Source organism: Acinetobacter sp. YH12241 (assembly GCF_013417535.1).
Classification (GTDB): Bacteria; Pseudomonadota; Gammaproteobacteria; order Pseudomonadales; family Moraxellaceae; genus Acinetobacter.
This window is the reverse complement of sequence record NZ_VPDQ01000012.1, coordinates 57,672-113,418: the sequence shown is the minus strand read 5'-3', so window position 1 is coordinate 113,418 and position 55,747 is coordinate 57,672. Positions and strand designations below refer to the sequence as shown.

At 42.8% G+C, this 55,747-nt stretch carries 56 protein-coding genes (1 of these 56 running past the window's edge); 45 read left to right on the top strand and 11 right to left on the bottom strand.

From position 1 onward, the window contains the following. Positions 1-832, bottom strand: an 832-nt coding sequence (locus FTV18_RS09265) for a thioredoxin family protein (protein ID WP_180016914.1), incomplete at its 3' end; no start/stop codon positions are given. 233 nt (positions 833-1,065) lie between these two features. On the opposite strand from FTV18_RS09265, the gene FTV18_RS09260 reads away from it, so the two are divergent. Together FTV18_RS09260 and FTV18_RS09255 are read left to right on the top strand one after the other, a co-directional pair. Next, positions 1,066-1,284 carry a DUF1653 domain-containing protein gene (locus FTV18_RS09260; RefSeq protein ID WP_125279047.1) on the top strand — a complete coding sequence of 73 codons (219 nt, stop codon included), beginning with the start codon at positions 1,066-1,068 and terminating at the stop codon, positions 1,282-1,284. Between the two features lie 43 nt (positions 1,285-1,327). Further along, on the top strand, positions 1,328-1,918 hold the full coding sequence (locus tag FTV18_RS09255; RefSeq protein ID WP_180017637.1) for an O-methyltransferase: 591 nt from the start codon (positions 1,328-1,330) through the stop codon (positions 1,916-1,918). Positions 1,919-1,934: 16 nt separating this feature from the next. Here FTV18_RS09255 and FTV18_RS09250 read toward each other — a convergent pair whose 3' ends face one another. Together FTV18_RS09250 and ahpC are read right to left on the bottom strand one after the other, a co-directional pair. Beyond that, on the bottom strand, positions 1,935-2,141 hold the full coding sequence (locus FTV18_RS09250; protein WP_004784043.1) for a KTSC domain-containing protein: 207 nt from the start codon (positions 2,139-2,141) through the stop codon (positions 1,935-1,937). Positions 2,142-2,434: 293 nt separating this feature from the next. Beyond that, positions 2,435-2,998, bottom strand: a complete 564-nt coding sequence (gene ahpC / locus FTV18_RS09245; RefSeq protein ID WP_004784041.1) for an alkyl hydroperoxide reductase subunit C — start codon at positions 2,996-2,998, stop codon at positions 2,435-2,437. 362 nt (positions 2,999-3,360) lie between these two features. Here ahpC and hrpA point away from each other — a divergent pair, with 362 nt between their 5' ends. The 5 genes from hrpA (at position 3,361) to FTV18_RS09220 (ending at position 13,158) form a co-directional block, all read left to right on the top strand. Next, entirely contained in the window at positions 3,361-7,281 is a 3,921-nt protein-coding gene (gene hrpA / locus FTV18_RS09240) for an ATP-dependent RNA helicase HrpA (RefSeq protein WP_180017635.1), read from the top strand. Between the two features lie 30 nt (positions 7,282-7,311). Continuing rightward, a complete protein-coding gene (locus tag FTV18_RS09235; RefSeq protein ID WP_004784039.1) occupies positions 7,312-8,421 on the top strand; it encodes a beta-ketoacyl-ACP synthase III in 1,110 nt (369 codons plus the stop codon). Positions 8,422-8,435: 14 nt separating this feature from the next. Beyond that, on the top strand, positions 8,436-9,194 hold the full coding sequence (locus FTV18_RS09230; RefSeq protein WP_159124014.1) for a 1-acyl-sn-glycerol-3-phosphate acyltransferase: 759 nt from the start codon (positions 8,436-8,438) through the stop codon (positions 9,192-9,194). 154 nt (positions 9,195-9,348) lie between these two features. Continuing rightward, complete coding sequence (locus FTV18_RS09225) at positions 9,349-11,355, top strand: hypothetical protein (RefSeq protein WP_180017633.1); 2,007 nt, start codon at positions 9,349-9,351, stop codon at positions 11,353-11,355. A gap of 87 nt (positions 11,356-11,442) precedes the next feature. Beyond that, positions 11,443-13,158 (top strand): AAA family ATPase, encoded by a 1,716-nt coding sequence (locus tag FTV18_RS09220; RefSeq protein WP_180017631.1) that lies wholly within the window; start codon positions 11,443-11,445, stop codon positions 13,156-13,158. A 209-nt stretch (positions 13,159-13,367) separates the two neighbouring features. Here FTV18_RS09220 and FTV18_RS09215 read toward each other — a convergent pair whose 3' ends face one another. Then, the gene (locus FTV18_RS09215; RefSeq protein ID WP_159124011.1) at positions 13,368-13,820 is read right to left on the bottom strand and encodes a DUF441 domain-containing protein; all 453 of its coding nucleotides are present in this window, start codon (positions 13,818-13,820) and stop codon (positions 13,368-13,370) included. Positions 13,821-13,956: 136 nt separating this feature from the next. Here FTV18_RS09215 and FTV18_RS09210 point away from each other — a divergent pair, with 136 nt between their 5' ends. Then, on the top strand, positions 13,957-14,664 hold the full coding sequence (locus FTV18_RS09210) for a pseudouridine synthase (protein ID WP_180017629.1): 708 nt from the start codon (positions 13,957-13,959) through the stop codon (positions 14,662-14,664). 10 nt (positions 14,665-14,674) lie between these two features. Here FTV18_RS09210 and FTV18_RS09205 read toward each other — a convergent pair whose 3' ends face one another. The 3 genes from FTV18_RS09205 to FTV18_RS09195 all read right to left on the bottom strand — a co-directional run bounded on the left by FTV18_RS09205 (position 14,675) and on the right by FTV18_RS09195 (position 16,587). Next, on the bottom strand, positions 14,675-15,118 hold the full coding sequence (locus tag FTV18_RS09205; RefSeq protein WP_004784033.1) for a GNAT family N-acetyltransferase: 444 nt from the start codon (positions 15,116-15,118) through the stop codon (positions 14,675-14,677). Between the two features lie 99 nt (positions 15,119-15,217). Continuing rightward, positions 15,218-15,565 (bottom strand): type II toxin-antitoxin system RelB/DinJ family antitoxin, encoded by a 348-nt coding sequence (locus FTV18_RS09200; protein WP_159124009.1) that lies wholly within the window; start codon positions 15,563-15,565, stop codon positions 15,218-15,220. Between the two features lie 113 nt (positions 15,566-15,678). Next, complete coding sequence (locus FTV18_RS09195; RefSeq protein ID WP_180017644.1) at positions 15,679-16,587, bottom strand: pseudouridine synthase; 909 nt, start codon at positions 16,585-16,587, stop codon at positions 15,679-15,681. Between the two features lie 129 nt (positions 16,588-16,716). Between FTV18_RS09195 and tsaE the strand changes: the two genes are divergently transcribed. The 4 genes from tsaE (at position 16,717) to hfq (ending at position 20,717) form a co-directional block, all read left to right on the top strand. Beyond that, positions 16,717-17,193, top strand: coding sequence for a tRNA (adenosine(37)-N6)-threonylcarbamoyltransferase complex ATPase subunit type 1 TsaE (gene tsaE, locus FTV18_RS09190; RefSeq protein WP_034590094.1), 477 nt, complete (start codon positions 16,717-16,719; stop codon positions 17,191-17,193). Beyond that, positions 17,186-19,156 carry a DNA mismatch repair endonuclease MutL gene (mutL, locus tag FTV18_RS09185; RefSeq protein WP_180017627.1) on the top strand — a complete coding sequence of 657 codons (1,971 nt, stop codon included), beginning with the start codon at positions 17,186-17,188 and terminating at the stop codon, positions 19,154-19,156. Before tsaE ends, mutL begins: the two co-directional genes overlap by 8 nt. A gap of 6 nt (positions 19,157-19,162) precedes the next feature. Further along, on the top strand, positions 19,163-20,107 hold the full coding sequence (gene miaA / locus FTV18_RS09180; protein WP_180017625.1) for a tRNA (adenosine(37)-N6)-dimethylallyltransferase MiaA: 945 nt from the start codon (positions 19,163-19,165) through the stop codon (positions 20,105-20,107). A 91-nt stretch (positions 20,108-20,198) separates the two neighbouring features. Next, positions 20,199-20,717 (top strand): RNA chaperone Hfq, encoded by a 519-nt coding sequence (hfq, locus tag FTV18_RS09175; RefSeq protein WP_180017623.1) that lies wholly within the window; start codon positions 20,199-20,201, stop codon positions 20,715-20,717. Positions 20,718-20,818: 101 nt separating this feature from the next. On the opposite strand, the gene FTV18_RS09170 is transcribed toward hfq, so the two are convergent. Further along, entirely contained in the window at positions 20,819-22,126 is a 1,308-nt protein-coding gene (locus FTV18_RS09170) for a peptidylprolyl isomerase (RefSeq protein WP_180017621.1), read from the bottom strand. After that, positions 22,126-24,597: an LPS export ABC transporter periplasmic protein LptC gene (lptC, locus tag FTV18_RS09165; protein WP_180017619.1), complete on the bottom strand. Its 2,472-nt coding sequence runs from the start codon at positions 24,595-24,597 to the stop codon at positions 22,126-22,128. Before lptC ends, FTV18_RS09170 begins: the two co-directional genes overlap by 1 nt. A gap of 121 nt (positions 24,598-24,718) precedes the next feature. On the opposite strand from lptC, the gene FTV18_RS09160 reads away from it, so the two are divergent. The 29 genes from FTV18_RS09160 (at position 24,719) to FTV18_RS09020 (ending at position 47,231) form a co-directional block, all read left to right on the top strand. Further along, the gene (locus tag FTV18_RS09160; RefSeq protein WP_159124004.1) at positions 24,719-25,732 is read left to right on the top strand and encodes an aminoglycoside phosphotransferase family protein; all 1,014 of its coding nucleotides are present in this window, start codon (positions 24,719-24,721) and stop codon (positions 25,730-25,732) included. Then, a complete protein-coding gene (murU, locus tag FTV18_RS09155) occupies positions 25,733-26,422 on the top strand; it encodes an N-acetylmuramate alpha-1-phosphate uridylyltransferase MurU (RefSeq protein WP_180002194.1) in 690 nt (229 codons plus the stop codon). An 85-nt stretch (positions 26,423-26,507) separates the two neighbouring features. Further along, positions 26,508-27,140: a 16S rRNA (guanine(527)-N(7))-methyltransferase RsmG gene (gene rsmG / locus FTV18_RS09150; protein WP_166139427.1), complete on the top strand. Its 633-nt coding sequence runs from the start codon at positions 26,508-26,510 to the stop codon at positions 27,138-27,140. A gap of 24 nt (positions 27,141-27,164) precedes the next feature. After that, the gene (locus FTV18_RS09145; RefSeq protein WP_004784019.1) at positions 27,165-27,947 is read left to right on the top strand and encodes a ParA family protein; all 783 of its coding nucleotides are present in this window, start codon (positions 27,165-27,167) and stop codon (positions 27,945-27,947) included. Then, a complete protein-coding gene (locus tag FTV18_RS09140; protein ID WP_004784018.1) occupies positions 27,944-28,831 on the top strand; it encodes a ParB/RepB/Spo0J family partition protein in 888 nt (295 codons plus the stop codon). Before FTV18_RS09145 ends, FTV18_RS09140 begins: the two co-directional genes overlap by 4 nt. 37 nt (positions 28,832-28,868) lie before the next feature. Beyond that, a complete protein-coding gene (locus FTV18_RS09135; RefSeq protein WP_180017618.1) occupies positions 28,869-29,510 on the top strand; it encodes a MotA/TolQ/ExbB proton channel family protein in 642 nt (213 codons plus the stop codon). 10 nt (positions 29,511-29,520) lie between these two features. Beyond that, complete coding sequence (locus FTV18_RS09130; protein WP_159124000.1) at positions 29,521-29,943, top strand: biopolymer transporter ExbD; 423 nt, start codon at positions 29,521-29,523, stop codon at positions 29,941-29,943. Continuing rightward, entirely contained in the window at positions 29,943-31,670 is a 1,728-nt protein-coding gene (gene msbA, locus FTV18_RS09125) for a lipid A export permease/ATP-binding protein MsbA (protein ID WP_180017616.1), read from the top strand. Before FTV18_RS09130 ends, msbA begins: the two co-directional genes overlap by 1 nt. 3 nt (positions 31,671-31,673) lie before the next feature. Beyond that, on the top strand, positions 31,674-32,678 hold the full coding sequence (gene lpxK / locus FTV18_RS09120) for a tetraacyldisaccharide 4'-kinase (RefSeq protein ID WP_125279030.1): 1,005 nt from the start codon (positions 31,674-31,676) through the stop codon (positions 32,676-32,678). Between the two features lie 12 nt (positions 32,679-32,690). Then, positions 32,691-33,452, top strand: a complete 762-nt coding sequence (gene kdsB / locus FTV18_RS09115; protein WP_180017614.1) for a 3-deoxy-manno-octulosonate cytidylyltransferase — start codon at positions 32,691-32,693, stop codon at positions 33,450-33,452. A gap of 14 nt (positions 33,453-33,466) precedes the next feature. Further along, positions 33,467-34,447, top strand: coding sequence for a DNA polymerase III subunit delta' C-terminal domain-containing protein (locus FTV18_RS09110; RefSeq protein WP_180017612.1), 981 nt, complete (start codon positions 33,467-33,469; stop codon positions 34,445-34,447). 17 nt (positions 34,448-34,464) lie between these two features. Continuing rightward, positions 34,465-34,806 (top strand): PilZ domain-containing protein, encoded by a 342-nt coding sequence (locus FTV18_RS09105; RefSeq protein ID WP_005236142.1) that lies wholly within the window; start codon positions 34,465-34,467, stop codon positions 34,804-34,806. Between the two features lie 27 nt (positions 34,807-34,833). Further along, positions 34,834-35,607, top strand: a complete 774-nt coding sequence (locus FTV18_RS09100) for a TatD family hydrolase (protein WP_004783999.1) — start codon at positions 34,834-34,836, stop codon at positions 35,605-35,607. A gap of 40 nt (positions 35,608-35,647) precedes the next feature. Further along, positions 35,648-36,262 (top strand): TetR/AcrR family transcriptional regulator, encoded by a 615-nt coding sequence (locus FTV18_RS09095; protein ID WP_125279027.1) that lies wholly within the window; start codon positions 35,648-35,650, stop codon positions 36,260-36,262. Between the two features lie 9 nt (positions 36,263-36,271). Next, entirely contained in the window at positions 36,272-36,820 is a 549-nt protein-coding gene (locus FTV18_RS09090) for a type II secretion system protein (RefSeq protein ID WP_180017610.1), read from the top strand. Next, positions 36,810-37,394 (top strand): type II secretion system minor pseudopilin GspI, encoded by a 585-nt coding sequence (gene gspI / locus FTV18_RS09085; protein WP_257218582.1) that lies wholly within the window; start codon positions 36,810-36,812, stop codon positions 37,392-37,394. The genes FTV18_RS09090 and gspI overlap by 11 nt, the downstream gene beginning before the upstream one ends. Further along, on the top strand, positions 37,391-38,017 hold the full coding sequence (gspJ, locus tag FTV18_RS09080; protein ID WP_180017608.1) for a type II secretion system minor pseudopilin GspJ: 627 nt from the start codon (positions 37,391-37,393) through the stop codon (positions 38,015-38,017). The genes gspI and gspJ overlap by 4 nt, the downstream gene beginning before the upstream one ends. Before the next feature lie 14 nt (positions 38,018-38,031). Continuing rightward, positions 38,032-39,003, top strand: coding sequence for a type II secretion system minor pseudopilin GspK (gspK, locus tag FTV18_RS09075; RefSeq protein WP_180011504.1), 972 nt, complete (start codon positions 38,032-38,034; stop codon positions 39,001-39,003). A 160-nt stretch (positions 39,004-39,163) separates the two neighbouring features. Then, positions 39,164-39,760, top strand: coding sequence for a 6-carboxytetrahydropterin synthase (locus tag FTV18_RS09070; RefSeq protein WP_180017606.1), 597 nt, complete (start codon positions 39,164-39,166; stop codon positions 39,758-39,760). 45 nt (positions 39,761-39,805) lie between these two features. Further along, positions 39,806-40,519, top strand: a complete 714-nt coding sequence (gene ung, locus FTV18_RS09065; protein WP_004783992.1) for a uracil-DNA glycosylase — start codon at positions 39,806-39,808, stop codon at positions 40,517-40,519. Next, positions 40,516-41,637, top strand: a complete 1,122-nt coding sequence (locus FTV18_RS09060; RefSeq protein ID WP_180011508.1) for an enoyl-CoA hydratase/isomerase family protein — start codon at positions 40,516-40,518, stop codon at positions 41,635-41,637. Before ung ends, FTV18_RS09060 begins: the two co-directional genes overlap by 4 nt. Positions 41,638-41,643: 6 nt before the next feature. Then, on the top strand, positions 41,644-42,159 hold the full coding sequence (tadA, locus tag FTV18_RS09055) for a tRNA adenosine(34) deaminase TadA (RefSeq protein WP_104425959.1): 516 nt from the start codon (positions 41,644-41,646) through the stop codon (positions 42,157-42,159). Positions 42,160-42,221: 62 nt separating this feature from the next. Beyond that, a complete protein-coding gene (locus tag FTV18_RS09050; RefSeq protein WP_004783989.1) occupies positions 42,222-42,656 on the top strand; it encodes an SRPBCC family protein in 435 nt (144 codons plus the stop codon). A 14-nt stretch (positions 42,657-42,670) separates the two neighbouring features. After that, positions 42,671-43,354: a (d)CMP kinase gene (gene cmk / locus FTV18_RS09045; RefSeq protein WP_179992441.1), complete on the top strand. Its 684-nt coding sequence runs from the start codon at positions 42,671-42,673 to the stop codon at positions 43,352-43,354. A gap of 110 nt (positions 43,355-43,464) precedes the next feature. Continuing rightward, positions 43,465-45,141: a 30S ribosomal protein S1 gene (rpsA, locus tag FTV18_RS09040; RefSeq protein WP_004783987.1), complete on the top strand. Its 1,677-nt coding sequence runs from the start codon at positions 43,465-43,467 to the stop codon at positions 45,139-45,141. A gap of 164 nt (positions 45,142-45,305) precedes the next feature. Further along, positions 45,306-45,611, top strand: coding sequence for an integration host factor subunit beta (locus tag FTV18_RS09035; RefSeq protein WP_005097312.1), 306 nt, complete (start codon positions 45,306-45,308; stop codon positions 45,609-45,611). 22 nt (positions 45,612-45,633) lie between these two features. After that, positions 45,634-45,999, top strand: coding sequence for a lipopolysaccharide assembly protein LapA domain-containing protein (locus tag FTV18_RS09030; RefSeq protein ID WP_005236124.1), 366 nt, complete (start codon positions 45,634-45,636; stop codon positions 45,997-45,999). A gap of 242 nt (positions 46,000-46,241) precedes the next feature. Further along, positions 46,242-46,922 (top strand): orotidine-5'-phosphate decarboxylase, encoded by a 681-nt coding sequence (gene pyrF / locus FTV18_RS09025; protein WP_373686948.1) that lies wholly within the window; start codon positions 46,242-46,244, stop codon positions 46,920-46,922. Positions 46,923-47,009: 87 nt separating this feature from the next. Next, positions 47,010-47,231, top strand: coding sequence for a hypothetical protein (locus FTV18_RS09020; protein WP_180017602.1), 222 nt, complete (start codon positions 47,010-47,012; stop codon positions 47,229-47,231). A 101-nt stretch (positions 47,232-47,332) separates the two neighbouring features. Here the strand turns inward: FTV18_RS09020 and FTV18_RS09015 are convergent, their stop codons facing one another. Both FTV18_RS09015 and FTV18_RS09010 read right to left on the bottom strand, forming a co-directional pair. Then, a complete protein-coding gene (locus tag FTV18_RS09015; RefSeq protein WP_180017600.1) occupies positions 47,333-48,241 on the bottom strand; it encodes a lysine exporter LysO family protein in 909 nt (302 codons plus the stop codon). A 65-nt stretch (positions 48,242-48,306) separates the two neighbouring features. Continuing rightward, entirely contained in the window at positions 48,307-49,803 is a 1,497-nt protein-coding gene (locus tag FTV18_RS09010; RefSeq protein WP_180017598.1) for an NAD(P)/FAD-dependent oxidoreductase, read from the bottom strand. Positions 49,804-49,947: 144 nt separating this feature from the next. Here FTV18_RS09010 and FTV18_RS09005 point away from each other — a divergent pair, with 144 nt between their 5' ends. From FTV18_RS09005 to FTV18_RS08990, 4 genes are all read left to right on the top strand, one after another. Continuing rightward, positions 49,948-50,955 carry an AraC family transcriptional regulator gene (locus tag FTV18_RS09005; RefSeq protein WP_104426984.1) on the top strand — a complete coding sequence of 336 codons (1,008 nt, stop codon included), beginning with the start codon at positions 49,948-49,950 and terminating at the stop codon, positions 50,953-50,955. An 83-nt stretch (positions 50,956-51,038) separates the two neighbouring features. Next, entirely contained in the window at positions 51,039-52,190 is a 1,152-nt protein-coding gene (gene zapE, locus FTV18_RS09000; RefSeq protein ID WP_104425963.1) for a cell division protein ZapE, read from the top strand. A gap of 363 nt (positions 52,191-52,553) precedes the next feature. Continuing rightward, entirely contained in the window at positions 52,554-54,719 is a 2,166-nt protein-coding gene (locus FTV18_RS08995; protein ID WP_180017596.1) for a malate synthase G, read from the top strand. 469 nt (positions 54,720-55,188) lie between these two features. Then, positions 55,189-55,747, top strand: the 5' portion of a protein-coding gene (locus tag FTV18_RS08990) for an aldehyde dehydrogenase family protein (protein WP_180017594.1). It continues 884 nt past the right edge of the window; only the first 559 of its 1,443 coding nucleotides appear in the window; it begins with the start codon at positions 55,189-55,191; its stop codon lies off the right edge, out of view.

Below are 55,747 nucleotides of genomic sequence, written 5' to 3'. Positions count from 1 at the left end.
CACGCACGTGTGCTTCCATTTCAGCCGCAAATTTTGGACCTTGGGTTTTTTGCACTGACGTATAGTTTTCAATGTCCATGGTATCCATGACCTGACCGCCCATGCGTTCAGCCACGATGCCAGTTTTAATACCTTTACGTGCTGCATAGATCGCTGCAGTATTCCCTGCAGGTCCACCACCAATTACCAAGACATCAAATGCATCTTTGGCATTGAGTTTTTCAGCATCTTTGGCTGCAGCATTGGTATCCAGTTTGGCAATGATTTCTTCCAGTGTCATACGACCCTGACCGATATGTTCATTGTCCTGAAACACCATTGGTACGGCCATGATTTTGCGTTCTTCCACTTCGTCCTGGAAGAAAGCCCCATCAATCATGGTGGCTGTTGTACCCGGGTTATAGATGGCAATCAGGTTCAATGCCTGAACGACATCCGGACAGTTATGACAGCTGAGTGATACGAATACATCAAAGTCAGATTTGATCCCCAAACCTTTAATTGATTCCAGAACTTCGGCAGAGACTTTTGGTGCATAGCCTGAAGTTTGCAGCAATGCCAGAATCAGGGAAGTAAACTCATGGCCCATCGGCAAGCCTGCAAAGAACACACGAGGCTGTTCACCGGCTTTTGCCACACCAAAGCTTGGTGCACGTTTGTTGGTACCGTCAAAACGGGCAGTCACTAGATCAGAAAGCTGGGCGATTTCCTCAACCAGTTCTTTGATTTTGGCTGATTTGTCAGAGCCATCCAGAGTTGCCACTAATTCAATCGGGCCCTCCAAACGTTCAAGTAGTGTTTTTAATTGAGCTGAAGTATTTTGATCTAACATTGCTAACGTCTCCAAAGGAGTAAGAATTCATTCGATAAGTAGATACTAAGCTAAATCGATAAATAGATAAAACAGTTTGTTTTTATAAATTTAATCGGTTTTGCAAATGTATTGAAAAATTCATGATTAATTTCAAGCTTATATATGAGTGCTTAGCATGAATTTTCAAGTAGTTCAGAATGATATTGCTCTTTTTCGGTTAAGATTGGAATTCTGCATTTGAGAGTTGAACGATGGAATTACAACGCGGTATTTATCAACATTATAAGGGCAAGCTTTATCAGGTTCTGCATGTGGCAACGCATAGTGAAACGGAGGAAAAGCTGGTGGTTTATCAATGCCTTTATGGTGACTATTCGATTTGGGTTCGACCGCTATCCATGTTTACGGAAAGTATTAGTACCAGTGATGATCGTGAAGTAGAACGCTTTAAATTGGTTCAGGCACTTTAATCAATCCATAAAAAAATTATTTAGATCACCTCAGAGAAGAGCAATGAATCAATTACAACATTTTGAAAGTTTTATGCAGGAACTGTATAAGACCTTTCATACGCATGATCTTCAACAAACTGAACGTCTGCAACGTTATCGAAATATTGAGCCTGAATCAGGCCGATTTTTATCATTACTCATTCGTGTCCAGCAATCCAAACGTATTCTGGAAATCGGTACCTCTACGGGTTATTCCACTTTATGGCTGGCCGAAGCCGCCCGGCAGACTCAAGCGACGATTACAACATTAGAAATAGATGCAGAAAGAGTTAATCAAGCCAAGCAGTATGCAAGTCAGCTAGGCTTAAAGGATTTGATTGGTTTTAAAGTGACAGATGCATTGCATTATCTACACGCTGAGCAGGACGTATTTGATTTTATATTGTTAGATGCGGAACGTGATGCTTATGTGGATTATTGGACCCATTTGGCCCGATTGCTCAAGCCAAAAGGTGGAGTATTACTGGTGGATAATGTGATTTCACATGCTGCAGAAGTAGAAGAATTTATTCAGCTGATCCAGCAGGATTCACGTTTTATCATGAGTACGTTGCCGATTGGAGCTGGCTTACTCATAGTGACTTATCGTTAAGCAGAAATTAGTTAAATTAAAACAGGCAAACCCGGTCAAAATGTAAGTTGTATTCAAGATATTTCTGTACAAAGGCCATTTTATCTTGGCGTCTTAACAGGTTGTCATAAACAAATTCGGGAACAGGATGGTAGAGCTCTATATCGCCATTGCTATAAATGATTTTCAGGTGGCGGCTAGAAGGACTATAAGCCCATGAGATCACGGTTAGCAGTTTTTGCATACGTTTTCCTCCACTGAATATTATTATCTTATGTCTTGAACTTATGCCAACTGACATTGAAGATGTATAACTGAATTGTAAGCATAAGTAGGGGATTGTTATGAAGAGGATGCAATATGCATGCCTGATTTTTATATGATCTTTAAAGTGAAAAATAAAGATTTGGTAGGATGGCTTTAGATGGAAGAAAAGGGAAAATAAAACGGTTGGCCAATAGAGCAATCAAATAAACGTTCAAATAAAAAACCACGCTAAAAGCGTGGTTTTTTTGAATCAGTTCAATCTAATACAGATTAGATTTTACCAACTAGGTCGATTGAAGGAGCAAGAGTTGCGTCGCCTTCTTTCCATTTAGCTGGGCAAACTTCGCCTGGGTGAGCGTGTACATATTGAGCTGCTTTAACTTTACGAAGAAGTTCTTGAGCATCACGACCGATACCGCCAGCGTTGATTTCAACGATTTGGATTTTACCTTCTGGATCGATCACGAAAGTACCACGGTCAGCAAGGCCGTCAGCTTCGATTAATACGTCGAAGTTTTTAGCAAGAGTCCAAGTAGGATCGCCAACCATTACATATTGGATTTTTTTGATTTCTTCAGAAGAATCGTGCCAAGCTTTGTGAGTGAAGTGAGTGTCAGTAGAAACTGAGTAGATTTCAACGCCTAATTTTTTGAATTCTTCGTAGTTGTCAGCAAGGTCGCCAAGTTCAGTTGGGCAAACGAAAGTGAAGTCAGCTGGGTAGAAGAATACTACAGACCATTTACCTTTAAGGTCAGCTTCTGTTACTTCGATGAATTTACCATTTTGGAACGCAGTTGTTTTGAACGGTTTAACTTCAGTATTAATTAAGCTCATCATTGTCTCCATGATTGAGGTTTGTATTTAATTTCCAATAGGGTACAGAAATTATTTTTCTTGCTGAAACAGTATTTTTACATAACATACATCGGAAAAACCGAATTAAGCTAAAAATAAAACACCATCAGCACAAACAGCATTGCTCTTGATATAAATGATTCAACCGTAGAATGGTGAATACATCATGACAAGACTCACCCCGATTTAATGCCTCTTCAGACATGATGCCGTAAGCAGTAAAATTCAAGGGCAAAAATTAAAAAATTATAAAAATATTCAAAATGGCCGTTCTTTCGCTTAGGGGCAATACAGCGTAAAATAGCTGCCTATTGTCTTTTTTTATATCAGGTGTTTTCTCAGTGCAGAGTCCTTTAAATGTAGATCAGCTCGTTATGGCGCGTGACCGTCATCGTTTAAATCGACTCCAAAAAGGTAAAGATGCCAACCAAAAGCAATATCAAGAATTATTTGAAAAATCGCATGCCAAAGTCATGCAGCGTATCGAACGCATTCCCAATATCAAGCTGAATCAGGATCTGCCTGTTACCCAGTATGCAGACAAGCTGATTGAAGCGATCCAGCAACATCAGGTCATTATTGTGGCTGGTGAAACCGGTTCCGGTAAAACTACGCAATTACCACAAATCGCCATGCTGGCAGGTCGAGGCCTGACTGGTCTGATTGGCCATACCCAGCCACGTCGTCTAGCTGCGCGTAGCGTCTCACAGCGTATTGCAGAAGAAGTTGGCGAGAAATTGGGTGAGTCAATTTCCTTTAAGGTCCGCTTTAATGAACAGGGCTCGCAGGATTCGATTGTCCGTTTGATGACGGATGGTATTTTATTGGCAGAGTTGGCCAATGACCGGTTCCTGACCAAATACGACACCATCATTATTGATGAAGCGCATGAACGTTCGCTGAATATCGATTTCATCATGGGTTATCTCAAGCAGCTGTTGCCGCGTCGTAAAGATCTAAAAGTCATCATTACCTCAGCAACGCTGGACGTAAACCGTTTCAGTAACTACTTCAATGGCGCACCGATCTATGAAGTGGAAGGGCGTAGCTATCCGGTAGAAGTGCGTTATCGTCCAATTTCTGAAATGAGCATTGTCGGCAGTGATGACGACGAATTTGATGATTTTGAAGAAAATCTGCCACGTGCAGTGGTTGCAGCAGTAGAAGAATGTTTTCAGGATGCACAGGAAAAAGGTCATCCGGAACATGCCGATATCCTGATTTTTGCCAGTACCGAACAGGAAATTCGTGAACTGCAGGAAACTCTGATCAAGCATGGTCCACGCCATACTGAAGTACTTCCTTTGTATGCGCGTCTGGCACTGGCTGAACAGCAAAAAATCTTTAATCCATCGGGCGGCGGTCGACGGATTATTATCGCCACCAACGTAGCAGAAACAGCATTAACTGTTCCGAATATTCGTTATGTGATTGATAGCGGTTTTGCCCGTATTTCCCGTTATAACTATCGTTCACGGGTGCAGCGTTTACCGATCGAAGCGGTTTCTCAAGCTGCTGCCAATCAGCGTAAAGGTCGTTGTGGCCGTATTGCGCCAGGTGTCTGTGTTCGTCTGTATAGTGAAGAAGACTTTTTAAGTCGTCCTGAATTTACCGAACCTGAGATTAAACGGACCAATCTGGCATCTGTTATTTTACAGATGCAAAGTCTGGGCCTAGGTTCACTGGAAGATTTTGATTTCATTGAGCCACCAGATCACCGTCTGGTCAATGATGGTCGCAAGCTCTTGATTGAGCTTGGGGCAATGACAGAGAAAAATCTCCCTAAAGTTGCCGACGAAAAGCAGTCGGGAACTTCTTCCCCCTTTAATAAAGGGGGAACACAAGGGGGATTAACCAAGATCGGTCAGCAAATGGCAAAAATGCCAATTGATCCACGTCTGGCGCGAATGATTCTTGGCGGTGCCCATTTTGGTGCACTGAATGAAGCTTTGGTGATTGTCGCGGCGCTGGCAGTACAAGACCCACGTGAACGTCCTGCGGATAAGCAGATGCAGGCTGATCAGAAACATGCCTTGTTCCGTGAAGCAGATTCAGATTTCCTGTTTTATATCAAGCTCTGGGATACCCTGCATAACAACCGTGAGAGTATGAGTGAAAACAAACGCCGTACTTTTGCACGGAATCATTTCCTGAGCTGGTTACGTCTGCGTGAATGGAAGAAAACTCATGAGCAGCTGGTGGATCTGGCTAAAGGCTTAAAACTGTCCTTTAATGAAAAGAAAGCTAGTTATGAAAATCTGCATCGCGCTTTATTGACTGGCTTACTGTCTTTTATTGCCAACAAGACTGATGAACGTAATGTGTTTATGGCAGTTCGTCAGCAGAAAGCACGAATTTTCCCGGCATCAACGCTGCACAAGACGAATACCCCATGGGTGATGGCTTTTGAAATGGTTGAAACCTCGCAGGTGTATTTACGGACTCTAGCGAAAATTGAGCCGGAATGGATTCTGCTAGCTGCGCGTGACTTGCTGAAACATCACTATTTTGAGCCGCACTGGTCGAAAAAAGCAGGTGTAGTCAATGCCTATGATCAGATTTCGTTATTCGGCCTGATCATCGAGCCGAAGCGTCCGGTCAATTATGAGAAAGTGGATCAGCCTGCTGCGCATGAAATCTTCCTGCGTGATGCACTGACCACTGGAAATCTCGGTATTAATCCTCCATTCCTGAAGCATAATTTGCTGAAACTGGAAGAAGTGGAACGGGTAGAAGACAAGCTACGCCGTCGTGACTTGGTCGTGGATGAAGAAACCATTTACCAGTTTTATGCCTCCAAAGTGCCGCCAGAAGTGGCGAGTCGCCGTAGTTTTGAAGACTGGCGTGCCACGGTAGAGCCACATGATCCACGCTATCTGTTTATTGATGATGATGCGCTGTGGCTGAATGATCGTCCGACCACACAACAATTTCCGGATTATTTACGTAATGGTGAATTGCGCCTGGCGACCAGTTACCGTTTTGACCCAAGTCATGATGAAGATGGTGCAACGGTTAAAATCCCGCTGCAGGCTTTGCCGCAGGTCGATGAAAATATCTGGTCATGGGGGATTCCGGGCTGGCGTCTGGAACTGATCGAAGCTTTATTAAAGACTTTGCCTAAAGATAAACGCCGTAGTCTGGTGCCGATTCCAGATACTGCGAAAAAGCTGGCAGCCCGTATTGATGCAGTCAATTTACGTGAGCATATTTTCAGTTTTCTGGCTTTCCAGTTGCGTGGCGAGCAGATTACAGAAAAAGATTTTAGCCTGGATCGGGTTGAGCAATATCTCTTGCCTTTGATCAAGGTGATAGATGAAAAAGGTCACGTGATTGAACAAGGCCGTGATCTGGCCGAGCTAAAAGCCCGTTGCCGTACTGAAACTCATAGCCCGGTGAAACAGTTAAAAGGTGAATTTAAAACCTTCCCGGAAAACTTTGTCTTTGAAGCATCGCAGAAAGTGACGGGTGTAGTGGTCAAGCAATATCAGGCACTGGTTCCTACCAAAGACTTTGCTGCACTGGAACAGAAAGATGAATCTGGTGTCGTGATTCAGACCTTTAATGATCAGGCTGAAGCCGTCAAACAGCATCGTGAAGGGATTATCCGACTGGTGCATATGCAGCTCGGAGATCTGGTGCGTCAGCTGAAAAAACAGATTTCCAAACCGCTGGCACTGGCATATTCACCGCTTGGCGATAAGGCCCAACTGGAGCAAATGTTAGTTTATGCCACACTCCACCTGTCAATTAATGAGCTGCCTGTCAATATGCAAGAGTTCCAAAAGTTGGTAGAGGATGTAAAAAAATCTTTCCTGACTCATGGCCAGACTGCACTGAAAGAAATCACGGATATTTATATCCAGTGGCAGGAAATCCGTCGTAAATTACTGGTTTTAGACCCATCTATATTTGGAAAAAATATTGATGATATTGAGGATCAGCTTGATTTGATGAGTCTTTCTGACTTCGTTTATCGGAAACCTTCCGACGTATGGTCAGAATTTCCACGTTATTTGAAAGCCCTGATCTTGCGTTTAGAGCGCTTGCCAAATAACCTACAGAGGGATGATTCCGCCATTGACCAAATTGATCCGTGGATGGAAAAATTATTTAAGTTTAAAAATGACGCTCGCCTTAAAGAATTGTATTTTATGGTTGAGGAGTTAAGGATCTCATTGTTTTCTCAACCGATGAAAACGAAAACACCCATTTCTCCAACTCGCCTGCAAAAAGTATGGGAACGTCTTGGAATCAGTTAAGATATAGGTCATTTTGAGAAGGAGTTTTACATGGGCATCCGTATTACGGGTACTGGCTTGTTCCATCCGGAAGATGTCATTACCAATGAAGAGTTAGTTGAAAGTTTAAATGCTTATGTGGAACTGTATAATCACGAAAATGCAGATAAAATCGCTGCAGGCGAATTAGATGCGCGTCGTGGTTCTAGCGCAGAATTTATTGAAAAAGCGTCAGGCGTACAACGCCGTTATGTGTCAGAAAAAACTGGCATCCTCGATCCAAAACGTTTACGTCCAAATCTACGTGAACGTTCAGATGATGAAATTTCCCTTCAGGCAGAATGGGGCGTGATCGCAGCAAAACAGGCGATGGAAAATGCTGGTGTCACTGCTGAAGATATCGATGTTGTGATCCTGTCATGTTCAAATCTGCAACGTGCTTATCCTGCGGTTGCGATTGAAATCCAGACTGCTCTGGGTATTCAAGGTTATGCGTATGACATGAACGTCGCATGTTCAGCAGCAACTTTTGGTTTAAAACAGGCTGCCGATGCCATCAAAGCAGGTGCACGTCGTGTATTGCTGGTAAATGTCGAAATTACCTCTGCACATACCGATTTCCGTTCACGTGACTGTCACTTTATTTTTGGTGATGTCGCAACTGCATCGATCATTGAAGATACTGAAACTAAAACCGGTTTCGAGATTCTGGATACATCATTATTTACCCAGTTCTCAAACAATATCCGTAATAACTTCGGTTTCCTGAATACGTCTGAAAATGCAGATATTGACGACAAACGTTTCCGTCAGGACGGTCGTAAGGTATTTAAAGAAGTGTGTCCACTGGTTGCCAAGATGATTACTGCTCAACTTGAGAAAAATCATATTGCACCTACAGATGTAAAACGCTTCTGGTTGCACCAAGCCAATGCCAGCATGAATGAATTGATTCTGAAACTGGTAGTGGGTAAAGAAAATGCCAAACCAGGTCTGGTACCTATCATTCTGAATGAGTTTGCCAATACTTCTTCCGCAGGTGTCATTATTGCCTTACATCGTACTGCAAATGAAGTTGAAGACGGCGAATATGGCGTACTGTGTTCATTTGGTGCAGGCTATTCAGTGGGTTCAATCCTGGTACAAAAACGCGTGGCGTAAGCCGGGAGTATATTTTGCAGGTCAAGCATGACGCAGCATGGATCAGGCGCTTAAGTGCCTTATCCAAACTGTATTTCACGCCTACTTTTTTAGGGGCTGAAAATATTGATGCCAGTCGACCTGCAATGTATGTCGGTAATCATTCCATGTATGGCATCTTTGATGCGCCAATGCTGATTGATTACCTGTACAATGAACATCAAGTGGCTGTGGTCAGTATTGCTGATCATAGCCATTTTTATGTGCCGCTATGGCGTGAAGCAGTGAAGAAATTTGGTGCTATTGATGGTATACAGGACTATGTGCGCTCAGCTATGCAGCAAGGCTACTCGATTCTGGTCTTTCCGGGTGGTGGCCGTGAAGTGCTGAAACGGGAAGGTGAGCAGTATCAGCTGATCTGGAAAGAGCGTTACGGTTTCCTGAAATTAGCACAAGAGTTTCAATACGATATTGTCCCTTTTGCTGCACTCGGCGGTGATGAAATCTATGAGATTGGATTTGATGCCAATAAGATCATTCAACATAAGTATTTTCAAAAATTATTAAAAATTCCCCAACTCAATAAATTATTACGTCATGGTGACGTGATTCCTTCCTTACCTAAAAATCTGTTTCCCAAACGCTTGCCTTTTTATTTTCAGTTTATGCCGCGGCAGCCAATTCATCATGTGCAGCACGAGAATGATCTGATTGATTTTCGTGAGTATTTACAACACAAGATCTATCAGGGGCTAGAACTGTTGGCTGACAGACGTCGGCAAGATGAAGTCTAGGTCTTTTCATCATTCCTGCTTTGCTTTACATTGAGATCGAATCGTCTAAAAAATCACCATGCTTCAATTTCTGTAATAGAAAGGAAAAAGCGATTTTAAAGGATTGAAATTCAGTAGGTCTGTAACTCAATAGGGTTAAAACGAAGGGGGAAATATGGAACAGGAGGGTTTGTTACTGCCATTCAGACAGCTCGCTGAACAATGCCTCAGTATTTTTCCTGAGTTAAATCAGCTGTATCTGGATCAAATGGCGCTTATTGGTCATGTGAATGCCCAGAATTTGCTCAGGATTCATCAGGATGAGCATCGAATTGATCTGCTTAATGGCTTATTAAATATACAGCTATATACACCTCAAGATTTAAATCTGGAAAGTCCTCATGCCTTAGCAGAAATGCAGATTGATTCCAGGCTGGCTAAAGCAGAGGTTTTGGAAGAGTTTTTCTTTCAGGATATTTACTTTCTGACTGGGGATTTAAAGCCCCAGCATTCCCTGTTTTTACGTGATAAAGCCAAACAGCTCCGTCAACTTATTATTGATCAAGTCTATATATGGGTTAATGCGCCTGAACGAGTTGCTAATTGCTTAAAGCAAATGTCGCTTGTGCAAGCTGAAATCATCGACTCCTTTATGATTAAAGCCGAAGTTTATACTCAGCCTTGTATCAGTAATTGTCTTCAAAGTGGACATGAGATTCCGGCGCATGTTTTAAAACAGCTACAGCAAATCTTTTCCTTGCAATATTTGCAGCCAGATGAGTTTCTATCGATTCAGTCAGTGATGGACAGTCTGGATGCATTCTGTTTCAGTGCGCCTGAGTTTCTGCACCCAGCGACCTACCGGATTATCTCTTTATCCTTTGAAAACCGGTTCAATCTGCATGAACTGAATGACCATATTGACGATATCCGTTTGCTGTATCGGCATGCCGAAGAGCAAAGTCATCTACTGGGCTTTGTCCGGCTGATGAATCGTGATAGCTGGCATCGGAGTGATCTGCTATCCAAACGCAATTTTCTGGAAAATAATCCTTATTTATGGCAGAAAAAAGTCGCCAAACTTCCTTTACTTGACTGTCATCGGGTAGTGAACTGGTTATTTAAACAGCCTGCGGAAATCTTGGATTGGCTGAGCAGCAATATTCAACATAGCAGTGTGCGGGTGGCGGCAACAGCTTTAAGCTTTATCGATACGCATCATGTTCATCCGCAGATTGTTTTAGCTACCTTGCAATATTTTCAATATATCGCAGCACGTCTGTTTATTGATGATGTTCATCAATATGCTCTTCAGCATTGCTGGTTTGAGCATGAGCTGAATCGAACAGTTGTTCTCAAAGGGACGCGTCAGGCTATTGAGGATCATCGTATTGCGATTAGTCCATCGATTTTATATCTGGATGAATGGATCGGATTATTGCGGGATGTAGTGGCAATGGATGATCAGATGACTAAAAGGGTGTATGCCAATTTAAGTCGGGTCATGCAGGCTTATATGCAGCATCTGTATAAGATTACCCGTGATTTACCTGAGGATGTGCTGGCTTATATTCGGCCCCAAACTCAGCAAGACCGCGATTTTTATAATGTACTACAACGTAACCAGATTCCATTTGTAGAGTTCAGGAAGCGTTTTTACTTGCATGCCCGGCATGTACGGGAATCCTGTTTTGATGGTTATATCCGTGATTATCTGCCGGAGTATTTTTCTACTCAAACGGAAGTGCCTAAGAATTTAAGCTGGACCAGTTTATTTACGCAGGCAGTTGCCTGGCATGAACAGATTCAGAAGCAAGAGATTATTGCCAAGCTCAAAAAAGACTTTGCTTTAGCCAGCTGGAGGCCACTCACACAGGCACATTTTCTACTGTATTTTAATTGGCGTTTTGAGGAGTTGAAAACACTAGAGCGGATTATTGAAGAGGCCAGAATATTCCGGAACTGTCTGGCTGCAAGTTATGCACAGCGTATAGTCGAAGGTGAATATGTGGCCTTTCGCATGTCACATCCTGCAATCAAATTACCTCTGATTTTAGGCTGTCAGTTGCAAAATGACCAAGTCATCTTTGACCAGCTTGAGTACCCAAATAATCAAAAAGCGGAAGTTGAATATATCAATATTGCCCAGCATTTTATTAACTGGTTAAACCTGCAGGCTTGACCTGATTCAGTGCTTTTCTGTCCGTGAAGCTTAACTTTTCCGGCAAAAATCGTTAGGCTATAGCCGTTCTTTTACGGTATCTCTTTTATGAAACAGGAAACTGCACTTAAGCTCTTAAAAGCAGGGGAAAATGTCTTTTTAACCGGTTCTGCGGGTGCAGGGAAAACTTATACGCTTAATCAATATATCAATTATCTGAAAGCTCGTAAGGTGTCGGTCGCGATTACTGCATCGACTGGTATTGCGGCAACGCATATGAATGGTATGACCATTCATACCTGGGCCGGAATCGGGATCAAAGACTTTTTGTCTGAAGAAGACCTGAAGCGCATGAAAGAGCGTAAATACCTGAAAGAACACTTGGAAAATGCACAAGTCCTAATTATTGATGAAATTTCCATGCTGCATGCCAAGCAGCTCAATCTGGTCAATCAGGTGCTGAAATATTTCAAGGAAAGTGATGAAGCTTTTGGTGGGATTCAGGTCATTGTAGCAGGGGACTTTTTCCAGTTGCCACCCGTTGGGAAAAATGATGAGCGTAACCGCGATAAATTCTGCTTTATGTCGGATGCTTGGGTTGAGGCCAAGTTTCGGATTTGTTATCTGACCGAGCAGCATCGTCAGGGTAATGATTATCTGAATGATATTCTGAATGCCATTCGTGCGCAGGCCATTTCACCTGAACATCGTTCAGCACTACAGGCCACACGTCAGCAGGATATTGGCGATACCTATACACGTCTCTATACCCACAATATGGATGTCGACAGCATTAACTTTAAGCATCTGAATGAAATTGATCAGGATTCACGCCAGTTTGATGCGCAATGTGATGGTAATGAAAAACTGATTGAAACCTTAAAGTCTTCAGTCCGAGCACCCGAAGCCTTAACCCTGAAAAAACATGCCAAGGTCATGTTCGTGAAAAATAACTTTGATATGGGCTATATCAACGGCAGCTTGGGTGAAGTGATCGGCTTTGAAGATGATGATGAGCATGGGGTTCTGCCAAAGGTCAAACTGACAGATGGAACTACCCTGATTGTAGAGCCTGAAACCTGGTCGGTGGATAATGAAGCAGGCAAAACCATTGCCAGTTTCCAGCAGATTCCATTACGTCTGGCTTGGGCGATTACCATTCATAAGTCTCAAGGCATGACGCTAGAAGCTGCTGAGATTGACTTGAGCCATACCTTTGAAAAAGGTCAAGGTTATGTAGCATTATCCCGTTTGAAAAGCTTAAATGGTCTACGTTTGAAAGGCTTTAATGAACAGGCTCTGGAACTGGATAGTCTTGCCATTAAAGCTGATCGCCGCTTTCGGGAACTGTCGGATGAAGCTGAAGCGAATTTTGAAAACGTGGATTTGACTGTACAGCATAAGGCCTTTATCCGTCATTGTGGTGGTACTTTGAATGAAGTCGAGATCCAGCGTAATGAGAAGAAAATTGCCAAAAATGGTGGCAAGCAAAACTACGCGACTGCAACCTTGGATGAAACCCGTGAATTGTTTGAAGAAGGTTATGAGATTTCCGATATTGCCACTGAACGTGGCTTGACACCTGCCACTATTATTAATCATTTAGGACGTTTGCATAAAGAGCAAGGGCTGGATATCTCAGTCGCTCATCCGGGTGAGGAAGTTGTTGAACAAGTCCGCAAGATTTATAAGCGTCTGACTAAACGTCAAAACTCAGATCATTTCAATGATGACGGCAGTATTAAATTACGTCCGATCGTGGAACTGACCAGTCCGCGTATGGGTTATGATCAGGTACGTTTGGCTTTGCTGTTTGTGGAATAAAATTTGAGTTTTTAAATTTTAGTATTTAACGTGAGCTTTTACTTTTGAAAGATCAAAAGTAACAAAAATCTTTTGTTGGATTGAAGGTACATCCTGTACCTCAATCCAACGAGCGACATCCATGTCGCTGATCATGTGATTTAATACTTTGCAGTTCATAATTTTAGAATGTTAATTTTTAAGAATATTGCACAATCATGGTTAAAGGCTTATTGCGTTCCAATCAATAACGATAAAATCCCGGCCGCAATTAATGGCCCGACAGGGACACCACGAAGTACCGCGACACCTGCGACTGTACCAATTAATAGACCTGCAACGACATCAGGCTGACTCGACATCAGTTTCACCCCACGTCCACCAAGCCAGGCAACGAATAGACCGATTGCAATTGCCAGTAAAGATTTCCAGCTCAGAAATGATTTAAGAATACTGTCACCAGGAATTTTCCCGCTAGCAATCGGAGTCAATACGCCAATGGTTAAAATAATAATCCCGATATTTAGGCCATGTTGCTGTACATAAGGTAAGAGTTCATTGAGAGGCGTGATTTTTAATACGATCAACACGGCCGCAGCAATGGTCACAGCAGTATTATGACTAAAAATACCGCAAGCCAGTAGAACCAGAAGAACAAGCAGATTCAGATCAAGTTGGGACATGAGGAGATAAAAAAATGAAAAGTCACAGGATTATAGGCTTTTTAGCCATTTAAAGGGAGAATGCTCTACAAGAAATGAATCTGGCTAGTTTTCAGTATAGAATGCGCCTATCGTTCGTATAAACAGGTTCAGACAGATGCTATTGGAAAAAATGTTGCAATCACAAGGTTTCGGTTCACGAAAACATTGTCAGCAACTGATTAAAAATGGTGCTGTTTCGATTCAGAATGAAATCATTGATAATCCCAAGCATAAGCTGAATCTGCAAGATCTGACCTTTAGCGTCTATGGTCATGAATATCGCTATCGGGAAAAAGTATATATTGCGCTCAATAAGCCTCAAGATTATGAGTGTTCACATCAGGCTACCCATCATTTCAGTGTATTTGATCTGTTTGATGACATCCTGTTAAACCGTGGAATTCAATGTGTAGGTCGTCTCGATCAGAACACCACCGGATTGTTATTGCTGACCGATGATGGTCAGTTTCTACAAGCATTGACCCATCCTAAGAAACATGTAGCGAAAGTCTATCAGATGACTACTGCCGATCCCGTGACAGATGAGCAGATTCAACAGCTTGAACAGGGTGTGGAATTGAGAAATGAAAAAGGCACCTTTGCTGCTACAGATATTGTTCGTCTGGATGACAATCGTCTGCAAATGACCATTCATCAAGGGGTTTATCATCAGGTGAAACGTATGCTAGCGGCTGTTGGCAATAAAGTGGAACAGCTGCATCGTGCCCAGATTGGTGCGTTGGCCTTGAATGAGCTGGCAATAGGGGAATGGACCTATCTGGACGCAGAACAAGTGGCACAGGCAAAATTCCGTACCGGATAAAGTCTAGTATTTATTTCAGGAAACAATGGAATGTCACGAATTCATTGTCCTGAATAAATCCAAGTGACTCATAAAGTTTATGTGACTGATAATTGGTTTTTTGCGTTTCCAGGCTGATTCGAAGCGCATTTTCATGTCGGGCAAATAAAATAGCAGTATCAATCAGTTGCTTGGCTGCACCATGCCGGCGATAAGGCGGGCTAATATAGACATCGTCCAGCACATAATAAGTAGAACATGCGACTGAGGAAAATCTTAAATACAGCAGAATAAATCCGGTAAAAATATCATCCTTGGTGTTGATAAAAATGACAGTTTGACCATCTTCAAAACGCTGTTTCAAAAATTCGTAAGATAAATCCAGATTGGAAGAAGTACCATAAAATTGACGGTACTCATCAAATAAAACGGCCAGGTTAGGTAGATCTTCTGACTGGGCACGTCGCACGATCATCGGCTTACTCCATGTTAATTTTATTATTTATCATTAACATCAAGCATAGCGAAGTTTGAAAGGAGAGAAACTTAAGAATTGTTCGTAAATGCAACAATGTTAAATTTTGTCGCTTTCACCTAAAATAGCATTCAGTTCTTCAAATAAATCAAAATGATCATCATCCAGATTCATTTCCTGATGATCTGCTGGAATCGCTGTAGCACTTGGACTTGAGCTTTGTTCTGCCTTAATTTCATTCTGTTTCTGCTTGCGTAACTTGATCAGCTGTTCCAGGTTGATATTCTGATTTTCAATCGAGAAGGGGATTGATTTGGTCAGAACCACCTGTTTAAAAAAAAGACGAACTGCCTGAGCCGGCGTAATCCCCAATTGTTTAAATACTGCAAATGCCTGTTTCTTTTCTTGGGAATCCAGGCGAATTTGATAAACTTCAGTTTTTCTCATAATATTTTCAAAGCTTTAAATTACTTAACTTTTCGCCTTATTCTAATCGATAACTTCGGGATTTCAATCCTCAAGTTGCCGTTTTTAGAAAATAATCTGTAATGACAAGAGATTTACAGTGTCAATTCAAGTTTAGAGCTAAATTGCATCTGCTTTTGGGTAACGGGATCCCTAAACTGAATGTGTTTGGCTAGTAGCTGTAACGGTGCAGAAAAATCATCATCCGCCTTATGGGAAACCTGCGGATAAAAAGGATCATTCTGGATCGGAATCCCCAAATGACTTAAATGTACCCTTAACTGATGCTGCTTTCCTGTATGCGGTTTTAGCTCATATTTGCCCCATTGCTGATCATGTTGCAGCAATTGAATTTCGGTTTCGCTATTAGGCTCTCCTTCTACCACCTGCATGGTATAAAAGGGCTGGCCTTTTTTCATTTTCAGCTTTGTGATGAGCGGAAAACTTAAATCATCACGATAAGCCGCAATCGCATGATAGGTTTTCTGTACCTGCCGAGTCGCAAACATCTGCTGATAAACCCCACGTGATTGCACACATTTTGAAATCAGCACCACTCCTGCTGTTTCACGATCCAATCGATGAATCGGGGTGAGATGTTCATTTCCAGTTTGCTGTTTTAGGCGTACCAGCAAGGTTTCCTGTACATATTGTCCAGTAGGACTCATGGTCAGAAAATGCGGTTTATCTACGACCAGCAGATGTTCATTCTCAAACAGAATATGATGCTGAAAAGGAACATGCACTTCGTGTGCCAAAAAACGATAGTAAAAACAATGAGTATTCGCTTGAAAAGAACTTTCGATGCTTAAGGTATTACCCTGAGCATCATAAACCAGACCATTATCGAAACGGGATTGCCATTCGCTCGACTCAATATGTGGAAATTGTGCACAGAGATAGGAATAGACTGTCTTGGGTGAATCAGCTGTCGCTTGCAGGAATACTTTACTTGCCGTAACCCCATTCAGCATGGGTGGGCTAAATTCAACAGTCGAAGTCATCACAACGTGGATCTATCTCTGGTCTGGAACGGATGCTGTGAAAAAATACAGTTTCTCACAGAGGTGAATAGGCTTTTAAAGCGTTGCGATGCTATCATAATTATTCTTTTTCATCATGTCGTGAGTAATATGCCTTATTCATTTAATGTCACTTTAAAACATGAAGATGACACCCAAAATCTGGCCAAAGTTCTGGCAAATAATTTTTCTTCGGGCGTTATATATCTGATTGGTGACTTGGGTGCGGGGAAAACCACGCTGACGCGTTATTACTTACAACAACTCGGTCATAAAGGCTCAGTAAAAAGTCCGACTTATACGCTGGTGGAACCGTATCAGGTGAATGGTCAGGATATCTTTCATTTTGATTTATATCGTCTCAATGACCCTTATGAACTTGAATTGATGGGAATCCGGGATTATTTAGAAACTCCCAATGCGCTATTTCTATTTGAATGGCCTTCTAAGGGGGGTGATGAAATCCCGCAAGCCGATTTAATTATTGAAATTTTAAAATCAGAAGATGAGCTGACCCGTACTGCAAGTCTGATTTCTTCTAATCTGGCATTACAGCAAGCTTTGGAGCGTGAATTCCCAAATGGTTGATGATTTAAGCATACGCCGTATCCGTGCACTTGATCCTGCGCTGGCGAACCAGATTGCCGCAGGTGAGGTGATTGAACGTCCTGCATCTGTGGTCAAGGAGTTGCTGGAAAACTCGATTGATGCAGGTGCGACCGAGCTGATCATCCGGGTGGAACAGGGCGGCAGTACGCTGATTGAAATCATTGATAATGGCCGAGGCATTCATTATGAGGATTTGCCACTAGCCGTGATGCGTCACGCGACCAGTAAGATTCAGACAGCTGAAGAGCTGCATGCGATTACCAGTTTGGGCTTTCGTGGTGAAGCGCTGGCCTCGATTGCCGCAGTCTCTCGTCTGACTTTAACCAGTAGCCAGAATGAAGATGGCATTGGCTATCAGGTAGAAGTGAACGGCACGGCTTTTGATCATCAGGAGATTCAACCGGTCGCAGCCTCCAAAGGTACCCAGATCCGGGTGCAGGATTTATTCTTCAATGTTCCGGCGCGGCGCAAATTCCTGAAAAAGCCCGGCACTGAATTTGGACATATCGAAGAAATTGTTCGCCGTATGGCTTTAACGCATTTCGATATTCGCTTTGTATTGGAACATAACCAAACCATCAAGCTGAATTTGCCGGTTGCAGATAGTGGAGCTTTGCGTTTTCAACGTGTGCAACAATTACTTGGCCGTCAGTTTACTGAAAATGCTTACTGGATTGATGCAGACAGTATCAATATGCGTTTATCAGGCTGGCTCGGACATCCTTCGGATGCACGGGCTCAAGCCGATCTGCAATATGTCTATGTGAATGGCCGGATCGTTAAAGACAAGACCATTTCGCACGCTTTGCGTATGGCTTATGATGGTATTCTGCATGGCCATCAGCATGCCGCTTATTTACTATTTCTGGAAATCGATCCAGAAAGCATCGATGTCAATGTACATCCGACCAAACACGAAATTCGTTTCCTGAACCAGCGTGAAGTACATGAATTTGTACGTCACTATGCCAAGGAAACTCTGGCGCAATTTCAGACTGCGAGTGCTGATCTGGCTGAGGCGATGAAAACTGAGTCTGAAGCTGTTGCGATAACACCTCAGCCGCGCTATCAAGAGCAGTTTAGCCTGCATCAGTCCGTAGCCACTCAACCGGTTATTCCAGTCACATCTCCGTATCGTCAGCATGAAGAAGAAGCTTCTGATGTGTTAACGGATTTCGAGTCATCAGGTCCACAAACTGTGCATTATGCGCAGGATTATAATAAGTCATATTCGGGTTCACAGCAGCTGAATAATGCCTTGAAAAGTTATCTCGCGCCTTTAAGAGAAACTGAACCGGAAACCAATACTTCAGCATCGGATGCATTGCAGTCACATTTACACAGTAAAGTGGATGAGCATCCTTTGGGGATTGCGATCGCCCAGCTGCATGGTATTTATATACTAGCGCAAAATACCGAAGGCTTAATCATCGTAGATATGCATGCGGCGCATGAGCGTATTCTGCTGCAACAGATGAAAATGGCTTGGGATAAACCGGAATTCTGGATATCCCAGCAATTGCTGATTCCTAAAGTGGTGAGCATTAGTCGTATGCAAGCCATGCGTGTTGACGAGCTTAAAGATCAACTTGCTCGGTTAGGTCTGGAAATTGACCAGTATGGTGATGAACAGGTCATTGTACGGGGTGTACCGGCCATTTTGCATAAAGCTGATTTTGATGCCTTGATCCCTGAATTACTGAATGATCTGGATCCGAATGATCAGGGGCAAGGGTTAATGCAGAAACGGGATCAGATTCTTGCGGGCATGGCCTGTCATGGTGCGGTACGTGCGCATCGCATGTTGAGCCTGTCTGAAATGAACGCTTTGCTGCGTCAGATGGAACAAACTGAATTTGCGAGCCAATGTAATCATGGTCGTCCAACCTGGCGAGCATTTCCATTGTCTCAACTTGATAAACTTTTCGCTCGAGGAGAGTAGCCTTACATGTCCAATCAACTGCCGGTCATCAATTTAATGGGACCAACTGCAAGCGGTAAAACTGCTTTGGCATGTGAACTATACGAGCAAGGTCATTTTGAGCTGATTTCTGTCGATTCTGCGCTAGTTTATCGGGAAATGGACATTGGTACAGCGAAGCCATCTAAAGAGGAATTAGGGCGCTATCCGCATCATCTGATTGATATTATTAGCCCGCTCGAAGTCTATTCTGCAGCAAACTTTGTCGAAGATGCTTGCCGTCTGATTGATGATATTCATGCGCGTGGTAAAACACCAATTTTGGTGGGTGGCACCATGCTGTATTTTAAGGCCTTACTTGAAGGCTTGTCTGATAATTTACCAAGTGCAGATTATGCGGTGCGTGCCCAGATTGAAGAGAAAGCCGCTCGTGAAGGGTGGGAAGCGGTGTATGCTGAATTATGTCAGGTAGATCCTTTAGCAGGCCAGAAATTTAAAGTCAGTGATAAACAGAGAATTATCCGTGCATTAGAGGTTTTTAAGCTAACAGGTGAGCCGATTACAAAACTACAAGCAGAACAACCAAAAAATTTACCATATCGTTACAGTTTCCATAATTATGCCTTAATGCCCGATCGGTTAGAATTGCACAAACGTATTGAAAAACGTCTTGAAATTATGTGGAAAAACGGATTTTTAAATGAAGTTAAAGGATTAATGGGAAAATACGATTTTGACGAAAATTTACCCTCAATGCGTTCAGTAGGTTACCGCCAAGCCATAGAATTCTTAAAAAAAGGTGACCTAAGTCATGAAAAACAACGGGAAATGGAGGATAAGGCTTTATTTGCGACACGACAACTTGCCAAACGTCAATATACCTGGTTGAGATCTTTGCAAGAAAAGCATAAATTTACAACATATTTTACGCTCGAGCAGGCCCAAGAAGACTTGCGAAACTGTCACGGATAAAGCAAAATTTGAGTACTATCTTTTTTATAATTTTTAATTGAAAAATAGAGATAGTTTTTTGCGCTGATTTTTAAATTTTTGGAGTTATAACATGTCTAAAGGTCAAACTTTACAAGATCCATTCTTGAATTCTCTCCGTAAGGAACGTATTCCAGTTTCTATCTTCCTGGTAAACGGTATCAAATTACAAGGTCACATCGAGTCTTTTGACCAATACGTTGTATTATTAAAAAATACAGTAAGCCAAATGGTTTACAAACATGCGATTTCTACAGTAGTACCTGCACGTAACCCTCGTCCAGCTGGTGCTCCTGCTGGTTCACAAGGTGCGGGCTTCGGTGGTCAAGGTGGCGCGGGTGGTTTCGGTGGTCAAGGCGCTGCTGGTGGCTTCGGTGGTCAAGGTGGCTTCGGTGGTCAAGGCGCTGGCTTCGGTGGTCAAGGCTTCGGCGGTCAAGGTGGCTTCGGTGGTCAAGGCTTCGGCGGTCAAGGTGGCTTCGGTGGTCAAGGTGCTGGCTTTGGTGGTCAAGGCGCTGGTTTCGGTGGTCAAGGCGCTGGTTTTGATAACGATTCAAAATTTGAAGATTCTTCTGACGACGAAAACAATCGTTAATCGGATCTGAAATAAAAAAGCCTCTTAATAAGAGGCTTTTTTATTGCTTAAAGAATGGAGCCATTAAAAAACCAGCATTATGCTGGCTTTCTTTTCTTAAATTAACGAGCGCGTTTAGGATCTAGCTGAGGATCTTTGATTTCTACATAGGCATTGCTACGGGTTTCACGTAACCAGCTATCTAGCTCAGCATCAAACTGGCGTTCACCCAGGATCTGGCGTGCCATACGTTCCTGATATTCCTGAGTCATATCCTGTTGACGTGTATCGGTCACTTGCAGGATATGCCAGCCAAATTGTGACTGGAACGGTTCACTAATTTGACCTACTGGCGTATTTTTCATACGCTGTTCAAATTCAGGTACCATGACACCTGGGCTGACCCAGCCTAAACTTCCGCCATCACGCGCTGAACCTGTGTCATTAGAGAAAGTAGACGCCAATACTGCAAAATCTTCACCTTGCTTAAGACGCGTATATAAGCTATCAATCATCTGTTTAGCATTTTCTGGGCTAACCACTTCTGATGTTTGAATCAGAATATGACGGGTCTGGTACTGAGGAACCAATGCTTTCTGCTCACCACCTTTACGCTCTAAAAGTTTCAGGACATGCACGCCATCTGCCGCAGGAATCAGTTCAGATGTTTGACCCGCTTGCAAAGTAGAAACACGTGCAGCGAGTTCGCCTGGGATTTCTGATAAATTTCGCACGCCCATATCAGACGCATCTACTTTAATATCGCCAGTTGAATATTTTTTGCTGATCGCCTGAATATCATTGCTGCTGCTTAAATCATTTCTTACTTGCGAAGCAATCTGTTGAGCATTTTCTCCGGTTATACGTAAATGCAGAACATGTACCTGGCTGCCTAACAGAGCTTGACCTTGCGGTGTATTCAGGAAGTTTTTCACATCCTGATCACTGATCTGGATACGTGAATTTACTGCTTGCTGGCGTAAACGGCTAAGTGCCAGATCTTCAGCAATACGGTTACGTAAAGAGGCATACGTATTCGGCGCGATAGCATCTAGTTTTTGCTGGAAAGCTTCCAAGCTAGGAGAGCCTGACTCACGTGCTACTTTAAGCACTGCTTCATTTAAAGATTTTTCATCTGGACGGATATTGTAGCGTTTGACCTGTTCCAGTTGAGCCTGACGTACAATTAGCTGTTCAAGTGCTTGTTGTTCAAGATAAGGTTGCGGTGGAACAGGCTTGTTTTGCTTTTGTAACTGGTGAGAAATTTCAGCAACGCTTTGTGCCAGATCACTACGCAGAATAGCGCTATTGTCGACAACAGCTACAACTTCATCTTTAGGTTGGGCAACAGCAAAAGTCGTCATCGCTGAAGAAAGACATAGCGCAAGTGCGGTCGCTTTAAAAATTTGTTTTAACTGTTTTGTCTTCATTAACGTTCTGTCCAAGTTTGATTGATATTGTTAAAACCTAGAATACGATTTTCTAGTAATGAGGTTAGCTTGTTGCTCAACCCGCCAAGACCTTTAAGTGTTACTTCAGCCATTACTGCACGTTTCGCTTTCACATCTGGGTCATTGATATCGTCTAGGTCATTGTAGTATGAGCGGCCATAGACAGATACTCCCCAACAGCATGACTCATAGTTTACGCCAAGTAAATATTCACGTGCGACACTATTATCCAGGTCAAATTGCGCATGGCCGACCAGACGCCAGTTATTGGCAATTGGCTGGATAAATGAACCAACCACCTGATCATAACTTTCCTGGCGGTTTGGAATATCTTTACGATAGAAATAGCCTACGTTATATAGATTGCCCTGATCGCCCGTATAATAAACCTGTACATCACGCTGGGCATTGGAGCCATTCGACATCCAGCTAGAATTTAGGTTGACATGCACGTTTTTGTTTAACTGACTTCTAAGCTGAATAACTGGACCAGTATGGCTTTCACGGTCAAATTTATCTGCTTCACGATCTAATGTGACACGGCGATCTTCAAAGAAGAAACTTTGTCCCACACTGGCGCGTAATCGCTCTAAACCTTCTTCATTAAATAAACTGTAACTAAGACCTAAAGAAGCGAAGTTATTGTCTTCTAAGCGGTCATTACCATAGAAGCGGCGTGCACTAAATAATTGGTCATAATTAATTGAGGCTACGACAGAGTCAAAGTTTGGCTGATTGCGCTGATTTTCATACGGTGAATAAGCGTAAAACAGGCGAGGCGTCAAGGTCTGTAAATAGCGACCATCTTTTTCAAAAATTAAACCGGTGTCCAGCGTAAATTGTGGCACTACGATAGAATGATTTTCACTTGATGAGCTGGTTTGATTATTATTAATACGATCAATAGTATCTTGATCATAGAAAGTATTGATATTGCGTAATGTTGCCTGAGGAATGAAGAATGACCAAGGGGTAAAGTGATTATAGCGTACCGAGAAATCATTATAGATGCGTGTACCACTTGGTTGATAGATGGCTTCATCACCGGTATCAATATTTTCGATATTTCTGATGTCTTTCTGGAAATAAGCTGTATCGTTATTAAATTCGTATTGTAAACCCAGTGGGTTACCGGTCTTATAATTCACCAAAAGCTGCGGCAAACGCGCATAAGGGCGGTCTTCATCCAGAACGGCAGGATCAAGCGTCTGGAAATCTTCAACTTTAAATTGAGCTTTTAAGCCGGGGATACCATTTTTATAATTAACTTCCCAAGCACGGCGCAAGTTCAGGTCTGTTTTTGAATCTGGGTTATTATCCAGATCGGCAAAAAAGTCCTTGTCTGATGCGTAATTATATTCAAAATTTGTTAAGAACTGATCGTTGATTTGCCAGTTATGCAGGAAGTGCAGGTCTTTACGGTCTTTATTGCTATAACTTTCATCAGATGGCAGGTAGCCACCCCAAATCCGGCCTTCACCATAGTTTTCTGTTAGATAACGAAACTCGCCATCCAGCATCGCACCACGGTCACTAATATAACGTGGCGTAATGGTCGCATCATATTGTGGTGCCAAATTGAGATAAACCGGCACACCTAATTCCAGGCCGCCATCATTGGTAAATCCGAAAGTTGGCGTCAGAATCCCAGTGGTACGGCGATCATCGATTGGGAAGTTAAAATAAGGAACAGCGAGTACCGGAACATCTTTCACATAGAGCTTGGTATTACGGGTTTCACCGCGACCGGTTTCCTGATTCAGCTTGATTTGATCTGCCTGAATTTTCCAGGTCGGTTTCTGTTCAGGTGGACAGGTGGAATAGGTGGCATTTTCCAGTTCAAGCGTATCGTCAGAGGTTTTGGCAATCTTTTCAGCACGACCATGCGCATGCTGTTCTTCGGCAATGAAGAAACTGTTGTTTAAGTCACCTTGCTGGGTTTTCAGGTTGTAATTGATATCATCGCTTTGCGAAATCAAGCCACCTTGAGCCAATTGGACTTGACCTTCTGCCTTAGCATAAGTTTGAGTCTGATCAATCGTCACGCGTTCCGCACGAATCTGGCGACCTTCCTGATCAATGACCACATTGCCTTCTAAGTAGGAATCACCGGCCGGATTATAATGGCCATAGTCTGCAGTAATGGTTGAAGTTGCCTGTTCAGGGTCAATCGTCGGTGCATCAGGTGCAATAGGAGTGACCCAAGCACCTTCACAATAGGCTGAACTGAGATATTTACCTTGACGCTGCTGTGCTTCTGGTGAAGATTTATCCACATAATATTGTGAGAAGAATGCTTCACCGGGATAGGTCTCATTAATGCGCTGTTTGAGTTGTTCCGCATTTACATTGGATGAGTCATTTGATGCAGCATAGCTTGAGACCGAGCTACTACATAAAAGGGTTAAGATCGCAGTCGCTAGAGGGTTTATTTTAAAGTGATGCTTCATTTGTCTCATTAACCAATCATGCTTTTATCGCAATTAATTATTGTCGCATCATAGAGAAAAAGTTGATAAGTAGCTACACTTAGCACTTTAAAAACTCAGCCTGTACTAGAATTTATTGCAAATGAATACTCAACGCGAACAATTGATACAATCTTGGATTGCTTCTGTACTCGGTTCAGATCAATTTGAAACACATTTTTTAGCAGGCGATGCAAGTTTTCGTCGTTATGCACGAATCAAACTGAATAATAAAACATTTATGCTCATGGATGCACCACCAGAAAAAGAAGATTGTGTGCCTTTTGTGACGATTGATGAATTTTTTGATGCCCATGGCGTACGTGTTCCACACATCGTGGCCAAAGACCTGGAAAATGGCTTTTTGCTGCTCGAAGATTTTGGTGATGTGCTGTTATCAAATCTGCTAAATGATCAGACAGTTGATGCCTATTATGAGCAAAGTTTTAAACAGCTGATTCAGCTGCAGTCCATTCCTGGAGAAGGTCAGTTTCCTGCTTATTCTTATGAGAAGCTTATTTCTGAAATGGAGCTGCTGACTGACTGGATGCTGCCTGCTCTAAAAATTCAGCCAACAGAATCAGAGTCCGCTCTGATCAAGCGCACATTTGCGATACTGGCGAATGCTGCTTTGGCACAACCACAAGTCATTGTGCATCGTGATTTCCATAGCCGTAACCTGATGAAAATCGAAAATGAAACCGAACTGGGTGTGATTGATTTTCAGGATGCAGTAATCGGTGCTGATACCTATGACCTGATTTCGATTACCCGTGATGCCTATGTGCAGTGGAATGCAGATCGGGTGTATCGCTGGTTTAAAGTGTTCTATGACCTGTTACCAGCAGCGGCAAAACAGGACCGTGATTTCGAACAGTTCAAAAAAGATGCGGATATGATGGCCATTCAGCGCCATATCAAGATTTTAGGTATTTTTGTCCGCTTGTTTGAGCGAGATGGTAAATCAGGTTATCTCAAAGACCTGCCACGTGTGATGTGGTATCTGCTGGAAGAAACCAAAGACTATCCTGAATTACAGCCATTTATGCAGTTCATTCATGAAAAAGTGATGCCAGCTTTTGAAGCAAAATATGGTTCATACGAGGTAGCGGCCTAAATGAAAGCGATGATTCTCGCGGCTGGCTTGGGCAACCGCATGCGTCCTTTAACTTTGCATACCCCAAAACCTTTACTAGAAGTGGGTGGTAAGCCGCTAATTGTCTGGCATATTGAAAAACTGGCTGCGATGGGCGTGAATGAAGTTGTCATTAATACGGCTTGGTTAGGTGAAAAACTGGCTCAGGCGTTGGGTGATGGTTCACAGTTTGGTGTCAAGATTTTATGGTCACATGAAGGTGAAGGTCTGGAAACAGCCGGTGGCATTATTAATGCTTTACCACTGCTTGGTGATGAGCCTTTCATTCTGGTCAATGGCGATGTCTGGACGACTATGGACTTTGCACCTTTATTGAATGTTGAGCTGGGTGAAAATCTGGCACATCTGGTATTGGTACAAAACCCGGAACAGCATCCAAACGGTGATTTCACGCTTGCAGATGGCAAGGCTTATACCTTTGATCAGCAGGTGGCGGGTGAAAACCTGACTTTTAGCGGTGTTTCAGTAATTCACCCGAAAATGTTTGCAGACTTAGAAGCTGGAAAACGTCCTTTAGCACCACTATTAAAAGTAGCAATGCTGGAAGACAAGATTGCTGCTTCTAAATTGACAGGTATTTGGGTGGATGTGGGAACGCCTGAGCGTTTGAATGCGCTGGATTTAATGATCCGAGAAGGGAAGTCTGCTTAAGTGAATATTCACTAAGCACTCCCTACTGTGCCAATATAGAGAAAACGGTATACTTCCACTTAACTTTTTCGAGCGTTGATTGTTTATGCACACGTTTTTTCAAGAACTAAAGCAGGGTAGCCAGGCTTTAGGTTTAGAGCTGTCGGATGAAGCTTTAAATTTATTACTCAAGTACCAGGATGCTTTGGTACTGTGGAATAAAGCATACAATTTGACTGCAATCCGTGATCCTAAGGAAATGCTGGTTAAGCATCTGCTTGACAGTCTAAGCATTCTAAAGGATTTGCCTGCAGGTCGTTTGCTCGACATTGGGACTGGTGGTGGTATGCCGGGCATGATCATTGCTTTATGTCAGCCTGAGCGTGATTGCGTACTACTGGATTCAAATGGTAAAAAAATTCGTTTCCTCAAGCAGTTTATTGCAGACCTAAAATTAAAAAATGTCATTGCAGTACAAACCCGTGTGGAAAATGAAGACAGTATCAATGAGCTGGGTCAGTTTGATGTGATTACCAGTCGTGCATTTGCTTCATTGACAGATTTTGTGAATGCGTCTAAACCGTATATGCATGAGCAGAGTATTATTGCTTCCATGAAAGGTTTGATTCCTGAAGAGGAAGTGGCAGCATTAAAAGATGAATTTAGCTGTCAGATTATTGAACTGAAGGTTCCGCGCTTGGACGAACAACGTCATTTACTTCTATTAAAACGTATTTAAAATTTTTGAAGGATCGGGGTCAACATGGCACAAATTATTGCGATTGCCAACCAGAAAGGTGGTGTCGGTAAAACCACAACCGCAGTAAATTTGGCGGCATCTCTCGCTGTGCTAAAAAAACGCGTTTTGCTTGTGGATATGGATTCTCAAGGTAACGCGACCATGGGGTCGGGGATTCAGAAAAATGACCTGCTGTATTCAGTGACTGATGTATTGCTGGGTGAAGTGCCGATTGAAACTGCGATCACCAAGGCTGAAGTTGGATACAAGGTTTTAGGGGCAAACCGTGACCTGGCTGGTGTGGAGCTGGCGATTGCTGAGCAAAAAGGCCGTGAATTTATTTTGCGTGAAGCTTTGCAGGAAATTGAATCCTCATTCGACTATATCATTGTTGATTGTGCACCAAGCTTAAGCTTGATTACCGTGAATGCACTGGCAGCAGTGGATGGCGTGATTATTCCGATGCAATGCGAATATTATGCTCTCGAAGGCCTGGCTGATCTGACACAAACCATTGACCGCATTCAGCAAGCACTTAATCCAGATCTGCAGATCGTGGGTGTATTGCGTACCATGTATGATGCTCGAAATGCCTTGACCCGTGATGTTTCAGAAGAGTTAGAGCAATATTTTGGTAAAAAACTTTATGAAACCGTGATTCCACGTAATATCCGTCTAGCTGAAGCGCCGGCACATGGTCTACCGGTTATTTATTTTGAAAAAAGTTCAAAGGGTGCAGTTGCTTACTTAAATCTGGCAGCTGAAGTATTAAAGAAAAGCAAAGTGAAAAAAGGAAGTAAAGCATGACCGTCAAGAAACGTGGACTCGCCAAAGGTCGTGGTTTAGATGCCTTGCTGGGATCAATTCAAAAAGAAAAATTACAACTCGAAGCACAAGGTCTTGATCATGGTCAGTTGAAACAGATTGATGTCAATCTGCTGAAACGTGGTGAATATCAGCCACGTCGCTATATCAATGAGCAGGATCTGCAGGAACTGGCCGCATCGATTGAGAAGCATGGCATCATGCAGCCAATCGTGATCCGTCCGGTCGATGATGAACGCTATCCATACGAGATTATTGCGGGTGAGCGTCGTTGGCGTGCGGCACAGTTAGCAGGTCTGACTGAAGTTCCTGCGATTGTGCGTGAGCTGAATGATCAGGTCGCAATTGCATTAGCTTTAATCGAAAACATTCAGCGTCAGGACCTGAACCCGATTGATCAGGCGATGGCTTTGCAGCGTTTCCATGACGAGTTTGGTTTAAGCCATCAGGAAATTGCCGATACCGTCGGTAAGGCACGTACTACAGTAAGTAATCTACTGCGTCTGCTAACTCTGGCTGAAGAAGTAAAAGACTTTATGCAGCAAGGCTTGCTGGATATGGGACATGCACGTGCCATCCTGACTTTGAAGGCTAAAGATCAGCTTAAAGTTGCTGAGATGGTCATTGAAAAGAGTCTGTCAGTACGCCAAACCGAACAGTTGGTACGCGACTACAATGCACCGAAAACAGAAAAACCAAAAGCAGCGATTGCGCCAGACATTCAGCAGTTGACTCAGCGTCTGTCTGAGCGCTTTAGTGCGGATGTTAAAATTGACTATAACAAGCAAGGGAAAGGCAAGCTGGTCATTAGCTATCATTCTTTAGAAGAGCTGGACGGGATTCTTTCAATCCTGGGCGATGAATAATTAATTTAAAATTTGTTTTTATTGGGGAATAAATCAGATGTGGGAATTGGTTAAAGCAGGCGGCTGGTTGATGCTGCCGCTAGTATTGTGTTCGATATTTATGCTGGCGATCTCGGTCGAGCGCTTCATTCGTTTAAAAAAGAGTCTGGTACTGCCCAACTCACTTCTGATAGGTCCTGCACAAAATGCAGACCAAGCCATGCAAAAGCTGCAACAAAGTTCAGCTTTGAAAAACAGTACTTTGGGTCGTGTATTTACAGCTGGTTTTGAAGCGCGTCACCAGTCTGAGCAATATGCTCGTGCCCAGATGGAAGTGGTAGCTTCACAGGAAATTGGCTATCTGGAAAAGAATATTAATTTTCTGGGTACTTTGAGTGCAGTAGCGCCTTTACTCGGTTTGCTGGGTACAGTCATTGGGATTATCGAATCATTCTTAATGATTGATGTCGGTACTAATAGTGACCCGGTTTTAATGATGCCCGGTATTTCCAAAGCACTGATCACGACAGCAGCGGGTATGCTGATTGCTATTCCTGCTTTATTTGCACATCGTTATTTCCAGCGTCTGGTTCAGGAATATGTGGCGGAACTTGAACAGCAAGCAACGTTATTTCATGCCAACCTGTTCTATTTAAATGCTTCAGATGATGTAGAAGAACGCATCAAGAAAGCAAGTTAGGAGCAGGGGCATGAAATTTAAACGTAACCAGGTGGAAGATGTACATATCAATCTGACGCCCATGATTGATTGCCTGCTATTTATTTTGGTCTTTCTGCTGCTTTCAACCACGTTTAACCAGATGAGCCGGATGAACCTGACGCTTCCAGATGCGCAAGGTGTACCGCCCAAGAATTTTGACCAGAAAATTGAAGTGATTGTGGATTCCAATGGCCACTATGCCGTGAATGGTCAGTCTATTGCCAGTAAAGATGCAGCAGATTTAAATACGGCAATTAAACAGATTTCGAATGAACGTCGTGATTTAATGTTTGTCATTGCCGCTGATGCAAAAGCGACACATCAGGATGTTATTCGTGTCATGGACGTTGCAGGGCAACTTGGCTTTGTTAATGTCAACATCAGTACGAAAGTACCAACTCGAGGTTATTAGTGAAGCACGATTTTAAGGTCTATCTTCGCCTTTTAAGCTATTTAAAACCATTTTGGGGCACAGCCTTAATTGTCCTGCTTGGTTTTTCTATTAATGCGGCGACAGAAGTTTCTGTAGCCAAATTACTGGAATATATCATTGAGGCGATACAAAACAGAGACCAGGGTTTCACCTTACTTTTCCCATTCTTAGTGGTAGTACTGATGTTCTTCCGGGGCTTAGGCCTATTCCTCGGTGGGTATTATACGGCGGTCATCTCCCGTAATCTGGTATTTAATATTCGTCAGGAAGTCTTTGCCAAAATATTGCGTTTGCCTGCGCAATATTTTCTGGACAATACCAGCGGTCATATTACGGCCAAAATTATGTATAACGTTGAGCAGCTCACCGCAGCCTCAACTGAAGCACTTAGAACGATCATTCAGCAAGGTCTGATCACAATTGCCTTATTGGGATATCTTTTATATACCAACTGGCGTTTAACCATGTGTATTCTGATCTTTGGACCCGTGATTGGTTTTGTGATCAGTAAAGCTTCAAAACGGATGCGCAAGCTATCACAACAGGTTCAGGACACTATGGGTGATGTGAACCATGTGGTTCAGGAAACGGTAAATGCCAATCTGATTGTCAAAGGTTTTGGTGGTCAGATTTATGAGCAGGAACGCTTTAAACAGAATTCTTTGGAAAATCTACGCCGTGGCTTGAAAATGGTGGCAGTACAGCAGCTGAACAGTCCAGTAGTACAGTTAATCATGTCAGTTTCACTCAGTATCGTGATGTATATTGCGTTGCGCCCACAAATTCTGGGAGATACGACTGCGGGTGAATTTGTTGCTTATATTACAGCTGCTGGCATGTTGGCGCGACCAATCAAGACATTAACTGATGTGAATGAAAAAATTCAGCGTGGTATGGCGGCCGCACATTCTGTGTTTGAATTGCTAGATATGCCTGAAGAGCATAATACCGGGAAACTCAATGATGCCTTAAAAGGCAACATTCAATTTAAAGATGTCAATCTGGTTTATGGCGATGGTCACCATGCGATTCATGACTTTAACCTAGAAGTGAAAGCGGGCGAGACTGTAGCATTGGTTGGGCGTTCAGGAGCAGGTAAAACCTCGCTGGTGAATCTGTTGGTACGTTATCAGGAAACTTCATCCGGGCAAATTTTACTGGATCAAAAACCGATTACTGATTATGAGTTGACTGCTTTACGTACCCAGATCGCGATGGTAAACCAGCAGGTAGTGCTGTTTAACCGTACTGTTCGTGAAAATATTGCTTATGGCCAGCTAGAAAATGCGAGTGATGAAGAAATCATTGCAGCGGCAAAAGCTGCCTATGCACATGATTTCATTATGGCCTTGCCACAAGGTTATGATACGCCACTAGGTGCTCAAGGTCTGAATCTGTCAGGTGGTCAGCGTCAGCGTATTGCGATCGCCCGTGCTATTCTGAAAAATGCACCGATTCTGATTCTGGATGAAGCGACCAGTGCGCTGGATAATGAATCTGAATACTTTATTCAGCGTGCCTTTGATCAGGCGATGCGAGATCGGACTACGATTGTGATTGCCCACCGTCTATCAACAATTGAAAATGCCGACCGCATTGTAGTGATGGATCAAGGTCGTATTATAGAGCAGGGTAATCATGCTGAGCTGATTGCACGTCAAGGTGCTTATTATCAGCTGCACCAACGTAATTTCGAGGAACATTAAGTCATGGCTTTGGCACAGATCATTCAGGATGCTTGGAATACACAGGCAAAGTGGCTGGTTGTGCTGCGTCCTTTGTCCTGGCTTTACCGCTTGGGTTTTGTCAGTAACCACTGGCTTTACCGTAAAGGGATTAAAAAAAGCTATACCGCACCTATTCCAGTAATGGTGATTGGAAATATTACCGTAGGTGGGAGTGGTAAAACACCTTTACTGATTCATCTGGTGGATTACCTCACTGAAAAAGGCCTACGGATTGGTGTAATCAGTCGAGGTTATGGTGGTAAAGGTCCTTTTCCTGCTTATGTAGATTTAAATACCTTGCCTGAAGTGGTAGGTGATGAACCAGCCTTAATTGTCCAAGCGACTGGTGTGCCGATGGCTGTAGGGCCAAATCGTCAAAAGAGCATTGAGCTTCTGCTAGAAAAGCATGCACTGGATTTAATTATTTGTGATGACGGTTTGCAGCACTGGGCTTTAAATCGTCAGATTGAATGGATTGTGCTGGATAATAACCGAGGCTTGGGCAACCAGAAACTTTTACCAGAAGGTTATCTGCGTGAACCCGTTACCCGGTTGGAAAAAGGTACCGTGATTGAACATGCAGCAAATCCAGTTTCGCCTTTGCATATGCATCTTGCAGCCTCTCAGCCGTATTTATTAAATCAGGATGTTATCAAAAGCTTTGATCCAACTGCGGCTTTCTATGCAGTAGTCGGCATCGGTTTTCCACAGCGTTTTTATCAAACACTAGAACATCTGGGGCTGCAGCAATTTCAGTGTCATGAATTTCCAGATCATCATGATTATGAAATTGAAGATCTGCAATTCGATGACAATAGTCCGATCATTACTACTGAAAAAGATGCAGTTAAAATTATGGCATTACTCAAACAGTATCCAGATTATCAGCGGGATATCTGGGTGGTGCCGGTCGATGCAGTCTTGTCACCTGCCTGTTATACAATATTGCAGCAGCAATTAGAGCAACAGGGTATTTCTATTTCCTAAGGTTTATTTACGATGAAACATATAGTTATTCCTGCACGCTTCTCCAGTTCACGTTTGCCGGGTAAACCTTTGCTGGAAATCCATGGTCGTCCGATGATTCTGCGTGTCGTGGATCAGGCCAAAAAAGTACAGGGCTTTGATGACCTGTGTGTGGCAACAGATGATGAACGTATTGCCGAAGTTTGCCGTGCTGAAGGTGTTGATGTGGTCCTGACTTCAGCAGATCATCCATCAGGTACCGATCGTCTAAGCGAGGTAGCTCGAATCAAGGGCTGGGCGAGTGATGACATTATTGTGAATGTACAGGGTGATGAACCTTTATTGCCAGCTCAGTTAGTTAAACAGGTCGCGCAACTCTTAGAAGATCAACCGGCTTGCTCAATGTCGACTCTGTGTGAGCCAATTCATCATTTAGAGGAATTCAAGCGTGACAGTATCGTTAAGGTTGTGATGTCTAAGCACAATCAGGCACTGTATTTTAGTCGTGCTACGATTCCTTATGACCGTGATGGTGCCAAGCTAGCTGAACAGAAACTGCATGATCAGGCTTATCGTCATTTGGGTTTATATGCTTACCGCGTGAAACTGCTACAGGAATATGTAACCTGGGAAATGGGTGTGCTGGAAAAACTGGAATCTTTAGAACAGTTACGTGTACTGGAAAATGGTCACCGTATTGCCATTGCTGTGGCAGAAACCAATTTACCGCCAGGTGTCGATACGCAGGAAGATCTAGATCGCTTGAACCAGATGGATCCATCTTCTTTTGCTTAATTTGAGAATTCTCCATGCCGCTTGATGTCAATGCACAGATTTATCCATGGCAGCAACAGGTTTGGGATACGCTAACCGGGCGTTTTCCTAAGCTTGGGCATGGTTTATTGTTCTATGGAAAAAAAGGCTGTGGTAAAGAAGCCTTTGCCCAGCAGTTTCTGGCCTGGGTTTTATGCCTGAACCGTCAGCCTAAGGGGTCATGCGGTGAGTGTGGCAGTTGTCAGTGGCTGAAAGCGGATACCCATCCGAATTACGTCTATATCAGCACTGATGAAGACAATAAAAAACAGAATGCCAAAATTAAAATTGAAAAGATCCGTGATCTTCTGCCTTTTGTACAGCAGACCGTCGATGGCTGGCGTGTCATTGTCATTGAACCCGCTGAAGCATTAAATATTGCTTCTTCTAATGCCTTGCTGAAAACTCTGGAAGAACCGGGTGAAAATATTGTCATTATTCTGCTTGCGGATCATTATCTGAAATTGCCTGCAACTATTCGCAGCCGTTTACAGCATTTTGCTTTAGACCGGATTTCATCAGCGCAATTTAGTGAATATGTAGAGGCGCAGTTACCTGAAGCAGGTTCGAGCCAGCAGCAGCTATTAATGAATTTATCCAATCAGATGCCTTTGCAAGCGATTGAGGTTGCACAAAGTTCCTGGTTGCCATTACGTCAGGAATTCATGGAAGACTGGAAAAAACTGGTCATTCAAAAAAATATGCCAATGGCAATTGCGACCAAATGGAATAAAAGCCTGAGTTTTGGTGAATTTGGTCAAATGTTTGAATACTTGTTGTCCGATTTAATTTGTGTCAAGCTAAATCAGGCCGTAAAAAACATTGATCTGGACTTTAATGTATTGGCCGAACAATATTCATTGGAAACACTTTTTAAAATTTATGAGGATTTTCAGCGAGCCAAACAATATCTTGAGCAGAACGTACAAAGTAATCTGGTGCTCGATGAATTGTGTATCAAGCTGATGAATCTTTAGCTTAAGGGGAAAACAAGATGCAACCACGTATGGGCGGTATTATTCAGGCTAATATTCCGGATATTGAAACACTATTTGCCAGTTATATGCCATATGTTGTAGGTGGTGGACTTTTTATTCCTTCCAAGCAGCCAGTAAAATTAGGTGAAGAAGTTTTTGTTTTGACGACTTTACCTGAACAGACGCAGAAAATTCCATTAACCGGAAAAGTAATCTGGATATCTCAAAAGCAGAATGGCATCAAGCCACAAGGTTTTGGGATTCAGCTCACCGGTGAAAAAGGCGTTTTCTTCAAAAATGAAGCAGATCGTCTGGTTGCGGGTCTTAAATCTGATGGACGTAAAAGTTACACTATGTAGTTAATTTACCTTTGGTAGGGACTCATTGTGTTTGTAGATACTCATTGCCATTTAACGCTGCTCGATTTAACACCTTATAACGGTGATCTGGATCAGGCGCTCGCTCAGGCCCGTGAAGCAGGCGTATCCAAGTTTATGAGTATCTCGGTGGATCTGGATGATCATATCGAGCTGGCGAAAATCGCGGCCCGTCATCCTGATGTCGGTTATACCGTCGGTGTACATCCTTGCGAAGATGCGGCGACAATGGCGCGTGCGACCACTGAATATCTGGTTGAACTGGCACAACCGGAAAAAGTCTGGGCGCTGGGTGAAACGGGGCTCGATTATTATCACAGCACCGATTTTATTGCCGAGCAAAAAGACTGTTTTGCCCGTCATATTCATGCCTCACAAATTGTGAAAAAACCTGTCGTTGTGCATACCCGTTCTGCCAAGCATGACACGGTTGATATTATTCGTGCAGAGAAATCTACCCATGGCATTTTGCACTGTTTTACCGAAGACTGGGAAACCGCTAAAGCTGTTTTAGACTGCGGTTACTATGTGTCTTTCTCCGGTATTGTTTCTTTTAAAAATGCCCAGGATTTGCGTGACGTGGCCAAACAGGTTCCACTTGATCGGGTTTTAATCGAAACGGATAGTCCTTACCTTGCTCCAATGCCATATCGTGGCAAATCTAATGAACCAAAATACGTTCCTTATGTAGCCAAAGCGCTTTGCGATGTATATGATAAGTCGCTAGAAGAAATGGCTTATATCACAAAGCAGAACTTTGAGAATCTTCTGAATTCAAAGTAAGTAAAGTTAGATAAGAGTACAAGAGAGTTATAGGGTGAAGATGGATCGTCAGGCTCAGTTTCGAGCAAGAGAAACCTTGATTTTTCAAGTTGCAGAACAGTTACTGCTAGAAAATGGTGAAGCAGGGATGACCCTGGATGCACTGGCAGCAGAACTGGATCTGGCCAAAGGCACTCTTTATAAGCATTTCCAGAGTAAAGATGAATTGTACATATTGCTGATTATCCGTAATGAGCGCATGTTGCTGGAAATGATCCAGGATAGTGATAAGGCTTTTCCTGAACATCTGGCATTCTTTATGTTGCATCATCTGCATCACCCTGAACGTACTGTCCTTTTTCATCAGATTGAAGAACGTCTTTCTACAACAGGTGTTGGAATTCAGCACCTGTTTAGCGAACTTTATCAGGTGCGCAAACAGCGCTTACGTTTGATTATCCGTATGACTGAAAGCTATTTGGCTTCAATCAATAGCAGCATGTCGGTGCGTGATTATCTGGCCTCAATTTGGTCGATGACCCATGGTGCAGCTGCGATTCTGAACTCCAGTTTTTATCAGCGCTATCTCGGTTCACGCGATACCTTGCGCGTTGCCCTTATTGATCAAGCTTTAGCTTTACCGAAACAGGTCCATCCTGCCGAGCAGTTCGCCTAAGAGTTGCCTATGATCAGATCACATCACGCCTCCATTCGTGGATTCACTCTAATCGAAGTGATGGTGGTGATTGTGATTATGAGTATTATGGCGTCACTGGTCGTGCTCAATATTAGTGGGGTAGATCAGCGCAAGGCAATGCAGGCGCGGGAAGTCCTGTTACTGGATTTGCAAAGAATCTTGCGGGAATCCAATGATCAATCCCGTATTCTTGCGCTTGATGTTCAGGCTGCCACTGATGTTTCACCATTTCGCTACGGGATCGTGGAATATCGTTCACCTAATCAGGCAGAATCGACTTTAAATCAGCAGAAATGGCAAAATTATGTGGAGTTTAATCTGCGCAGTTTACCGGAGCAGGTCTCTTTCCGAATTCAGCCTTTAGAGCAGCGTTATAATAATGCCCAAAATCGGGATCTTACTGAAGCCAATGCACCCAAGCTGATCTGGTTAGGCAATGGTGAAGTTAAACCGGTCAGAATCCAGTTCTATCTGGAAGATCGTGTAGTGGGCAATCCGATTGAAATTGATCACTTGGGTAAAGTCCATGAAAGCTAGGGGTTTCAAGCAGAGTGCCGAAGCTGATGTAATCAAGCCGTTTAAGTCAAATGCTGATCGTGTGCAATCCGAGTATAGCTCTTCGTCTTGCGCAGCGGTGAAACAGCGTTTCACTCATCGCGGCTCCTCAAGCACAGCTTTCGGACTTTTTTGCGCGATAATGCCGCTCAGGTCGAGGATTACTCGACTTAATCGTGCCTCAGGATTTACCTTGCTGGAAGTGATGGTCGCGCTGGCGATCTTTGCCACAGCAGCCATGACCCTGACTAAAGTTGCTATGCAATATACCCAATCGACTTCGAATGCCATTTTGAGAACCCAAGCCCAGTTTGTTGCCTTGAATGAAGCGGCACTGATGGAAATTAATCAGCAGTGGCTTACTGGTACAGAATCTAAACAACTCACTCAACAGGGCGAAACCTGGCAAATTGATAAGCGCAGTGAACCCACTGTAAGTCCTAATGTACAACGCATTGAATTACAAGTGAGTCTGGTCAATACTGAAACCGGTCAGGCAGAAAATGGAATTAGCAGCTTGATGTTCTTTAATCACCGGATGAATGAAATGCCATGAAGTCAAAGGGATTTACGCTGGTCGAACTACTGGTTGCTATTGCAATTTTCGCCGTACTCTCTGCTCTAGGCTGGAAAGTATTTGATTATATTGTACAAACTAAAGACCGTAATGCGGTGCATGAACAGCGCTTAAGCCAGTTACAAGATACTTATCAGCAGATCTTGCGTGATACGGTGCAGGCGGTGCCTTTGACGGCCAATATTAATGGTGATATTCAGCCGGCACTGGTTTTGCAAAACGGACGTTTTAACTTTAGTAAGACTGGAGTCACCGATCCTCTAGAAGAGGGGATTTCTCCAGATGAACGGGTTGAATATCAGTACCGGGCGGATGAGCAAAAATTGTATCGCCTGAAATACCGGAATTTAAACCAGACCGGTCGTGATCAACCTGAATCCAGTGTGTTGTTGTCCGAGGTTGAGCAGTTTCAGATCGTAGTGCTTAATCCGAATGAAATGACCCAATGGCCAGACTCATCTTTTGATTTAAATCAGGTTGAGCAAAAACAGCGTCTGCCCAAAGGCATTAAAATCAACTTAATGGTTAATGGGGTCAGTTATGAGTGGGTTTTCAGTTTATTGAATACAGATTTCCTGCTTGAAACCCAAAAGTTAACCTGACAAAGAATAATAAAATGCAGATGAACAAAGCAATGATGATCAAACAGCAGAAGGGGATTGCTCTGATTACCATTCTGGTGATGGTGGCACTTGCAACTATTTTGGCTGCGACTATTGCTAAACGTCAGGCCGCAACTGCTGAAAGTACCGCTTATTTAATGCGACAAAACCAGTCTTTGATGTATGCCAAAAGTGCTGAGGCGTTTTTTTCTGAATTACTGGTGGATGACGCAGAGAATGCAGCAGAAGTTGATCATTTAAATGAAACTTGGGCGCAGCCGATGCCGGCTTTTCCGGTTGAAGATGGTTATGTTTCGGGAATACTGCAAGATGAGTCAGGTAAGTTTAATTTAAATAGCCTGATTACAGCTGAAGGCACAGTGAATGAAAATGCTAAAGCCTGGTTCGAGCTGATATTAAAACGTGCTGGATTGCCAGAGCAGTTGAGTGAAGCTGTGATTGACTGGCAGGATGAAGATGAAATGCCAAGTGGCCCAATGGGTGCAGAATCTAATTATTATCAGGGCTTGCCGAATGGTTCTCTACCTCCGAATGCCAAATTTCATAGCGTTGAAGAGCTGAAACTGGTACGAGGCTTTGAAGAAAATAAGTACAAACTAATTGCACCTTATCTCAGTACTGCGCCTGTAGCAGATACTATGGTCAATATTAATACCGCATCTGCATTTCTTTTGGCGAGCATGGATGAAAAGCTGGATGTGAATACTGTGCAGCAATTGCTGGATCGCCGTCAGGCAAATCTGGAATATTTTTCCAATGTGGCTGATCTCTGGACACTAGAACCCTTTGCTCAGGTGGATGCAGCCAAACACAACCTGTTTAATAACCTGCTTGGAGTGCAATCCAATCACTTTAAAGCACGTATCGAAGTGATGCTGAGTGAACGTAAACGTCAGTTTAGTAGTGATCTGGTGCGGCAGGACAAGAAGGTTTATGTTGCCTATCGAAGCATGGCACCTTTTTAAAATTCCACCATTTTTAAATAATCTCATTTTTTGGAATTTAATCTGTTTTCGCTTCAATCCCTTTTGCCTATCATGACGAACTGCAAAATTAATCCTCATCGGTTTACTTTTGCTTTATAATTGAAATTAATTCACCTATTTTTTGACGACATTACGGCATATGTTAATTCGTAAGTTATTTAAGTTTGAAAATGCTCATATTGTGCGTAACTGCACCTCGGATCGCTGTAAACGTTCGATTCATGGTCACAGTTATAAAGTTGAGTTATTGCTGAAAGCGTCGAAGTTGGATCATGGCCAGATGGTATATGATTTTGGTCTGCTCAAAGGGGTGATTAAGGATTTTTTTGATTCTTTTGACCATGCGATCTGCTTTTGGCAAAAAGATGATCCTGAATATATTCAGGCATGCAAGAATTTTAGTGCACGCTGGGTATCTTTGCCGGTTTCGCCATCTGCAGAACAGTTTTCACGTATTTTCTTCTTCTTGGCTCAGCAGGTACTGATATCTACTGTCACCCAGAATGGTGAAGGGGATGTTGAAGTTTACTCTGTGATTGTCCATGAGACTGATACCGGCTATGCGCAAAGCTTCCTGGAAGATATCCAGAATACACAGATGGGTCCACTTAGCCTGGAACAGATTGAATTCTCGGAGCAGGTGCGGGCAGAATGGACAGATCCAGAGATGTTTGCGAAACTGAAACAGGGTCTTCCATTTCATAATCCGGCTGTGGATCTGCAAGTCCAGCCTTAAAAATTCGAATATAAACGCAGACTGACATAGATTTAGGATTGAAGCATGTCTTTAAATGAACAGCAAATTGCGAAACTGAATAAAGTTCAGTTAGATGACAGCTGGAAATATGGACTCAGTGAGTTTTTATTGAGTCCAAAAATGGATGCGTTAAAAACGTTTTTAATTGAAGAAAAAAAAGCAGACAAGGTGATTTATCCACCGAATCACCTGATTTTTAATGCTTTGAATACGACGCCATTAGACCGGGTTAAAGTGGTGATTATTGGTCAGGATCCTTATCATGGTCCGAATCAGGCGCATGGTTTAAGCTTCTCGGTGCAAAAAGGGGTTGCATTACCTCCATCTTTACGTAATATTTTTCATGAGTTACATAATGATTTAGGCGTAAAAATCCCTAAACATGGTGATTTAACTCATTGGGCGGAACAGGGTGTACTTCTGCTCAACGCTGTACTGACTGTAGAGGCAGCACAGCCAACTTCACATCAGAAACGTGGTTGGGAAGAATTCACAGATCACGTCATTGATGTATTGAATGAACAACGTGAGCATATCGTTTTTATTCTTTGGGGCGCATACGCACAGCGTAAAGGACAGCGCATTGATCAAAATAAACACCTGGTCTTAAAGGCAGCACATCCTTCGCCTTTGTCAGCAAACCGGGGTGGTTTTTTTGGTTGTAAAGTTTTTTCGAAAACGAATAATTATCTCAAACAACATGGCATTGAGCCTATAGATTGGCAGCTGGACGCATGACTTATTCTCCTGTAACTAAACCTTACCATCCGGACCTGATTGTTGAACAAGCCAACAATGGCTGGCGCATTGTACGCCTGAATCGTCCAAAATCATTACACGCTTTAGATGAATCTCTGGTTTCTGCACTACTGGAAGTTTTTCAGGACTTTCATACAGATGATAGCGTAAAAGCGATCTGGCTGGATTCAACTACCCCGAAAGCATTTTGTGCCGGTGGCGATGTACGTAAGCTGCGTCAGTTAGTAATTAATGATGAAGTGGCAACCGCTAATAAGTTTTTTGAACAGGAATATGCGCTAGATCTATTGCTGCATAACTATGCCAAGCCGGTATTGGTGTGGGGTGAAGGTTATGTTATGGGTGGTGGTTTAGGCCTGTTTATGGCGGCTCCATTCCGTTTGGTGACGCCGTATTCACGTCTGGCCATGCCTGAGATTAATATTGGTTTATATCCAGATGTGGGTGCGACCCGCTTCCTAGCAGACCGTGGAGCGATTGGCCTGTTTACAGGTTTAACGGGTTCCATTATGACTGCTGCGGGTGCTTACGGTATTGGCTGGGCGACTCATATCTGTGATGCACAGCGTGATTCAGTATTAGATAAGGTCGTAAATATAGACTGGGAACATTATCCAGCTGGGGATTTCCGTGCGATTGATGACACCTTGAACAGCATGCACCGTCCGGTAGGCCCGGGTCCTTTGCAAAACTCACTGGATGTAATCCACAGTGTATGTCGTGGCGTAAACTTCGAGCACGATTATGAATCGATTATTGGTTTAAGTGATGCGCGCAGTGACTGGTTGCGTCAGGCCAGCGAAAACCTGCAAAAAGGTTCACCTGCAACCGCTGCTCTAAGCTGGTTATTATGGCAATGGGGTAAACAGGTTCATTCATGGAATGAAATTTTTGAACTGGAAACCCAGATTTCAGATTGGAAAATCCGTCATCCTGATTTTGTTGAAGGTGTACGTGCACGACTGGTTGATAAAGATCTGTCTCCAGAATGGCAAAAGGGTAGTGATTTAAGCCTGAAAGGCATTCTGTCTCAGAATCCACCGGTAACCACCATTGAAAGCTGGAATGAGCTACTCAAGCACTATGATGTGATTTAAGTCTGAATGTCCGAAACACAATTTACCGATGAATACTGGATGCGGCTTGCTTATGAGCAGGCTGCACTTGCTGCTGAGCAGGGTGAAATTCCTGTAGGTGCGGTGATTGTCAGTCAAAATCAGGTCATTGGCCGTGGCTACAATGCGCCTATTTCTTTAAATGATCCGACTGCCCATGCTGAAATCGTAGCATTACGTGAAGCTTGTCAGAACCTGAAAAACTACCGCCTGCCTGAAGATGCTGTCCTCTATGTAACTCTGGAACCGTGCACCATGTGTGTAGGAGCATTGGTGCATTCGCGTATTTCACGGGTCGTTTTTGGTACAAATGAGCCCAAAGCAGGTTCTTTGGTGAGTGCACGCAAGCTTTTTGAGACTGGCTACTATAATCATGTATTTCTATTTGACTCGGGCTGTATGCAGCAGCAGTGTGCTGAGCAGTTGAGTGCATTTTTCAAGTTGCGTCGTGAACAAAAACGCCAGCTGAAATTGCAAGAAAAATTACTGAATGCTCATAAATAAATCGAATCTAATTCGTTAAACTTTGCTCACTTTAAAATCATTTATTTTCAGGAAAAAGAAAAATGAAAAATGCGATTCAGGTAAAAAAAGAATTCCCAGCAGCGATTGATAAGGTTTTTGAATTGCTGTCTAAACACGATGCTTATAACGTGGCTTTTGCACCAATGCAGGTGGAACGGATTAAGGATTCGGCAGACCCTGAGCGCCCAGATGGTGTGGGTTCTGTGCGTAGCATGGGTTTAGGTCCAGTCAAGCCGCTAAAAGAGCAAATTACCTTGCTAGAGCCGAACTCCCGTATTGAATACAAGATCGTAAAGAATCCTTTGATTAAACATCATTTGGGTATTATTGAGTTTGAAGCATTGGACGATAACAAAAGTCTGGTGACTTATACGATAGAATTGCAGGCACGTCTTCCATTTGTCAGTAAATTAATTCTTGCACAGCTCAAGACAGGGATTAAACTAGGCCTCGCAAAACTTGCAAAATCTGTATAAATAACGGGAAAGTAATGACAGTTCAAATTATTACCATTGATGGTCCAAGTGGATCTGGCAAAGGCACACTGGCTGCAAAACTTGCAGCACATTACCATTTTCATTTACTGGATTCAGGGGCTTTGTATCGTTTATTAGGACTGTCATTGCATCACCATAATTTACTCGATGAACTGGATACTAAACTGGCTGAATGCGTACAAATTGCAACAAATTTGGATATCCAATTTGTCAGCACTGAATCAGGTGTTCAGGTATGGCTGAATGGTGAAGATGTCTCCCAAACTATCCGTACCGAACGGGTGGGTGAGTATGCTTCAAAAGTTGCTGCAATTCCTGAACTTAGAACTGCTCTGGTGGCCCGTCAACATGCTTTTGCTCAAGCTCCTGGTCTAGTGGCAGATGGCCGCGATATGGCGACCAGTATCTTCCCAGATGCACAAGCCAAGATTTATTTGACAGCTTCGGCTGAATCCCGTGCGCAAAGACGTGTAAAGCAGTTGCAGGGTATGGGGCTGGATGTTAAAATAAACGACATTTTAGCTAATATCGAAGCGCGGGATAAACGAGATATGGAACGCACTGTTGCTCCGCTCAAACCTGCTGCTGATGCGTACATCATCGACAGTTCAGATCTGAATATCGATGAAGTATTCAAGCTGATGACCACATATGTGGATCAGCAATTAGCTCAATAACCCTATTATTTCAGCAGACGCATAGCTTGATCAGTTTTATATGGACTATGTAGATGCTTAATTAAACCGGCCTTGTCTGATCCAAGACCGCTGACTTTATCGGATATATCATGACCGAATCTTTTGCAGCCCTCTTTGAAGAAAGTGAATTAAACCTCAACGTTGAAAAGGGTGCAGTCATCCAAGGCGTTGTAGTAAGCATCGACTCTGATTGGGTAACTGTTGACACTGGCCTTAAATCTGAAGGCGTTGTTGACCGTGCTGAGTTCTTAAATGAACAGCGCGAACTTGAAGTTCAAGTTGGCGACACTGTAGACGTAGTTGTTGAAGCACTTGACAACGGTATGGGTCAAACAGTTCTTTCTCGCGAAAAAGCTAAACGCGCTGAGACTTGGACTAAACTTGAAAAAATCTTTGAAGACGGCGAAATCGTTACTGGTGTTATCTCTGGTAAAGTTAAAGGCGGTTTCACTGTTGACATCGGTCCAGTTCGTGCGTTCCTTCCAGGTTCTTTAGTTGATACTCGTCCTATCCGTGATACTACTCACTTGGAAGGTAAAGAGTTAGAATTCAAAGTAATCAAACTTGACGCTAAACGTAACAACGTTGTTGTTTCACGTCGTGCTGTTATGGAAGCTGAATCTTCAGCTGACCGTGAAGCGCTTCTTGCTCAGCTTGAAGAAGGTCAAACAGTTACTGGTACTATTAAAAACCTTACTGACTACGGTGCATTCGTTGACCTTGGCGGTATCGACGGTCTTCTTCACATCACTGATATGGCTTGGAAACGTATCAAGCACCCATCAGAAGTTGTTGAAGTGGGTCAAGAAGTTACTGTTAAAGTACTTAAATTCGACCGCGAACGTAACCGCGTATCTTTAGGCCTTAAACAATTAGGCGAAGATCCATGGTTAGCGATTATGAGCCGTTACCCTAAAGGTTCTATCGTTAAAGCTCGCGTAACTAACCTGACTGACTACGGCTGTTTCGCAGAAATCGCTGAAGGCGTTGAAGGCTTAGTACACGTTTCAGAAATGGACCACACTAACAAAAACATCCACCCATCTAAAGTAGTTCAGATCGGTGACGAAGTTGATGTTATGGTTCTTGAAGTAGACGAAGAGCGTCGTCGTATTTCTCTTGGTATTAAACAAACTCGTGCTAACCCATGGGAAGAGTTTGCTAAGAACCACGACAAAGGTGAAAAAGTTTCAGGTACTATCAAGTCAATCACTGACTTCGGTATCTTCATCGGTTTACCAGGCGGTATCGATGGTCTAGTTCACTTGTCTGACATCTCTTGGAACGAACAAGGCGAAGAAGCGATCCGTCGTTACAAGAAAGGTGACACTGTTGAAGCAGTTATCCTGTCTGTAGATGCTGAAGGCAACCGTATCAGCCTTGGTATCAAACAATTGAACAGCGATCCGTTCAACGATTTCTTAGCTGCTAACGAACGCGGTGCGCTTGTTAAAGGTACTGTAACTGCAGTTGACGCTAAAGGCGCTACTGTTAAGTTAGCTGATGAAGTTGAAGCAACTCTTAAAGCATCTGAAATCAACCGCGACCGCGTTGAAGATGCGACTAAATTCCTAGAAGTTGGTCAAGAAGTTGAAGCTAAGATCATCAATGTAGATCGTAAATCTCGCTCTATCAACTTGTCTATCAAAGCGAAAGACGAAGCTGAAGAGAAAGAAGCTGTTGCTAACCTGAAAACAGCTGCTGCTGGTCAAGACAATGGTCCTAAAACTATTGGTGACTTGATCAAAGCGCAAATGAATCACTAAGAGTAGATGGTGAATTGTATTGTTAATGTAAGTTAAGTAATACTTTTTACACAAATACTGTAAACGGTAGCGTAGTATTTAATTATTGCGCTACCGTTTTGTATTTAAACAGGTTATTATCGGAAAATAGATCCCGAGTAGCTTGATAATTAAAGAGGTCGCAGATGACTACTGAAGCACTTAATAAGTCTGACTTAATAGAGCGCATCGCGCTAAAGAATCCGCATTTGGCTGAACCTTTAGTGGAAGAAGCAGTTAAAATTATGATTGATCAAATGATTGAAGCTTTATCATCTGATAACCGTATTGAGATTCGCGGGTTTGGCAGCTTTGCATTGCATCATCGTGAGCCTCGTGTGGGTCGTAATCCTAAAACTGGTAAATCTGTTGAAGTTGCAGCAAAAGCTGTTCCACACTTTAAGCCAGGTAAAGCACTTCGTGATGCAGTAAACGAATCTGCAAACAAATAAACAAGATATTTACGGGGTGTTCATGCGTTACGTTCTGGTCATTCTTTTATTGCTCGTCTTTGGCTATTCATTAGCTTTGGTGTTGCAAAACGGGACTGAGGTCTCAGTGGACTTGTTATTTACTCAAGTTCCTGCAATGCGCTTAGGGTTATTGCTCCTTTTGACTCTTTCCTTAGGAATAGTGGTTGGCTTGTTACTCGGTGTGCAGGTTTTCCGCGTTTTTCAGAGTAATTGGGAAATTAAACGACTACGTAAAGATATTGAACATCTACGTAAGGAACAGTTGAATACTGCCAAGATGATGGCAGCAGAAGCGGCAGCTCATACACGACATGAGAAAACAGTATTAGATATTAATTCTAATGACAGGCCATCGGCACCGCTTTAGACAAAAATGAGAAGTCGAAGTAATCTACTGATTTTTTTACTTCGCCTGTTTTGATTAAACGCCTTTTAGCTTAGCTTCTAAGGCGTTTTTTATTGCTAAATTATATTTAGAAGAAATATATAAAAATTATATAAATAAATGACTTAATTTGAATCAAAAAATCATTTTTGCGAAAATATTCTTGGTTGTTATAGGGCTAGTCCGTATAATGGTTTAATTTTGTCAATTTGAAGGGTCTTCTCATGAGTATCATCGTTGCACTGGATGCTAAAAGTCAATTTGATGCCTTAACGATTGCAGAGCAGCTCGATCCTGCCTTATGTCGAGTAAAGGTGGGCAAAGAGTTATTTACTCATGAAGGTCCTATCATTGTAAAAGCACTTCAAGACAAAGGTTTTGACGTGTTTTTAGATTTGAAGTTCCATGATATTCCGAATACCACTGCACAAGCGGTATGTGCTGCGGCAGACTTGGGCGTGTGGATGGTCAATGTCCACGCTTCAGGTGGTCGTAAAATGATGGAGACCTGTGTTGAGCGTTTAAAAGCAGGTAACTATAAGACTCAACTCATTGCGGTAACTGTGTTGACTTCAATGGGGCGTAAAGACTTGAAAGATATTGGCTTGGATATTGAGCCTAATGAACATGTAAAACGTCTGGCTCAACTCACCAAAGATAGTGGCTTGGATGGGGTGGTCTGTTCCGCACAAGAAGCGAAAATGCTGCGTGAAACCATTGGAAAAGACTTTGCACTGGTCACTCCTGGGATTCGTCCTGAAGGTTCAAATGCAGACGATCAAAAACGTATTGTGACACCAAAACAGGCAATGCTGGATGGATCAACACATCTGGTGATTGGACGACCAATTACCAAGTCGGAAAATCCTCGTCAGACTCTAAAAGATATTTTGGCAACATTGTAATTCCGGTTACCTGATGAAAAGCCTTTCATATGAAAGGCTTTTTTTATACATTGAGAAAAACTGTATAAAAATAAAAAGGAATTTCAAATGAGAATAATAAAGACACCAGAACAAAAGATGCTAGAACAAAGGCTGGAGATGGAAAAAATAGCAGATCAGTTCGAACAGCAGGAAAAATATAAACAACAGGCACAGTCGGGTTCATGGGACTGGATGTCAGGCCTTGATAGCATAGATATTGTAGAACTCGCTTCAGAGATGATGGAGACAGTAGTAGATTCATTGAGTAGGGTTGATTTGAATTTTTAATATTCCGTAGTTTATTTTATTTCTAATTGAATCCCCCTAAATCCCCCTTTATGAAAGGGGGACTTCTCCTCCCTTTAAAAAAGGGAGGTCGGGAGGGATTTTTAAATTACCGTCAACACACTTACCGCTACTGGCGCCAATACAGATAAAATAAAACCGCTCACCATGGCATGTGGAATAAAATCATTGCCACAGGCCTGTTTGACCATGGGTAAAGTCACATCCATCGCAGTCGCACCTGCAGCAGAAATTGCTGATCTTGGGTAACGCCAGCCGGCACAATACATCAGTAAAATCGCAAAAATTTCCCGAAACAGGTCATTCATCAGGGCAATACTACCCAGTTCTGCATTTCTCAGTTCTGTGACGACAACACCCGACATGGAATAAAAACCATAACCTTGCGACAGCATAATCAGGTCTTTTAAATGAATATCTGGATTCCAGAAAGAATAGACAATTGCTGCCACGCATGAACCAGCAATACAACCTGCCGGAACCAGCAGGATTTTCCAGTTCAACCATGAGCGATCAAGTGGTGAGTAGGCGAGATCCAGTCCAATTAGAAACATAAAAACCAGTAATAAATGCCAAGTGCTGATCTGAACAGAAAGCCCTATTTGAGTGAAACTATAATGCAGCAAGTATCCAGCGGCTAAGGCAAAGAACGCATAACTGATATTGACCAGTGATTTAATCACTAGCTCAGTGGATACCCGTCCAGAAGAAGGCTGGAAATCTGCCCATTTAAAGAGCAGATAACAACAGCCAAATGCCCCAATAGAGGTGAGAAAAGCAATTGTAATAGAGGTATTTAGAATCTGAGCAGGATGAGGTAATTCCGCTAAAAGTTCAGAAAACTCAAAAGCGATGGCAATCAGCAAAATATAACTAAAATACGGAAGAACCTTAAAGCAGATTTTTGTGAGGGGAGCAGGAAGCCGTTTCGCAAAAACAAAACCAAGCACTAAACAGACCAGAAGCTGGGATACTAACCAAAGCGATTGCATAATAAAAAAGTATGATAAATCAGTCTTTATTATGCCATCGCTAGCACTATGAATGTGAAGGGCTTTTAACTGGCTTTATTTAAAAAATAATAATCTGCTGCATTAAGGGTTTTGGTTTTGAGCCAGTATTTCCAGGTATAGGTAGGCCATAAGGCAAAATTTTTCCCACCTTCCTGCTGATACCAGCTAACGCAGCCAGATTGCCAGACCGTATTGTCCAGCATATGTTGGACATCCTGGTTGAATTTTTCCTGTACCTGATCTTTGACCACAATTGCATCACTATGTGATTGATCCACTAGGGCGATCATTTGCAGGATATAACTTACTTGGGCTTCAATCATGAAAAGCACTGAGTTATGTGCCAGCACAGTATTCGGTCCTAATAACTGGAACAGATTCGGAAAACCTTTCACACAGATTTCATAATAGCTTTCGGCACCATCTTTCCAGACATCATTTAAGTGAATGCCATTCAAGCCAGTGCAATCAAAATTTTTCAGATAAATTCTAGGATCAGTAATAAATCCGGTACCGTAGATCAGGCAGTCAATCGGACGTTCTTTACCATCTGCTGTAATAATACTGTTTTCGGTCACTTCACGAATGCCTTCAGTCACTAGTTCCACATTTTTACGGTTAAAGGTGGGGAAATATTGATTAGACACCAGAATCCGTTTACAGCCCATGATGTAGCCTGGAGTTAACTTCTTGGCAGTTTCCTTGTCCTTGACCTGATAGCGAATATAAGCTTCTGCGAGTTTCTGAGCATATTTCATGACAGTTGGTTTTACGATAGGCACCACACGCGATTCATTGGACCAGTACAGCCGAATCCGGTGTAATTTGCGGAACCATTCATATTTGGAAAACAGCTTTTTTTCCAGGTCATGATATAAGCGTTCATCCCGTGGAATGACCCAAGCTGCAGTGCGTTGCAAGACATAGAGCTGTTTGCATTCGGGTGCAATTTCAGGGGTATATTGAATTGCACTGCCACCTGTCCCAATCGATGCGACATTTTTCCCTTTAAGATCATAACGATGATCCCAATGAGAAGAATGAAAGATTTTACCCTTAAATTTTTCAATGCCCGCAATATGGGGAATTTGAGGAACATGTAAAGGACCAGAGGCAAATACTACAAACTGGGCTTCCAGAATGCTTTGATCCTGCAGATGGATCTGCCATAAGCATCGGTCTTGCTGGTAATGAACCCCAAGTACTTCGGTATTCAGCCGAGCAAAAGCCCGAAGATTATAATGACTGACTAAATCCTGAATATAGCTAAAAATTTCCGGTGCTTCGGCATAGCGTTTTGACCAGTCAGTTTTGGGAGCAAAGGAAAGGGAATACATATGTAATTGCACATCACAGGCCGCTCCCGGATACTGATTATCGCGCCAAGTTCCACCAAAATCGCTATCTTTTTCTAAAATAATAAAATTATGGATGCCTTGCTGCTGTAAACGTATTGCCATCGCTATCCCGCCAAAACCGGCACCAATAATGGCCACTTTGGTATAAGGATGAGTGTGGGTAGGGCTTGTATTGTCCAGCATCTTCGCATTCCTTGCTTATTTTAATAATGGATAATTATCTTGATTTATTAACTGGCTATTAGATATAAAATTGATCTAAACGGCAATAGCCGACTGCTTATTTTTATAGTACAACTAGAGCTATCACATTGTATTTGTATGGTTATGAAACGTTCTGTTCTCAGTCTGATGTATCTGATCCAGGGCATGCGCAAGGCTGGCATAGAGGTCGATCAAAAACTGCAAAATATCGGCTTGCGTGTTGATGCGCTTGATCCGACTTCAATTATTCACCCAAGCGTGGAATATGATGTGCTCAAGGTGGTGGGTCAGGATATCCAGCCAGAACAGGGTTTATTGATCGGCCAGCATTATGCTTTGGCAGGTTATGGGCCTTTGCTGATGTTGCTGGTGACCAGTCCAACCGTACGTGATGCGATGCATCAGGTGATTCGTTTTCAGCAATTGACGCATCTTACCGGTCAGTTGGGAGTGGAGCAAAGTGAGTACCGCAGTGCGCTTTGCTATTATCCCAAGAAAACGGAAGATCATCTGGGAATGCTGGTCGCGCAAGCTGAGATTTCAGGTACTTTCAAGTTCATTCGCGATATTTACAAGATGATGGGTTTGTCCAAGCCTGACTTGCAGATTGAACTGCCTTTCGCCGCACCGGAACAACCTGCTACCCAGAAAATCTATCATGATTATTATGGAACACAGGTACAGTTGGGTGCTGCAAGAGCTGCATTCTGGTTTGATGAGGCCATTTTGGATATCCGGATTCCTTCAGCAGATGCGGAGACCTTTGCAGTCTATGAAGCAAAGTGTCTGGCTGAACTGGAACGTCTGGCGGAAGATGCTGATGTCCCGACTGTGGTACAGCGAGTACAGGATTATCTGGAGCTGCAAACCGGTTTGATGCCAAGTATGGCTGAAACGGCTCAGGCTCTGAATATTCCAGAACGTACTTTACGCCATCAATTACAGCAGTTCGATACCAGTTATAAACAGATTCGCGAAGAGATTATTAAAGATAAAGCTTTGCGACTCATTGAATATAAACAGTATTCGATTGAAATGATTGCAGAGTTATTGGGTTATTCCGAACCGGCTGCTTTTAACCATGCCTTTAAGCGTTGGTTTGGGCAAAGTCCTCGGCAATATATAAAATAGCCTAAGTTAGTTAATGCCAAAGTGTTATAGTGTGCGTTCTAAACTCCGCTATAATTAAACAGATCCTGAATAGTACGAAACCTATGTCCGATTTTAATTCACAGCACAGCACCGCTTTTAGTCCGATCTCTCCTGCAGAACGTTATGCACAGGCTTTGTCTTCAGGACAGTTTATGCCTGATGATGCACAGGCCATGGCAGTACATGAGCTAAATCGTACCTGGCTGGAATTAATTCAGCGCTTTAAAGCGTCTAAGAAAGCCTTTCGCCGTTTCCGCCGTCAGACTTCGCCGAAGGGTGTATACATGTGGGGCGGAGTAGGTCGTGGCAAGACCTGGCTCATGGATCAGTTTTATGAATCGATTCCATTTCGCCGCAAAACCCGTATGCACTTTCACCATTTTATGCAGCATGTGCATCGTGAGTTAAACAAGCTTTCAGGTCAGCGTAATCCGCTGGATCTCGTAGCGGATCAGATTTATAAAGATGCTGTGGTGATCTGCTTTGATGAATTTTTTGTATCTAACGTGACAGATGCCATGATTCTGAGTGATCTGTTCCAGAAGCTGTTTGAACGTGGCATTACGCTAGTAGCGACTTCGAACATTGCACCGGATGGTTTATATAAAAACGGGATTCACCGTGACCGTTTTCTGCCAACCATTGAAATGGTCAAGAAAAACTGTGTCATTCTGAATGTAGATGCTGGTGTGGATTACCGTTTACGTGTCTTAAAGCAGGCGCAATTATTCAAATATCCACTAACGCATGATAATAAAAACTGGTTGGCACATCGCTATACCGCACTGACTCAAACCCAAACCTCTTCTCAAGAACCAATCATCATCAATAACCGCATTGTTGAAACTGTGGCACATACTGAAGATGTGTTGTGGTGTGAGTTCTCTGAACTATGCCTAAAACCGCGTAGTCCGGCTGACTTCATTGAAATTGCGAATATCTACAATACGGTATTGGTCAGCAATGTGCCGCATTTAACCGATTTCCTAAATGATGCCACACGCCGTTTTATTTATCTGGTCGATGAATTTTATGACCGTGGAGTCAAATTACTGCTGACTTCAGAAGATAATATTATTGATCTTTATAAAGGTGAGCGACTGGCTTTCGAAATTGAACGGACCCGTTCACGTTTGCTAGAGATGCAATCAGATGAATATCTGCATTCAGAACATCGCCAGATCGAGAAAATAGCTTCAAGTGAGCCTGAATAAATACAACAAGCGCTGGTCATGACCGGCGCTTTTTTATGCATTCCATTGCGTCAAAGATCGACAAGCTCAGCCAAACATGGCTTAATCTTGATCTAAATATGACCTTGTATAAAAAGAACGGACAACTTTTATTCAAAAATCTGAACTTAAGTCTAATTTCTACATTTCAAAAACTTTATACACTGTCATGAGGGTATTTAGCAGGATGATATTGCATCGTGTGTGACATCATTTAATAAGAATATGAGGGTATTCTTATTAGAAAAATGCTCATTATTTTGCGGTGTGATAGTACTATTCAGCTAGATTTTAATCGGTATACTAGAATCTCTTGTATAAAAAGTAGCAATATCAGGAAAGACAATGACTGCACGTATTCAAAAAGGCAAGTTAGCGATTGCTAAAGAACTTTACGATTTTATCGAAAATGAAGCACTACCAGGTTCTGGTTTGGACAGCGAAACATACTGGAAAAACTTTGAACAAGTCGTTGTTGATCTTAGCCCTAAAAACAAAGCACTTTTGGCTAAGCGTGATGATATTCAAGCTAAAATTGATGAATGGCATCGCAATAACACATTTGAATTACAAGCTTACAAAGCTTTCTTGACTGAAATTGGCTACTTATTACCAGAAGTAGAAGATTTCCAGATCAGCACTGAAAATGTAGACGAAGAGATTGCACTATTGGCTGGCCCACAGCTGGTAGTTCCAGTACGTAATGCACGTTACTGCCTGAACGCAGCGAATGCACGCTGGGGTTCTTTATACGACGCTTTATACGGCTTCGACGTGATCTCTGAAGAAGATGGTGCTGAAAAAGGTAAAGGCTATAACCCGAAACGTGGTGAGAAAGTTATCGCATTCGCGAAAAACTTCTTAAATGAAACATTCCCGCTGGCACAAGGTTCACATGCTGATGCAACCAAATATGCAGTTGAAGGTAATGCACTGGTTGTAACGCTGAAAGACGGCTCTACCACAACTGTTGCGGATAGCTCTAAATTCGTTGGTTACAATGGCGAAGCTTCTGCACCGACTGAAATTGTATTGAAAAATAACGGCCTGCATGCGATCATCCAGATTAATGCAAACAGCCCAATTGGCCAAACAGATGCTGCAGGCGTAAAAGACGTTGTGCTTGAAGCAGCTGTAACGACGATTCAGGACTTGGAAGACTCTGTTGCAGCAGTTGATGCTGAAGAAAAAGTAGAAGGCTACCGTAACTGGTTAGGCTTGATGAAAGGTACGCTTGAAGAGTCTATCGAGAAAAATGGCAAGACCATTACCCGTAAACTAAATGCTGACCGTACTTTCAAAAATGTTGAAGGCGGTGAGACCAAGGTTCATGGCCGTTCATTGATGCTGCTTCGTAACGTGGGTCACTTGATGACAAACCCGGCGATCCTTGTAGATGGCGAAGAAATTTATGAAGGCATTATGGATGCATTGGTAACTCCATTGCTTTCTGTGGCTGATATCCGTGGTGAGAACACGATCAAGAACTCACGTACCGGTTCTATGTACATCGTTAAGCCAAAAATGCACGGTCCGGAAGAAGTTGCATTTGCGGTTGAACTGTTTGAACGTGCTGAACAGGCGCTTGGTTTACCTGCGAAAACGCTGAAAATTGGTATCATGGATGAAGAGCGTCGTACTTCGGTTAACCTGAAAAACTGTATTGCTCAGGCAAAAGACCGTACCATCTTCATTAACACCGGTTTCATGGATCGTACAGGTGATGAAATCCATACCTTCATGGAAGCAGGTCCGTTCGTGCGTAAAGGCGAAATCAAAGGCCAAAAATGGTTCCCAGCTTACGAAAACCGTAACGTCATGGTAGGTCTACAAACAGGTCTACGTGGTAAAGCACAGATTGGTAAAGGCATGTGGCCAAAACCAGACATGCTGTTAGACATGTACAAAACCAAGACTGAACATCCTGAAGCAGGTGCAAGCTGTGCATGGGTTCCATCTCCAACAGGTGCAGTGATTCACGCGATTCACTACCACCAAATTAACGTGGCAAACCGTCAGCAAGAATTGCTTGCAACTGAAGCGTTGCCTTTAGATGATTTGTTGACTCCACCTCTTGCAACTGATACCAATTGGTCTGAAGAAGAGAAACTGAAAGAACTGGAAAATAACTGTCAAGGTATCTTGGGTTATGTCGTTCGTTGGGTTGATCTGGGTGTAGGTTGTTCTAAAGTTCCAGACATCAATGATGTGGGCTTGATGGAAGACCGTGCAACTTTACGTATTTCTTCTCAGCATGTTGCCAACTGGTTACGTCATGGAATTGTAACGCGTGAACAGGTTGAAGAAGTAATGCAACGCATGGCGAAAATTGTGGATGAGCAAAATGCGAATGATCCACTGTACAAGCCAATGGCTGCTGATTTTGACAATAGTATTGCATTCCAGGCTGCTTCTGATCTGATCTTCAAAGGTGGTGAACAGCCATCAGGCTATACAGAGCCGCTTCTACATGCAGCTCGTTTAAAACTTAAAGGTTATACAGGTGACTAATCCTGTAACTTGAAAAAAAGCCTCTTCGGAGGCTTTTTTATTGCTCTTAAAAAAGATCTAAGGATAAAAATGTTCTTTTGGAAGGTAAACTAACTGACTGAACACCTAAAACAGAACAATGTCACAGAAGAAAATTTTAATAATAATTATCTGTTAAACAGTAGCTTTATATCTGCCAGTCGGTATTCCTATGAGCGTTTACAGTTCCTCATGCTGGGTAGCTGTAGAGCTTTGGATAGTGTATTTAAGACTCAGTTTAATTCGCAATTTTTAATTTCTAAGAATCGTATTTTGGCTGATGTACTGGAAGATTTAAACTGCGATAAAGATAAAAGAGAATCATGCATCAGTAAGTTCCACTTACTTATAAAGCTAAAGATAAAAGCGTAACAATTCGTCGCTGTCACTTCCATCCTGAAATGGCTCTGCTAAAGTAAAAGCAAATCAATAAATTGCAGGGAAGAACAGCATGGCATATCAAAATTTGGATCAGCAGTTTATTGCGGGTCAGTGGCAACCCGGCCGTTCCCAGAAAATGATTCAGAATTTGAATCCCTACACCCAGGATACGATCTTTACTTTGCAGGCGGCCAGTACTGCAGATGTTGATGCGGCTTATGCGGCAGCTGATAAAGCCTTTCAGCAGGGTGCTATTAAATCAGTAGAGTTAAGACAGCAAATCCTGCAAAAACTACAACAGGTGATTCAGGCACGCCAGGATGAAATTATTGACTGGTTAATTCTTGAGTCTGGAAGTACCCGTTTTAAAGCTGGTCTGGAAGTTGGCGCTGCCTTATCTATTATTCAGGAAAGTCAAAAATTTCCAGAACAGATCAAGACTGAACAGTTGGAGAGCAAAGATCCACAACGTAAAAGTCTGGTACTGCGTAAACCCTTGGGTGTGATTGGCGTCATTAGCCCATGGAATTTTCCATTTCATTTATCCATGCGTTCGGTAGCAACAGCGATTGCCTGTGGAAATAGTGTGGTACTCAAGCCAGCAAGTGATACACCAGTGACAGGTGGAA

Coding starts and splice junctions, on each gene's coding strand:
- FTV18_RS09260 (WP_125279047.1), top strand. CDS start 1,066: ATGGAATTACAACGCGGTATTTATCAACATTATAAGGGCAAGCTTTAT.
- FTV18_RS09255 (WP_180017637.1), top strand. CDS start 1,328: ATGAATCAATTACAACATTTTGAAAGTTTTATGCAGGAACTGTATAAG.
- FTV18_RS09250 (WP_004784043.1), bottom strand. CDS start 2,141: ATGCAAAAACTGCTAACCGTGATCTCATGGGCTTATAGTCCTTCTAGC.
- ahpC (WP_004784041.1), bottom strand. CDS start 2,998: ATGAGCTTAATTAATACTGAAGTTAAACCGTTCAAAACAACTGCGTTC.
- FTV18_RS09235 (WP_004784039.1), top strand. CDS start 7,312: ATGGGCATCCGTATTACGGGTACTGGCTTGTTCCATCCGGAAGATGTC.
- FTV18_RS09225 (WP_180017633.1), top strand. CDS start 9,349: ATGGAACAGGAGGGTTTGTTACTGCCATTCAGACAGCTCGCTGAACAA.
- FTV18_RS09220 (WP_180017631.1), top strand. CDS start 11,443: ATGAAACAGGAAACTGCACTTAAGCTCTTAAAAGCAGGGGAAAATGTC.
- FTV18_RS09215 (WP_159124011.1), bottom strand. CDS start 13,820: ATGTCCCAACTTGATCTGAATCTGCTTGTTCTTCTGGTTCTACTGGCT.
- FTV18_RS09210 (WP_180017629.1), top strand. CDS start 13,957: ATGCTATTGGAAAAAATGTTGCAATCACAAGGTTTCGGTTCACGAAAA.
- FTV18_RS09205 (WP_004784033.1), bottom strand. CDS start 15,118: ATGATCGTGCGACGTGCCCAGTCAGAAGATCTACCTAACCTGGCCGTT.
- FTV18_RS09200 (WP_159124009.1), bottom strand. CDS start 15,565: ATGAGAAAAACTGAAGTTTATCAAATTCGCCTGGATTCCCAAGAAAAG.
- FTV18_RS09195 (WP_180017644.1), bottom strand. CDS start 16,587: ATGACTTCGACTGTTGAATTTAGCCCACCCATGCTGAATGGGGTTACG.
- tsaE (WP_034590094.1), top strand. CDS start 16,717: ATGCCTTATTCATTTAATGTCACTTTAAAACATGAAGATGACACCCAA.
- mutL (WP_180017627.1), top strand. CDS start 17,186: ATGGTTGATGATTTAAGCATACGCCGTATCCGTGCACTTGATCCTGCG.
- miaA (WP_180017625.1), top strand. CDS start 19,163: ATGTCCAATCAACTGCCGGTCATCAATTTAATGGGACCAACTGCAAGC.
- hfq (WP_180017623.1), top strand. CDS start 20,199: ATGTCTAAAGGTCAAACTTTACAAGATCCATTCTTGAATTCTCTCCGT.
- FTV18_RS09170 (WP_180017621.1), bottom strand. CDS start 22,126: ATGAAGACAAAACAGTTAAAACAAATTTTTAAAGCGACCGCACTTGCG.
- lptC (WP_180017619.1), bottom strand. CDS start 24,597: ATGAAGCATCACTTTAAAATAAACCCTCTAGCGACTGCGATCTTAACC.
- FTV18_RS09160 (WP_159124004.1), top strand. CDS start 24,719: ATGAATACTCAACGCGAACAATTGATACAATCTTGGATTGCTTCTGTA.
- murU (WP_180002194.1), top strand. CDS start 25,733: ATGAAAGCGATGATTCTCGCGGCTGGCTTGGGCAACCGCATGCGTCCT.
- rsmG (WP_166139427.1), top strand. CDS start 26,508: ATGCACACGTTTTTTCAAGAACTAAAGCAGGGTAGCCAGGCTTTAGGT.
- FTV18_RS09145 (WP_004784019.1), top strand. CDS start 27,165: ATGGCACAAATTATTGCGATTGCCAACCAGAAAGGTGGTGTCGGTAAA.
- FTV18_RS09140 (WP_004784018.1), top strand. CDS start 27,944: ATGACCGTCAAGAAACGTGGACTCGCCAAAGGTCGTGGTTTAGATGCC.
- FTV18_RS09135 (WP_180017618.1), top strand. CDS start 28,869: ATGTGGGAATTGGTTAAAGCAGGCGGCTGGTTGATGCTGCCGCTAGTA.
- FTV18_RS09130 (WP_159124000.1), top strand. CDS start 29,521: ATGAAATTTAAACGTAACCAGGTGGAAGATGTACATATCAATCTGACG.
- lpxK (WP_125279030.1), top strand. CDS start 31,674: ATGGCTTTGGCACAGATCATTCAGGATGCTTGGAATACACAGGCAAAG.
- kdsB (WP_180017614.1), top strand. CDS start 32,691: ATGAAACATATAGTTATTCCTGCACGCTTCTCCAGTTCACGTTTGCCG.
- FTV18_RS09110 (WP_180017612.1), top strand. CDS start 33,467: ATGCCGCTTGATGTCAATGCACAGATTTATCCATGGCAGCAACAGGTT.
- FTV18_RS09105 (WP_005236142.1), top strand. CDS start 34,465: ATGCAACCACGTATGGGCGGTATTATTCAGGCTAATATTCCGGATATT.
- FTV18_RS09095 (WP_125279027.1), top strand. CDS start 35,648: ATGGATCGTCAGGCTCAGTTTCGAGCAAGAGAAACCTTGATTTTTCAA.
- FTV18_RS09090 (WP_180017610.1), top strand. CDS start 36,272: ATGATCAGATCACATCACGCCTCCATTCGTGGATTCACTCTAATCGAA.
- gspI (WP_257218582.1), top strand. CDS start 36,810: ATGAAAGCTAGGGGTTTCAAGCAGAGTGCCGAAGCTGATGTAATCAAG.
- gspJ (WP_180017608.1), top strand. CDS start 37,391: ATGAAGTCAAAGGGATTTACGCTGGTCGAACTACTGGTTGCTATTGCA.
- gspK (WP_180011504.1), top strand. CDS start 38,032: ATGCAGATGAACAAAGCAATGATGATCAAACAGCAGAAGGGGATTGCT.
- FTV18_RS09070 (WP_180017606.1), top strand. CDS start 39,164: ATGTTAATTCGTAAGTTATTTAAGTTTGAAAATGCTCATATTGTGCGT.
- ung (WP_004783992.1), top strand. CDS start 39,806: ATGTCTTTAAATGAACAGCAAATTGCGAAACTGAATAAAGTTCAGTTA.
- FTV18_RS09060 (WP_180011508.1), top strand. CDS start 40,516: ATGACTTATTCTCCTGTAACTAAACCTTACCATCCGGACCTGATTGTT.
- tadA (WP_104425959.1), top strand. CDS start 41,644: ATGTCCGAAACACAATTTACCGATGAATACTGGATGCGGCTTGCTTAT.
- FTV18_RS09050 (WP_004783989.1), top strand. CDS start 42,222: ATGAAAAATGCGATTCAGGTAAAAAAAGAATTCCCAGCAGCGATTGAT.
- cmk (WP_179992441.1), top strand. CDS start 42,671: ATGACAGTTCAAATTATTACCATTGATGGTCCAAGTGGATCTGGCAAA.
- rpsA (WP_004783987.1), top strand. CDS start 43,465: ATGACCGAATCTTTTGCAGCCCTCTTTGAAGAAAGTGAATTAAACCTC.
- FTV18_RS09035 (WP_005097312.1), top strand. CDS start 45,306: ATGACTACTGAAGCACTTAATAAGTCTGACTTAATAGAGCGCATCGCG.
- FTV18_RS09030 (WP_005236124.1), top strand. CDS start 45,634: ATGCGTTACGTTCTGGTCATTCTTTTATTGCTCGTCTTTGGCTATTCA.
- pyrF (WP_373686948.1), top strand. CDS start 46,242: ATGAGTATCATCGTTGCACTGGATGCTAAAAGTCAATTTGATGCCTTA.
- FTV18_RS09020 (WP_180017602.1), top strand. CDS start 47,010: ATGAGAATAATAAAGACACCAGAACAAAAGATGCTAGAACAAAGGCTG.
- FTV18_RS09015 (WP_180017600.1), bottom strand. CDS start 48,241: ATGCAATCGCTTTGGTTAGTATCCCAGCTTCTGGTCTGTTTAGTGCTT.
- FTV18_RS09010 (WP_180017598.1), bottom strand. CDS start 49,803: ATGCTGGACAATACAAGCCCTACCCACACTCATCCTTATACCAAAGTG.
- FTV18_RS09005 (WP_104426984.1), top strand. CDS start 49,948: ATGAAACGTTCTGTTCTCAGTCTGATGTATCTGATCCAGGGCATGCGC.
- zapE (WP_104425963.1), top strand. CDS start 51,039: ATGTCCGATTTTAATTCACAGCACAGCACCGCTTTTAGTCCGATCTCT.
- FTV18_RS08995 (WP_180017596.1), top strand. CDS start 52,554: ATGACTGCACGTATTCAAAAAGGCAAGTTAGCGATTGCTAAAGAACTT.